This window comes from Devosia sp. A369 (genome assembly GCF_054489345.1).
The window spans coordinates 112654-170324 of sequence record NZ_JBTMWV010000008.1; the positions used below are offsets into that span (position 1 = coordinate 112654).

The 57671-nt window shown below is 64.6% G+C and carries 49 protein-coding genes and 1 pseudogene (2 of these 50 only partly in view); 9 read left to right on the forward strand and 41 right to left on the reverse strand.

Annotated features, from left to right (window positions below; translation table 11 throughout):
* The 11 genes and pseudogenes from ACX3OZ_RS12205 to ACX3OZ_RS12255 all read right to left on the reverse strand — a co-directional run.
* Positions 1–591: the 5' portion of an SCO family protein gene (locus ACX3OZ_RS12205; protein ID WP_459104635.1), read on the reverse strand. Its footprint begins 18 nt before the window's first position; 591 of the gene's 609 nt are visible here — the first part of the coding sequence; the start codon lies at positions 589–591; its stop codon lies beyond the left edge, outside the window.
* A gap of 5 nt (positions 592–596) precedes the next feature.
* Positions 597–1082, reverse strand: a complete 486-nt coding sequence (locus tag ACX3OZ_RS12210; protein ID WP_459104594.1) for a copper chaperone PCu(A)C — start codon at positions 1080–1082, stop codon at positions 597–599.
* A gap of 50 nt (positions 1083–1132) precedes the next feature.
* Entirely contained in the window at positions 1133–1516 is a 384-nt protein-coding gene (locus tag ACX3OZ_RS12215) for a hypothetical protein (RefSeq protein ID WP_459104595.1), read from the reverse strand.
* 232 nt (positions 1517–1748) lie between these two features.
* The gene (locus ACX3OZ_RS12220; RefSeq protein ID WP_459094665.1) at positions 1749–2660 is read right to left on the reverse strand and encodes a LysR family transcriptional regulator; all 912 of its coding nucleotides are present in this window, start codon (positions 2658–2660) and stop codon (positions 1749–1751) included.
* A 32-nt stretch (positions 2661–2692) separates the two neighbouring features.
* Positions 2693–3436 (reverse strand): TSUP family transporter, encoded by a 744-nt coding sequence (locus tag ACX3OZ_RS12225; protein WP_459094664.1) that lies wholly within the window; start codon positions 3434–3436, stop codon positions 2693–2695.
* 289 nt (positions 3437–3725) lie between these two features.
* Positions 3726–5624 (reverse strand): ABC transporter ATP-binding protein, encoded by a 1899-nt coding sequence (locus ACX3OZ_RS12230; protein WP_459104596.1) that lies wholly within the window; start codon positions 5622–5624, stop codon positions 3726–3728.
* Positions 5621–7477, reverse strand: a complete 1857-nt coding sequence (locus ACX3OZ_RS12235) for an ABC transporter ATP-binding protein (protein ID WP_459104597.1) — start codon at positions 7475–7477, stop codon at positions 5621–5623. The genes ACX3OZ_RS12230 and ACX3OZ_RS12235 overlap by 4 nt, the downstream gene beginning before the upstream one ends.
* A gap of 460 nt (positions 7478–7937) precedes the next feature.
* Positions 7938–8621 (reverse strand): annotated as a pseudogene (locus ACX3OZ_RS12240) (heparan-alpha-glucosaminide N-acetyltransferase); the annotation flags it as partial.
* 31 nt (positions 8622–8652) lie between these two features.
* Positions 8653–9732 carry a GNAT family N-acetyltransferase gene (locus ACX3OZ_RS12245; RefSeq protein WP_459104598.1) on the reverse strand — a complete coding sequence of 360 codons (1080 nt, stop codon included), beginning with the start codon at positions 9730–9732 and terminating at the stop codon, positions 8653–8655.
* The gene (locus ACX3OZ_RS12250; protein ID WP_459104599.1) at positions 9729–10481 is read right to left on the reverse strand and encodes a polysaccharide deacetylase family protein; all 753 of its coding nucleotides are present in this window, start codon (positions 10479–10481) and stop codon (positions 9729–9731) included. Before ACX3OZ_RS12250 ends, ACX3OZ_RS12245 begins: the two co-directional genes overlap by 4 nt.
* Complete coding sequence (locus ACX3OZ_RS12255) at positions 10478–11644, reverse strand: glycosyltransferase (RefSeq protein WP_459104600.1); 1167 nt, start codon at positions 11642–11644, stop codon at positions 10478–10480. Before ACX3OZ_RS12255 ends, ACX3OZ_RS12250 begins: the two co-directional genes overlap by 4 nt.
* A 124-nt stretch (positions 11645–11768) precedes the next feature.
* Here ACX3OZ_RS12255 and ACX3OZ_RS12260 point away from each other — a divergent pair, with 124 nt between their 5' ends.
* A complete protein-coding gene (locus tag ACX3OZ_RS12260; RefSeq protein ID WP_459104601.1) occupies positions 11769–13154 on the forward strand; it encodes a polysaccharide biosynthesis protein in 1386 nt (461 codons plus the stop codon).
* On the opposite strand, the gene ACX3OZ_RS12265 is transcribed toward ACX3OZ_RS12260, so the two are convergent.
* The 9 genes from ACX3OZ_RS12265 to ACX3OZ_RS12305 form a co-directional block, all read right to left on the reverse strand.
* Positions 13127–14131, reverse strand: a complete 1005-nt coding sequence (locus ACX3OZ_RS12265) for a glycosyltransferase (protein WP_459104602.1) — start codon at positions 14129–14131, stop codon at positions 13127–13129. The two genes, ACX3OZ_RS12260 and ACX3OZ_RS12265, sit on opposite strands and share 28 nt — an antisense overlap.
* On the reverse strand, positions 14128–15336 hold the full coding sequence (locus tag ACX3OZ_RS12270; RefSeq protein ID WP_459104603.1) for an O-antigen ligase family protein: 1209 nt from the start codon (positions 15334–15336) through the stop codon (positions 14128–14130). The genes ACX3OZ_RS12265 and ACX3OZ_RS12270 overlap by 4 nt, the downstream gene beginning before the upstream one ends.
* The gene (locus ACX3OZ_RS12275) at positions 15333–16334 is read right to left on the reverse strand and encodes a glycoside hydrolase family 5 protein (RefSeq protein WP_459104604.1); all 1002 of its coding nucleotides are present in this window, start codon (positions 16332–16334) and stop codon (positions 15333–15335) included. The genes ACX3OZ_RS12270 and ACX3OZ_RS12275 overlap by 4 nt, the downstream gene beginning before the upstream one ends.
* Complete coding sequence (locus ACX3OZ_RS12280; protein WP_459104605.1) at positions 16331–17716, reverse strand: GumC family protein; 1386 nt, start codon at positions 17714–17716, stop codon at positions 16331–16333. Before ACX3OZ_RS12280 ends, ACX3OZ_RS12275 begins: the two co-directional genes overlap by 4 nt.
* Positions 17717–17967: 251 nt before the next feature.
* On the reverse strand, positions 17968–19797 hold the full coding sequence (gene recQ, locus ACX3OZ_RS12285) for a DNA helicase RecQ (RefSeq protein ID WP_459104606.1): 1830 nt from the start codon (positions 19795–19797) through the stop codon (positions 17968–17970).
* A gap of 68 nt (positions 19798–19865) precedes the next feature.
* Positions 19866–20426 carry a DNA-3-methyladenine glycosylase gene (locus tag ACX3OZ_RS12290; RefSeq protein WP_459094652.1) on the reverse strand — a complete coding sequence of 187 codons (561 nt, stop codon included), beginning with the start codon at positions 20424–20426 and terminating at the stop codon, positions 19866–19868.
* Between the two features lie 41 nt (positions 20427–20467).
* Positions 20468–21529 (reverse strand): D-TA family PLP-dependent enzyme, encoded by a 1062-nt coding sequence (locus ACX3OZ_RS12295; RefSeq protein WP_459104607.1) that lies wholly within the window; start codon positions 21527–21529, stop codon positions 20468–20470.
* Positions 21526–22302, reverse strand: a complete 777-nt coding sequence (locus tag ACX3OZ_RS12300) for an SDR family oxidoreductase (protein ID WP_459094650.1) — start codon at positions 22300–22302, stop codon at positions 21526–21528. The genes ACX3OZ_RS12295 and ACX3OZ_RS12300 overlap by 4 nt, the downstream gene beginning before the upstream one ends.
* Positions 22303–22304: 2 nt before the next feature.
* Positions 22305–22688: a RidA family protein gene (locus ACX3OZ_RS12305; RefSeq protein ID WP_459094649.1), complete on the reverse strand. Its 384-nt coding sequence runs from the start codon at positions 22686–22688 to the stop codon at positions 22305–22307.
* Positions 22689–22884: 196 nt separating this feature from the next.
* Here ACX3OZ_RS12305 and ACX3OZ_RS12310 point away from each other — a divergent pair, with 196 nt between their 5' ends.
* On the forward strand, positions 22885–24345 hold the full coding sequence (locus ACX3OZ_RS12310; protein ID WP_459094648.1) for a M81 family metallopeptidase: 1461 nt from the start codon (positions 22885–22887) through the stop codon (positions 24343–24345).
* Between the two features lie 171 nt (positions 24346–24516).
* Here the strand turns inward: ACX3OZ_RS12310 and ACX3OZ_RS12315 are convergent, their stop codons facing one another.
* The 7 genes from ACX3OZ_RS12315 to ACX3OZ_RS12345 form a co-directional block, all read right to left on the reverse strand.
* On the reverse strand, positions 24517–26529 hold the full coding sequence (locus ACX3OZ_RS12315; RefSeq protein ID WP_459104608.1) for a beta-N-acetylhexosaminidase: 2013 nt from the start codon (positions 26527–26529) through the stop codon (positions 24517–24519).
* A gap of 64 nt (positions 26530–26593) precedes the next feature.
* Positions 26594–27460, reverse strand: a complete 867-nt coding sequence (locus ACX3OZ_RS12320) for a MurR/RpiR family transcriptional regulator (RefSeq protein ID WP_459104609.1) — start codon at positions 27458–27460, stop codon at positions 26594–26596.
* A 56-nt stretch (positions 27461–27516) separates the two neighbouring features.
* Entirely contained in the window at positions 27517–28593 is a 1077-nt protein-coding gene (locus tag ACX3OZ_RS12325) for an ABC transporter ATP-binding protein (RefSeq protein WP_459094645.1), read from the reverse strand.
* Positions 28594–28672: 79 nt separating this feature from the next.
* Positions 28673–29854 carry an extracellular solute-binding protein gene (locus ACX3OZ_RS12330; protein WP_459094809.1) on the reverse strand — a complete coding sequence of 394 codons (1182 nt, stop codon included), beginning with the start codon at positions 29852–29854 and terminating at the stop codon, positions 28673–28675.
* Between the two features lie 151 nt (positions 29855–30005).
* Positions 30006–30848: a carbohydrate ABC transporter permease gene (locus ACX3OZ_RS12335; protein ID WP_459094808.1), complete on the reverse strand. Its 843-nt coding sequence runs from the start codon at positions 30846–30848 to the stop codon at positions 30006–30008.
* 92 nt (positions 30849–30940) lie between these two features.
* Complete coding sequence (locus ACX3OZ_RS12340; protein ID WP_459094644.1) at positions 30941–31828, reverse strand: carbohydrate ABC transporter permease; 888 nt, start codon at positions 31826–31828, stop codon at positions 30941–30943.
* A 12-nt stretch (positions 31829–31840) separates the two neighbouring features.
* A complete protein-coding gene (locus ACX3OZ_RS12345; RefSeq protein ID WP_459104610.1) occupies positions 31841–32995 on the reverse strand; it encodes a Gfo/Idh/MocA family protein in 1155 nt (384 codons plus the stop codon).
* A 353-nt stretch (positions 32996–33348) separates the two neighbouring features.
* Here ACX3OZ_RS12345 and ACX3OZ_RS12350 point away from each other — a divergent pair, with 353 nt between their 5' ends.
* From ACX3OZ_RS12350 to ACX3OZ_RS12360, 3 genes are read left to right on the forward strand one after another with little or no spacing between them, the layout of a single operon-like run.
* Positions 33349–33828: a hypothetical protein gene (locus tag ACX3OZ_RS12350; RefSeq protein WP_459094642.1), complete on the forward strand. Its 480-nt coding sequence runs from the start codon at positions 33349–33351 to the stop codon at positions 33826–33828.
* A 49-nt stretch (positions 33829–33877) separates the two neighbouring features.
* Positions 33878–35068, forward strand: a complete 1191-nt coding sequence (locus tag ACX3OZ_RS12355; protein ID WP_459094641.1) for an MFS transporter — start codon at positions 33878–33880, stop codon at positions 35066–35068.
* Entirely contained in the window at positions 35068–36498 is a 1431-nt protein-coding gene (locus tag ACX3OZ_RS12360) for a M81 family metallopeptidase (protein WP_459094640.1), read from the forward strand. The genes ACX3OZ_RS12355 and ACX3OZ_RS12360 overlap by 1 nt, the downstream gene beginning before the upstream one ends.
* On the opposite strand, the gene ACX3OZ_RS12365 is transcribed toward ACX3OZ_RS12360, so the two are convergent.
* The 3 genes from ACX3OZ_RS12365 to ACX3OZ_RS12375 all read right to left on the reverse strand — a co-directional run bounded on the left by ACX3OZ_RS12365 (position 36495) and on the right by ACX3OZ_RS12375 (position 41289).
* Positions 36495–39128 (reverse strand): AAA family ATPase, encoded by a 2634-nt coding sequence (locus ACX3OZ_RS12365; RefSeq protein ID WP_459104611.1) that lies wholly within the window; start codon positions 39126–39128, stop codon positions 36495–36497. The genes ACX3OZ_RS12360 and ACX3OZ_RS12365 overlap by 4 nt on opposite strands.
* The gene (locus ACX3OZ_RS12370; RefSeq protein ID WP_459094638.1) at positions 39125–40249 is read right to left on the reverse strand and encodes a metallophosphoesterase family protein; all 1125 of its coding nucleotides are present in this window, start codon (positions 40247–40249) and stop codon (positions 39125–39127) included. The genes ACX3OZ_RS12365 and ACX3OZ_RS12370 overlap by 4 nt, the downstream gene beginning before the upstream one ends.
* 101 nt (positions 40250–40350) lie before the next feature.
* Complete coding sequence (locus ACX3OZ_RS12375) at positions 40351–41289, reverse strand: NAD(P)H-dependent flavin oxidoreductase (protein WP_459104612.1); 939 nt, start codon at positions 41287–41289, stop codon at positions 40351–40353.
* A 133-nt stretch (positions 41290–41422) separates the two neighbouring features.
* Between ACX3OZ_RS12375 and ACX3OZ_RS12380 the strand changes: the two genes are divergently transcribed.
* The gene (locus tag ACX3OZ_RS12380; RefSeq protein WP_459104613.1) at positions 41423–42592 is read left to right on the forward strand and encodes an acetyl-CoA C-acyltransferase; all 1170 of its coding nucleotides are present in this window, start codon (positions 41423–41425) and stop codon (positions 42590–42592) included.
* Between the two features lie 154 nt (positions 42593–42746).
* Positions 42747–43889, forward strand: coding sequence for an acyl-CoA dehydrogenase family protein (locus tag ACX3OZ_RS12385; protein WP_459104614.1), 1143 nt, complete (start codon positions 42747–42749; stop codon positions 43887–43889).
* A gap of 105 nt (positions 43890–43994) precedes the next feature.
* Here the strand turns inward: ACX3OZ_RS12385 and ACX3OZ_RS12390 are convergent, their stop codons facing one another.
* The 4 genes from ACX3OZ_RS12390 to ACX3OZ_RS12405 form a co-directional block, all read right to left on the reverse strand.
* Complete coding sequence (locus tag ACX3OZ_RS12390; RefSeq protein WP_459104615.1) at positions 43995–44756, reverse strand: SDR family NAD(P)-dependent oxidoreductase; 762 nt, start codon at positions 44754–44756, stop codon at positions 43995–43997.
* Positions 44757–44999: 243 nt separating this feature from the next.
* Positions 45000–46655, reverse strand: a complete 1656-nt coding sequence (locus ACX3OZ_RS12395) for an electron transfer flavoprotein-ubiquinone oxidoreductase (RefSeq protein ID WP_459104616.1) — start codon at positions 46653–46655, stop codon at positions 45000–45002.
* 210 nt (positions 46656–46865) lie between these two features.
* Positions 46866–47795: an electron transfer flavoprotein subunit alpha/FixB family protein gene (locus tag ACX3OZ_RS12400; RefSeq protein WP_459104617.1), complete on the reverse strand. Its 930-nt coding sequence runs from the start codon at positions 47793–47795 to the stop codon at positions 46866–46868.
* Between the two features lie 9 nt (positions 47796–47804).
* Positions 47805–48554: an electron transfer flavoprotein subunit beta/FixA family protein gene (locus tag ACX3OZ_RS12405; RefSeq protein ID WP_459094631.1), complete on the reverse strand. Its 750-nt coding sequence runs from the start codon at positions 48552–48554 to the stop codon at positions 47805–47807.
* A 217-nt stretch (positions 48555–48771) separates the two neighbouring features.
* On the opposite strand from ACX3OZ_RS12405, the gene ACX3OZ_RS12410 reads away from it, so the two are divergent.
* Positions 48772–49746 carry an MBL fold metallo-hydrolase gene (locus ACX3OZ_RS12410; protein ID WP_459094630.1) on the forward strand — a complete coding sequence of 325 codons (975 nt, stop codon included), beginning with the start codon at positions 48772–48774 and terminating at the stop codon, positions 49744–49746.
* Positions 49747–49748: 2 nt separating this feature from the next.
* On the opposite strand, the gene ACX3OZ_RS12415 is transcribed toward ACX3OZ_RS12410, so the two are convergent.
* From ACX3OZ_RS12415 to ACX3OZ_RS12445, 7 genes are all read right to left on the reverse strand, one after another.
* On the reverse strand, positions 49749–50720 hold the full coding sequence (locus ACX3OZ_RS12415; RefSeq protein WP_459104618.1) for an ABC transporter ATP-binding protein: 972 nt from the start codon (positions 50718–50720) through the stop codon (positions 49749–49751).
* 2 nt (positions 50721–50722) lie between these two features.
* On the reverse strand, positions 50723–51733 hold the full coding sequence (locus ACX3OZ_RS12420; RefSeq protein WP_459104619.1) for an ABC transporter ATP-binding protein: 1011 nt from the start codon (positions 51731–51733) through the stop codon (positions 50723–50725).
* A gap of 3 nt (positions 51734–51736) precedes the next feature.
* On the reverse strand, positions 51737–52654 hold the full coding sequence (locus ACX3OZ_RS12425) for a dihydrodipicolinate synthase family protein (RefSeq protein ID WP_459094627.1): 918 nt from the start codon (positions 52652–52654) through the stop codon (positions 51737–51739).
* Between the two features lie 24 nt (positions 52655–52678).
* The gene (locus ACX3OZ_RS12430) at positions 52679–53575 is read right to left on the reverse strand and encodes an ABC transporter permease (RefSeq protein WP_459094626.1); all 897 of its coding nucleotides are present in this window, start codon (positions 53573–53575) and stop codon (positions 52679–52681) included.
* Position 53576: 1 nt separating this feature from the next.
* On the reverse strand, positions 53577–54536 hold the full coding sequence (locus ACX3OZ_RS12435) for an ABC transporter permease (RefSeq protein ID WP_459094625.1): 960 nt from the start codon (positions 54534–54536) through the stop codon (positions 53577–53579).
* A 79-nt stretch (positions 54537–54615) separates the two neighbouring features.
* On the reverse strand, positions 54616–56202 hold the full coding sequence (locus ACX3OZ_RS12440) for an ABC transporter substrate-binding protein (RefSeq protein ID WP_459094624.1): 1587 nt from the start codon (positions 56200–56202) through the stop codon (positions 54616–54618).
* A gap of 14 nt (positions 56203–56216) precedes the next feature.
* Positions 56217–56939: a FadR/GntR family transcriptional regulator gene (locus ACX3OZ_RS12445; protein WP_459094623.1), complete on the reverse strand. Its 723-nt coding sequence runs from the start codon at positions 56937–56939 to the stop codon at positions 56217–56219.
* A gap of 195 nt (positions 56940–57134) precedes the next feature.
* On the opposite strand from ACX3OZ_RS12445, the gene ACX3OZ_RS12450 reads away from it, so the two are divergent.
* On the forward strand, positions 57135–57671 hold the beginning of the coding sequence (locus ACX3OZ_RS12450) for an N-acetylneuraminate epimerase (RefSeq protein WP_459104620.1). The gene runs 621 nt beyond the window's last position; the window shows 537 of its 1158 coding nt (coding positions 1–537); its start codon is at positions 57135–57137; the stop codon falls past the right edge of the window.

Here is a 57671-nt window from a genome sequence, read left to right on the forward strand (position 1 = left end):
ATTGCGCAGCTTACCCAATGCGGTGGCATTGTCCTCGCCATAGGCGATGGTGCCCTGGAACCCGCCCTGCCGATCCAGCAGATACACCGAGGCGGTGTGATCCATGGTGTAGTCATCGCTGCCCTCGATCGGCACCTTGGCGTGATAGGCGCCCCAGGCCTTGGCTATCTTGTCGATCTCGGCTGGCTCACCGGTGAGCCCGGTGATGCGGTCGCTGACCCAGCTCACATAGTCGTCGAGGATGGCCGGCGTATCGCGTTCCGGGTCGACGGTGACGAAATAGGCGCGCAGATCCTTGCCCTCATCGCCCAGCGCCTCGAACCAGGCGCTCATCTCGGCCAGAGTGGTCGGACAAACGTCAGGGCAATGGGTGAAGCCGAAAAACAGCACCGAGGGATTGCCGACAAACACGGTTTGATCCACCGGATTGCCGCGCTGGTCGACCAGATTGTATTGCCCGACGCCGAAGCTGCCCGTGGTGGCGGTGGCAGTGGCAGTGGCAGCTGGCTGCGGGCGGAGCAAATAAGTGCCGGCGCCTACCACGGCCACGGCGGCAACGGCTACCCAGAGCCCGATACGAAAACGATGCATATTCATTAGTGCTGGTGCTCCATGGCTTCCGGCGCAGCGGCGGCTGCGGCCCCGACCGGCAGCATGACCTCAACCGTACCGGCCTTCTCAAAGGTCAGCGTCACCGGCACGGTTTCGCCTTCGACGAAGGCCTGATTGAGCCCCATGAACATGATGTGGATGCCGCCGGGCGCCAGCACGATGGTTTCGCCAGCCGGGATTTCAACGCCGTCTTCGAGCTGGCGCATCTTCATCACGTCGCCTTCCAGCGCCATTTCATGGATCTGCACATTGGTGGCGGCGGGCGAGGTGGCCGAGACCAGACGGTCAGCCTCGGCGCCGGTATTTTCGATGGTCAGGAAGCCGCCGCCGACCGGCGCATTGGGCAGGGTGGCGCGGGTGAAGGGCAGCGAGATATTGATCGGCCCGAGATGCGTGACGCCATTATGGGCGAAAGCGGGGGTAGCGGTGAGAATGGCGGCCACGACGGCGGCCTTGAGCAAACGGATCATGATGGAATTCCGGAAATTGAATTGGTCTTGCTGGCCCAGCGGCCAAAAATTCAGACCACAACCGGAGGCGCGCGCGGTCCACTCGGCGGCGCTGCGGCCGCCGCAATGATCGCCGGTTCGGTCGGCACGGCAATCGGCGCCAGCGCCATCAGCGTCAGCCCGGCGGGCAGCACGCTAGGCGTGGGCTGCACCAGATCGGTCTTGCCAACGCCGGTGGCGGGGCATTTGCTGACCGGATTATCCTGATCGGCGCCGATCAGTCCGGCTGGCGTACAGGTAACCCAGCTAGCGGTGATGGTGGAATAACCCAGCTCTTCGAAGCCCAACTGGCTGGCCCGCGCATGATGCAGCGGCGCCAGCAGCGTCAGCACATAGATGGCCAGCACGGCCAGGGCCGTCCCGATCTCTCTGCCGATGCTGCGCTGGCTGGACATGATCTCACTCATAGAATGCCACAGGCCGAGACGAAAGAGCTGAGTTGTCGCGGCAGCGCGATGCCGATGCTCACCACCTCGGCTCGCCCATCCACGGTGTCACCCCGGCCTTGAGCCCGAGCCCATCCCGGACGCATGCCACGGCCGCCAGGTGGTTCGGACAACCATCTCAGGCTGGGTCCCGGCTCAAGGCCGGGATGACATCGTGTGTGAGGTTGGCCCAGTGAGCCCCCTACACGCTCGGCACATAGGTCTCGCTGCACAGCGCGATGAAACTCTTCATCGCCGCCGAGAGCGGGCTGGTCTTGCGGCGGGCCACCAGCAGCTGACGCAGCGCCCAGGGCTCGGCCAGCGGGGCGCAGACCAGATCGGTGCCGGCCAGCAGATGGAGGCTCGTCGAGCGCAGAAAGCCAATGCCGAAGCCGGCCTCCACCATGCGCACCAGCGCCGGAAAACTTTCCACCCGCACGCTTTCCAGCAGCGGCTTGCCGGCGGTTTTCGCAGCCTCGGCCAGTAGCCGATCCAGCGAGCCGGCCAGATGAATGCCGACAATGGGATGATCGATGACCGTGGCGAAGCCGATATCCTTGCGCGGCTCGATGCGCGCGGCCAGTGGATGATCGGGCGGGGCCAGTACCCAGACGCGGTCATCCTCGAAGGCTTTGATTTCAAAACGGGTGAAATCGTAGTTGTCGGAGACAATGGCGATATCGGCCCGTCCCTCATCCAGCGCCAGCAGCGATTTGGCGGCGCTCATTTCCTGAATGTCGAGATCGATGCCGACATGCTTGGCAGCGTAATGCGCCAGCAATTCGGGTAGCCGCCCGGTCAGCGCCGAACTGGTGGCGGCCAGGCGCAGACTGCCGCGCTGACCGCTGCCGAAATCGGCCATCACCGCGTCGAGATCGGCGATGGCGCGCAACACTTTGCGGCAGCCATCGGCATAGGCTTCGCCGGCCGTGGTCAACCTTACGCCATGGGCCGAGCGATCGAACAGCACCACGCCCAGCCGGCTTTCCAGATCGGACACCCGCCGGCTCACCGCCGACGAGGCAATGCCTTCGCGCTCGGCGGCGCGGCCAATCGAGCCGGTGTCGGCCAACAGCAATATGAGGCGTGCGGTGACGCTATCGAACGGTGCCATGCCATCTCCCCAGATGAGCGGCACCATAACGATCAGCCGCCGATCAGCAAGGAAATGCCGCGCAGCAGGTAGTAAAAACCGATAGCGGTGACCAGCAGGCGCGTCCAACTCTTGAAATTGGCGTCGGTCAGTCGCTGCAATACCCAATAGCCGGCGCTGGTGCCGGCAATGGCGAAAGGCGCCGCCAGCGCCACCGCGCCCCATTCCCAGCCGCTCAGCACCATGGCGGCGTTCCAGTAAAACACCACCTTGCCGGCATGGTTGATCACCTGCGCCGCCGCCTTGGTGGCGATGATGGTGTGCCGGTCCATCGGGGTGCGGATGAAGAACATGTCGATGGTCGGCCCGGCCACGCCCACCGCCAAATTGATGCCGCCGCCGAGCAGGCCACAAATAAAGGCGTGATGCGGCTTGCTGGCATCGAGCGCCAGCCAGGATTGCGGTATCCACAACAGCGCCGGCAACACGCCGATGATGATGCAAACGCTCGCCAGATCGGGGACGTAGCGCACGCTGAACAGGATGACGCCGGCGGTAAACAGCCCCAGCGTCATAATCGCCAGCACGCGCCAATCGATGAATTTGCGCGAGAAATAGGCCCGCGAGCCATTGGCGATGATCTGGATGGCGCCTTGCACCGCAATGGCGGTGCCCACCGGCAGGATCAGCAGCAGGATGCCGAGCAGCACCAGCCCGCCGGCCATGCCGAAAATGCCTGACAGCGTGGCGGTGAAAAACACCGACGCCAGCAGAATGGCGACTATCGGCAAACTCATTATCTCAGTCCCTCATTGGAAGAACTCATGCCCGCTCCGCAGCGAGCGCGCCATGACAGATGCGGCATGAGGGGGTGCCGGAAGGCATAGCCAAGGCGTTCCGCAAACGCGATGTCATCCCGGCCTTGAGCCGGGACCCATCCTGAGATCGGGGGATGGGCCCCGGCTCAAGGCCGGGGTGACGCCGTGGGTGTTACGAGATGCTGCCCAAAGCTCGATCTGTACCTCCCCCTTGATGGGGGAGGCTAGGAGGGGGTGGAGCCACACAATCAAAATTCAGGACGAACGCTCACGTACTCGCCGCCCGCGCATTGGCCTGCGCCACCAGATCGTCCGGGATATCGTCAAAGCTGGCATAGTTCATATTATACAGCTTGGCGTAGAGCCCTTCCCTGGCCATCAGCTCGTCGTGATTGCCGGTTTCGATCATCTCGCCATTCTGCAGCACGATGATGCGGTCGGCGCCGCGAATGGTGGCCAGCCGATGGGCGATCACCATGCCGGTGCGGCCTTCGAGCAGGGTCAGCAGCGCCTTCTGGATCTGCCGCTCGGTGTAGGAATCGATATTGGCGGTGGCCTCGTCGAGCACCAGGATTTTGGCGTCAGCCACCAGCGCCCGGGCGAAGCTGAGCAATTGGCGCTGCCCCAGCGACAGATTGGAGCCGCGCTGTTCCAGCACGCTGTCATAGCCGCCCGGCAGGCGGGTGATGAACTCATGCGCGCCGACGGCCTTCGACGCCGCGATCACATCGTCCAGCGTCGCCGAGGCCTTGTTGTAGCGGATATTGTCGAACACGCTGCCGGTGAACAGGAACGGCTCCTGCAACACCATGGCGACCTGCTCGCCCAGCGATTCCTGGGTGATGTCGCGCACGTCATGGCCACCCACCAGCACCGCGCCGCCCTGCACCTCGTAGAAGCGGTGCACCAGCGACATGGCCGAAGTCTTGCCCGAGCCGGTCGGCCCGACCAGCGCCACGGTCTCGCCCGGCTTGACGGTAAAGCTGACATTTTTCAGCACCGGGCGGTCGGCGCTATAGCCGAACACCACGTCGCGGAACTCCACCGAGCCGTCCATGTCGCGCGTCAGCACCACGGCGTCGGGCTTGTCGGTGATCGAGGCGGGAATATCGAGCACTTCGGTGATGCGGCGGCCCGAGGTCATGGCGCGCTGCATGATGGAATATTGCATGGTCAGCGAGCGGATCGGGTCGAAGAAACGCTGGATGTAGAAGATGAACGCCACGATGACGCCGATCTCCAGACTGCCATTGAGCACCAGCGAGCCGCCGACCACGATGACGATGGCCATGGCGATGCCGGTGAGGCTGTCGACGATCGGCACCATCACCTGGGCAAAGCGCGAACCGGTGAGCTGGGTCTGCAGATTGTTGTAGGCCTTGTCGTCATACAGGTCGAAATTGACCTTCTGGCGATCCAGATTCTGCACGGTGCGGACGCCGTTAATGCCTTCGGCCATGGCGCCGGCGGTGATCGAATTGGTCTCATGCGCCGCCCAGAAAGCGCGCTTGGCCGGCGGCAGCCAGAAAATGCGCACGATGAACAGCACCGGCATGGTGGAGAGCGTCAGCAGCCCGAGGCGGAAGTCGAGCGTCAGCAGCACGGCGACAATGCCGAATAGCAGCACCAGATCGCCGACCGAGATCACCGAGGTTTCGAGGAATTCCTGCATCGAGCTGACGTCGCCCTGCAGCCGGCTCATCAGCCGGCCGACCTCGGTCTTGTCCATGAAGCTCAGCGACACGCGCTGCAATTGGGCAAACATGGCGCGGCGCATGTCGAACAGCACATGCTCGGCCACCTGCCCGACCTGGCTTTCCTGCACCCAGGAGGCGGCGAAATTGATCACCACCACCAGCGCGAACGAGCCGGCAGCCCATAACAGATTGGTGGTGTTGCCACCCTCGGTCATGCCGCTGTCGATGGCGCGGCCGATGATCAGCGGAATCGCCAATTGGGTCAGGGTAAAGATCAGCACTGCCGCGACCGACAGATAGATCTTGGCCTGATAGGGCGCGACGAACGCCCAGATGCGGCGCACCGTGCGCGGATCATAGGCCTTGCCGAAAATCTCTTCTTCGATGCGGTGGCTGCCGACGCTGGCGCGGGGCGGGCGCTGGCCCGGGAAAGCGGCGACGTCGCGGTCGTCTTCGTCAATGGCGCTCATTGGGCAGCGCTCCCCAGCTCAAGGTCGTCGGTGGGACGGGTCTGCAAATCATAGAGCGCGCGGTAGCGGCCGCCCTGTGCCAGCAGCTCCTCGTGGCTGCCCTGCTCGATGATCTTGCCGTCTTCGAGAAACAGGATGGTGTCGGCATGCAGCAGCGAGCTGAGGCGATGGCTGATCACCAGCGTCACCCGGTTGCTGGCATAGCGGCGGATGGCGCTGCGGATGCGGTGTTCGGTGCCGGCATCGATGGCGGCGGTGCTATCGTCAAACACCATCACCGCGGGTTTGAGCACCAGGCTGCGGGCAATCGACAGGCGCTGCCGCTGGCCGCCCGAGAGCGACACGCCACGCTCGCCCACCACCGTGTCGTAACCGGCGGGCAGGCCCATGATGTAGCTGTGCAACTGGGCGCTTTCAGCAGCCTTTTCGATCTTGGTCTCCTTGGACCAGGGATCGCCATAGGCAATGTTGTTCTCGATGGTGGTGGTGAAGAGGAAGCTGTCCTGCTGCACCACGGCGACGGCCCGGCGTAAAGATTGCAGCGACACCTGGCTGACATCCTGCCCATCAATGGTGATCTTGCCGCCGCTGACATCGTAAAAACGCGGGATCAGATGGGCGAGGGTCGACTTGCCGCTGCCCGGCGCACCGACAATGCCGATGGTCTGGCCGGCCTTGGCCTCGAACGACACGCCGTTCAGCGTGGCATGGGTGGCGCCCTCATAAGTGAAATGCACATCCTCGAAGCGCAGCGTGCCCTCGGTGACCTTGAGGTCCGGCACGCCGGGCGCATCGACAATGGCCAGCGGCTGATCGAGGAAGGCGTAGAAGCGCTCGCCGCAGGTGGAGGCGCGGGCGAAGGAGTTGACCATCAGGCCGAGCTGACGCACCGGCATCTGCAGAATGGTCATGAAGGTGAGAAAGCTGGCCAGCGTGCCGACGCTCATCTCGCCGGCAATCACCTTGTTGCCGCCGACCCACAGCACCAGCCCCATGGCGGCGAAGAAGGAAAAGGTCATGGCCGAGGTGTTGCGCACCCGGATGCGGACGCGATCATGCGCCAGCTCCAACGCCTCCTTGGAGGCCTGGTCGAACTTGGCCAGCTCGAAATCCTGCGCCGAAAACGCCCGCACGACGCGAATGCCGCCGAGATTTTCTTCCATCACCCGGGTCAGCGCCGAGAGCTTCTGCTGCAGGATGACCCAGGTGGCGCGCAGGGTCAGCTGGGCCGAGGACGAGCGCCAGGCGACGAAGGGCACAAAGCTCAGCGCCAGCAGCCCCAGCACCACATCGGTGGTCAGCAGCATAAAGGCGCCGACCCCGATCAGCACCGAGAGCAGGATCATGCGCACGAAGCCGGTGGAGAAAAACATCCGCACGCCGTCGAGATCGAGCAGGCCCATGGTGATCAGATCGCCGGTATGGACCTTGTCGTGATAGGAATAGGACAGGCGCTGCACCTTGTCGTAAAAGGCCAGCCGCAGCTCGTAGCCGACATGGTGGCCCACCGATTCCGAGTAATAATTCTGCACCAGCGTGAAGCAGCCGCGCGCCACCGAGACGCCGAGCAGCAGCATGGCGCTCATGAACAGCGCCGCCTCGGCCCCCTCGCCACCACTGCCCAGAATGCCCTGCGCCTGATCGACCGCGTGCCCCAATAGCCGCGGCACCATCAATTGCAACACCGAGGCAATTATGGTGGCGCCGATGGCGGCGCTCGCCTGCCAGGGATGGCGCAGCGAATACAGCGTGATCCGGGTCAGCGGGCTCTGGCCTTTGCCGGCATGCGCAGCGGCCACATGTTCCCGTGCATCGCCGCGTGAATGGACGCGGCCAGCCTTCTCGGTGGTCAAGGGAATATCCAGACGTCAATATAAGTGTGGGTCGAAATTGGGGGCAAACTACCGTATTCCGCAGTATCGGACCGGATTAGCTCGCCCGCTCAGTCAACCCTCATTCGCCCTACCATTCAAGACAGAATCGTCACAAAAAACGCAAATCGCAACGTTCCAACCCTCATTGCGGCACAGCGGGCGCCGGGTAGATGACAGCGGAGCATTGCCGGTTCTGGGCATCAAGCAGCGCCTGCTCGGCAGCGCTGACCATGCCGGTCTCGATGGCATTCCACAGCCCGTTCTTTTCGACCCCTTCCAGGCCGCATTGGCAATAGATGGTGCAGAGCGGCGCCGTGGTGCCGCCCGCCTCGCAGGTACTCTGGCAGGAGCGCAGGAAATCACTGCTGCGCATCGCCACCTGCGGTTGCAGCACCGCTGCGGCCGGATAGACCAGCCCGAGCAGGATCGGCTGGTGCAACAGATAGATCAGCAGGCTCCAGCGCCCGAGGAAAGCCAGCAGCTTGGGCAAGCGTCCGCCCGGCGCGATGGCGGCGAGCCGCTCGTACCAGCTTGAGGCCAGCAGCAGCCGGGTGGCGATGATGCCGACCAGCACCGCGCCGAACCAGGGGAATACCGGCACCAGATCATTGGTCGGCGGCGGAACCTGCCAGAAGCCGAGCCAGGACCACACTTTCTCATTGAACAGCGCGTCGGAGAAAAAGAAGGTCGGCGCAATGAAGACAATCGCTGCAATGATCACCAGCCACAGCGGCGTGCGCACGAAGCCCAGCCCGAGCAGGCTGAACAGCGCGATGGCATGCAGCACGCCGAAATAGACAAAACTATCCGGGAAGGTGAACCAGGTCGCCGCACTGATGATCAGCGCCCCGGCCAGCACAAACACCCAGCGCCGCCAGAAGCCGCGCCAGCGAATGCCCCGACCATGGCCGAGCACCAACCCAACCCCGACCAGAAACAGGAACGCCGCCAGAATGCTGCGGGCAAACAGCACCCATTCCGGGTCATGCCCCACATCGGCCGGGATGAAGCGGAAATAGCTGAGGTCCCAGCATAAATGATAGACGACCATGGCCAGAATGGCGACGCCACGGGCGATGTCGACAATGGCGAGGCGGGGGCGCGGCGAAGCAGTTTCACTCATGGCCGCACAATGGCTGGCGTCGCCGCCGGGTTCAATCGTGAAAATCGTCGAGCAGCCGGCTCCAGTCCTCGCCCATCAGCCCGCCGAGATAGGCGTCGCCCCGCAGCGCTGCATCGGTGATTTCGGCATGCCTAGTGGAAATGCAGTAAGCGCCGCGCGGCACGAAAACCATGCCCTTCTGCGCCCCCAGCGCCGCCATCAGAAACGGCTGCGCCAGCCCCGTTGCGCCCAGACACCCCAGCGTATCGAGATGGGCCAGCAAATCACCGACCACCGCCGCCTCCTGCCCTGGCCGGCTCAGAATATTGAGCACCCGCGCCATGCCGCCCGGTCGGGCATAAAACACGCTGCACCCGGCCAGCTCGCTTCTGCCATCGCGCAGTTCGCGCAGGTGCAGCTTGCCATGCCCCGGATTTTGCGCCGCCATCTCGAGCAGCCAGCCCAGCTCCTCCGCCCCCCACACCGGATGCAGCGCGAAGCGCTCGACCAGCCCCGGCGCCAGTTGAATGAAGTCATCCCGCGCCATCGGCGTCCCAACGGCCGGACCAACTGCCCGCAGCCCCGGCACCAGGCGCCGCAACAGCGTATCGATGCCCCGCGCCACGCCACCCAGCATTGGCCGCAACCAGCCCGGCACACGGCGCTGCATCCGCTGCGCCAGCCATCCCGCCGGGCGAAATACCCGCCGCCAATCCAGGCTCTGCACCGGCAGCACATGGCCACCAATCGCCCGCCAATGGTCGGCGCTGACCGGATTGGCGCTATCGGAAAAACAGAAATCCTGATGCCGCGCCCGCAATGTCAGCACCATATTGGCCCCGCCGCGCGTCGGCTGGCGTGGATCGGTCATGTAATTGCTCATCAGCCGACCGGTCAGCACCCGCTCCCCGATACGCACCTGCATGGGAATGACCAGCAGCGCCGCGTCGATAATGCCGTCGCCATCGCGATGCACCATGCTGGCCACAGCCGGGTCATGGCTGGGCGCGGTGAAGAAGCTACGCTCGAGATAGCTCAGGAACGCCGCCGATGGCGCCCCACCACCGCGAAAGGCGCGGTAAAACAGAGCGGCGACAGCCGGCACGTCGTCGCGCTGCATCGCCGCCATCATCGCAAAGCTCCGCTTGCGACCAAAACCTCGGCCACCGGATGGATCGCCAGCCCCCGCGCCTGCACCCGGTCGAGCACCAGCCCAAAATGGGCCGGCGAGCAGCCAATGCTGCTGGGCGCGTGTTGCACATCGTGGGCGTAAAAAATCAGCCAGCCGCCACCCTCTACGAGATCTTCCAGCAGCCGGTCCAGCCGCGCCGGGCTGAGCGTCGCGTCATACAACTCCTCGGCCCGCAGATGCGCCAGGTCGATCCAGCCGCGATTGATCCCCGGCTGGATGCCGCGCAGCCCGGCATAAAGCGGCGCCAGCAGGCGCTTGGTATTGAGCGACACGACGCCGAACGGGTAGGCGAAGGAGGTAGGCGCCCGCCCGCTCAGCGCCGCGATTGCCGAAGTGTTGGCAGTCACATCGGCAATGAGGTGATCCGGCGCGCAGCGCTGGACATTGAGATGGGCGCTGGTATGGCCGCCGATATCGTGCCCGCGCGCCGCCAATGCAGCCACCTGATCGCGGCTGGCAATCTGCTGGCCGTTCTCGCTGCCCCCAGCCAGCGCATCGGCGAAATAGAAAGTGCCGCGCGCCCCGAGCGCTTCGAGCTGCGGCGCGGCGTATTCAACGGCAGAAACCGGAAAATCATCAAAGCTGAACGACACCATCGGCTGGCTCAGTCTGAGCCGGAATGGCCGGAACGGGATGGTCCGGGCCAGTCGGCGCGACAGGCCGGCAATGGGGTGGGACAGCTCTATCACCAGACCTCTTCGCGGACGGGTAGCGGCAGCGGCGTCAGACCCAGGCTGGCCAGAACCGCGTTCATGCGCGACACGGCGACCTCGGTGGTGAAGCTGGCGGCGCGCGCCCGCAGCGCCGCGCGGTCCACCGGCGCATCGAGGGCACGGCGCATGGCATGGACCAGTGCATGCAGATTGTTGGGCGGCACCAGCAGGCCGAAGCGCCCATTGGCGAGGATTTCGCGCGGGCCATGGGGCGCATCGGTGGCGACCACCGGCGTGCCGCAGGCCAGGGCCTCGACAATGGCATTGCCAAAGCCCTCATGCCGCGAGGAGGAGACCAGCAGCCCGACCCGCGCCACCCAGTCACTCGGTTCGGCAACGAAGCCTAGCAGCATGACGCAATCATCGAGCCCCAATTGCCGCACCAGACGCTGCAGCGCCGGGCGCTCCGGCCCCTCCCCGAGAATGGTCAGTCGCACCATGCGCTCGTCGCGCAATACGGCGAAAGCGGCAATCAGCGCAGCAAAATCCTTCTCTCGCGACAGCCGGCCCACCGCGATGATATGCCCGGCCTCGCGCCGCTCCGGCACGATCAGTTCGGCCAACCGCGCCGCCGACAGCACCGCATTGGTGCCCAGATTGATCGCCCGTTGCGGCGCCACGCCGAAGTGCTCCACCAATTCCTGCCGCACCCCGGCGGTGAAGCTCAGCACCAGATCGGCGCGGGGATAGAGCCAGGGTGCCAGATGATAGCCGAGACGGTTTTGCCAATAGGGATCGGCGCGCCTGGCCGCCAGCGGCGCCGCCACTTCGCGCAGGATAATTCGCGGCCGCAGCGCCGGTGGGCATAGCTGCACCGCCACCACCGCAAGACAATTGCCCGCCGCCTCTGAGGCAATGATGGCCGCCGGCTGCCGCGCCCGAAGCATCCGCGTCAGCGCCGGAACGGCGCGTGCCATGCGCAGCCGCTTGCCCCCGCCCAGATCGAGCAGTGGCATGGAAGGCGCCAGAAAATCGCGCAGCGGCCCCTCTGCATCGAGGGTGGCCACCAGCATCGGCCAGCCCGCCGCCAGCAGCCCATTGGCCAGCTCGATGGCATCGCGCTGCGCCCCGCCGCCCGACATGGCGCGCACCAGCATCACGATAGATCGGCTTTGGCTATTCTCGTAAATAATCATCATCGACCAGATGGTAATAATTGAATTACTTAAATCTGATCTGATAATCCAAAGCCACGTTACTTGATTTAACGGGTTAATATTACTGGATTTTCCCTATGCACCTATACTTATCAATCCAAAAATCTTGAACGACCACCACGCCTCGCTGTATATGGTCTCCCGTCTGGGGGCTGCCGGGCTCAACCTGCTGTCGGTCGCCATCTTCACCCGGCTGGCCACGCCGGCGGTGTATGGCGTCTATCTCGTCGGCTTCGCCACCAGCTTCATCGTCTTCGCCACCCTCTGCCAATGGCTGCTGCACGCCCATTTCGGCGTCTATGCCCCGGCCCGCGCCGCGCGGCTGGCCGGAGCGCTGATCGTGGCGCTCGGCGCGGTCACGGCGCTCGGCAGCGTCCTGCTGCTGCTCGCCCTCGCCACGGGTCTGGTAGCGCCGGAGACGGCGTTGGGGATCGCCGTGCTATCGCTGGGCTTCATCATCCATATCGGCGCTGTCGAACTGGGCCGGGCCCGCCTGCTGGTCGCCGAGGTGACAGCCTCCGGCCTGCTGCGCGGCGTGCTGATCTTGGCGCTGGGCAGCCTGGCGCTGCTGCTGGCCCAATCGGCCAGTCTGTTGCTGACCGCCATTGGCCTGGGCCAAGCTCTCGCCGCCGCGCCGGTGCTACGCGCCTTGTGGCGCGACGGCATCGCCCGGCCCGAACCCGGCGATGTCATGGCGCTCCTCCGCTATGGCTGGCCGCTGATCGTGGCATTGGCAGCGGCGGCCCTCGCCCTCAATCTGGATCGGCTGGTGCTCGAGCGCTTGGCCGGCGCCGCTGCGGTCGGGTCCTATGGAGCGGTCAGCGACGTGACCCGACAGAGCTTTGTCGTGCTGGGCGAAGCCATCGCCGCCGCCTATGTGTCGCAGGCCAAGGCGCTGGGGGCGGATACTGCGCAACGCCGGGCCATACTCCGCCGCGCCTTCCTCACGCTATGGACCATAGTGCTGCTCGGCATGACCGGCTGGCTGGTGCTGGGTCCCGGCCTGCTCGGCGTATTGCTCGATGCCGACTATGCCGCCGCCGCCCCGGCGATCCTGCCTTTCATCGTGCTGGGCACCGGCGCGCTGACGCTGCGCGCTTATTATTTCGGCCAGGTGATCTATTTCGCCGGCTCGGTGCGGCGCGAGGTGATTGCCAATATCGCCATGCTGGCGCTCACCGCTATTGGCGTCGCTATTCTGGTGCCCGCCTTCGGCCCGACAGGCGCCGCCGCCGCCTTCGCACTGGCACAGCTCGGTGGTCTGCTCGGTTTCCTCATCGCCGATCGCCACACCCGGTTGATGCCGGTGGAACTTGCCCGCGCCGGGCTCGCCCTTTTGGTCTGCGCCGGCACAAGCATGCTGGGGCTGATGTTCCTGCACCTCGCCGGCTGGTGGGCGGCGCTGCTGCCGGTGCTGGCAGCCGCGCTATGGCTGGGCTGGCGCTGGGACCTGTTTGGCGCCCGTCAGTTACTGGCAATCAAGCGGCAATAATCATCAATCATCCGCTCCACCGCATAGACCTGGCGCAGGGCAAGGGCCGCCGCATGGCGCTGCGCCGAACTCGGATAATCCGCCAGCAGGACCCGCACCGCTTCTGCCAAAGCGCTAGCATCGTCAACCGGGTGAAACGCCACCGTCCCGGCCGGCGCGAGCACCTCGCGCAGCACCGGCAGGTCGGCTGCAATGACGGGCAGCCCCGCCATGCCGGCTTCGACCGCCACCAGCCCAAAACTCTCCCACCGCGAAGGAAACACAAAGGCGTCGGCCTCCGCCATCAGGCCAGCCAGAGCCGACCGGTCCAGATGACCCACCAGATGCAGCCGCGCCGCCACGCCCAGCCGTCCCGCCTGCTGCAGCAGCTCCGGGCGCAGCGGCCCATCGCCGGCAATGACCAGATGGGCGGTCGGCAACTCGGCCAAGGCAGCCACCGCGAGCTGATGGTTCTTCTGCTCGGCCAGCCGGCCGGCAGTCACCAGCAGCGGCGCCAATGACGGAATGGCCAGCCGCCCAGCCCAGCCACCGGTCACCGCTTTGGGCAGCGGCGCCACCCCATGGGGAATGAGCCGCAAGCGGCTTTGATAGCGCTGCGGATAGGTGTCCACAGCCGCAACGGTCGCCGCAGAATTGGCGATGATGGCAGTATGCAGCCCTACCAGCCCGAACCACCGATCCAGCACGCGCCAAGGGCCACGCATGGCCGAAGGGATGGCGGTGAGATGGCTCGCCCGCACTCGAACGCCAACCACTCCGCCCAGCAGCGCGCCAACCAGCCCCGCCGCCACCTGATAGGACAGGATGCCATCATAGCGCCCCGTCAGAATGCGGCGCGCCACCAGCCCCGGCCCCTGGCGCAGCACCAGCGTCTCGACCTCATGCCCGCGCGCGACCAGCCCCTCGGCCACCATCGCGGCCGGCACCGGCACGCCGCCCGGCGTATTGTTGGTGAGCAATTGCAGCACCCGGCTCATCGCGCCAACTCCGCCCGCGCCCATAGCCGCAGGCAGACGATGGCCAGCAGCCCGGTGAACCAGATGGAGTCGCCCCGGTTGAACAGCACCGCCTCAAGACTGGACATCAGCAGGGTGAACAGCCAGCCGGCGACCAGATAGTCGAGAAACGCCCGTTCGGCGGCGTCGGTCGCCCGCGCCCTGATGGCGGCTATGTGCCGAAGCGGCGCGATGCCGGCCCAGCCGAGCACCAGAACCAGGCCGGGAATGCCCGCCGAAATGGCGATATCGAGAAAGCCATTATGCGCATGCGACACCTGCGCCGCCGTATCGCCGCTGCCGGCGATGGCATAGGTCGCGCCAGTGTCCCAGAACACGTTGTAGCCATAGCCAATCACTGGCCGCCGGCCGACCGCCTCGAGAGCGAGCTGCCAGATATCGGTGCGGCCGGTAAAGCTCGGATCGGGCAAATGCGCCACCAGCAGCGCGCCGCCCGGACGCAGCCGGGTAATCGACAGCGCCCCGCCCAGCGCGGGCAACAACAGCAAGGCCGCCGACTTGCCGCCGGACAGCCCCAACAGCGCCAGCGCCCCGAGAACAATACCCCCGCCCCAGACCCGCCAGCCCAGCCGCCACAACAAAATACCGACCAGCGTGAAATGGATCGCCATCGGCGCCAGATCATTCTTGTGCCGGAACAAGCCGCGCCAGTCGCCGGCGAGGCCCTGCTCCACATTATCGCGCAGCGAATGGATGGCCAGATCGGGGGCAAAGAGGGCGCCGCCGAAACACAGCACAATGGCGAGGCTGGTGGCCACGCCCAGCGTCACGACAAAGTCTTCCATCCGCACGAACAGCAGCGGCAGGCAGACGGCGATGGCGATGACCACCCCGGCCAGCACCAGCCGGTTGAGCGCCAGCCCGGCACTGGGCGACAGCAGCGCCGTCACGGCGAACCACAGAAAGATCGACACCAGCCCCGGACTGACCGCCTGCCACAGCCGACCCGCCTGCCCGCCGCGCCACACCAGCAGCAAGGCCAGGGCGAGGATCAGCAGCGTCAGATTGCGGCGCAGACCATTGGATCGGGTCGGATCATCCAGCACGCCATAATCGGCAAGGCTGGCAAAGGGCTGCGCCTGCGTCCACAGCACCAGCATGGCGCAAAGCACAAAGCCACCGACCAGCAGCACCCTCAGCTCAAAACGGCTCAGCGCCGCAGTCATGTCTCGCCCCGCAAATAGTCGCGCACAAAGCGGCCATAGACCGAGAGCGTATCGTCTTGCAGCAGCAGGGCCGGCAGCGCGCCGGGGCTATAGCACCAGGCGGTGTGGCCGAGACCCAATCCGTCCAGAACGTCGCGGGTGAACGGGATGGCGAAGTCATCCAACCCGCCCTGCAAGCCATCCGCGCATGCCGGGCAAAAGCCCCATTCGGTGACGATGATCGGCTTGTGTTTGGCCAGCGTGCCGAGGCTGGCGAACCAGCGGTCGGGCGCATGGCGGTCTTCATTGGGATAGACATGCCAGGCATAGGCGGTGCGCGCATCATCCAGCGGATCGGCGGCCGCGCCCGTCAAATCATGCGCCCAGCGCCCACCCGCCGCGAGCACGATGTTGTCGCTGATGCGGCGGATGTCGGTCGTGATCGCCGCCCAGGCGGGCCGAAACTCAGACCAGAAAGCACCATCCGACAGCCAATGCCGCTCGTCACCCACCGGCTCGTTCCACAGCTCGAACATCACAGCCGGATCACTGCCGTGTCGCTCGGCCATGCCGCGCCAGAAGGCGATGGCGTCGTCGATGGAGGACAGATAGGCGTCGGCCGGTAGGCCCCATTGCGGCGGCGGCACCGGCGCATACAGGTCGGGAAAACCGATGGCGTGCCAGTCAACAATAACGAAGAGATTTTGCGCCCGCGCCGCCGCGATGTCGGCATCGAGCAACTGCCCCAGCAGCATTCGATCATAGCGCCAATGACCGGGATGCACGCTGATGCGCACGCAATTAGCCGCCCAGTCCTCGGCCACCACGCGATAATCATCAAGGCTGCGCCCGGCGCGGATATAGACCGGGTCGCCCATGGCAATGCCGGCGAGACGCAGCGGCGCGTTGTTCCAGTGCAGGCGATTGCCGACGATCTCGATGCGGCCCGGCTCGGCGGCGCGCAGCAGCGGCGTTGCCGCCAACCCGGCCAGCCCAGCCAGAGCGCCGCGCCGGTTCATTTGGTGGCCTTGCGGCGCTGGCGCAGCAGGCCATAAAAACCGCCCAGCACCAACCCGGCAAGGGCGCCCAGCGGTAGCAACAGGCTGAGTTTTGGTGGAAAGCTGCGCTCCATCGGAGCAACGGCGCGCGACACAATCTGGGCATTCAGCGTATCGATCTGCGCCTGCTCGGCGGTTTCACGCGAGCGCAGCAGCGCGTCCTCATAAATCGCCCGGCTGGCCTCGGCCACGCGCTCGAGCTGGCGCAGACGGATGCGGCGGGAGTCGGTATCCTGTAGCGCCGTGGTCGCAGCTTCCATCTGTTGGCTCAGGGCCCCCGCCTGCTGCTCGGCCCGCTGCAGGCCCAATTCGGCGGCATCCAGCAGCCGCCCGATTTCAGCCGTGATGGCAGTGCGGGCCAGCGCCACACCCTGCTCCGCCACCTGCAACCGGGGATGGCGCGCGCCCAGCGTGGCGCGCAGCGTCGCCGCATCGGCGACAGCACTTTGCAGCTCGCTGCGCAGCCGGGTGATGTCGACCGAGCCAATCGCCTCGGGCGCGGCAATGATGCGGTCGGGGTCCAGTGCCAATTGCCGCAATTGCGCCAGCTGGATGGTCGCGGCCTCGACCGCATTATTGGCGGCAAGCAGCGCCTGGCTGGTCTGGCCGACCCGGCCTTCAAGCAGCGACTGGCCGCCGGTTTCGACAATATTGTTGGCGCTGCGATAGCGCTCAACGGCGGTTTCGGCGACGTCCAACTCGGCCAGCAATTGCGTCAGCCGCCCCTCTAGCGTCGCCGAAGCCCGGCCGGCCTGTTCGGCGCGCTGGGCTTCGCGCAAGGCCAGATAATTGCCGACCACGGCATTGGCGATAGCGGCCGCCTTGCTGGCGCTTTCGGATTCGGCGTGAATATCGACCACATAGGTCCGGTCCAGCCGCACCACATGCACGGCCTTGCCCAGCGCGGTGACCGCCCGGCTAAGCTCATCGCGCGGCGCGTCCGAAACGTTGAAGCTCCCATCCAGCAGCGCCTTGAGCGGGTTGATCGGCCCCGCAAATTCGGGATCCTGATCCAGCCCAAGCTGGGTCGCAGCAGCGCGCAGCACCGAGTCCGAAGCCATGACCCGTGCCTGGCTTTCGATCAACACCACGCCGGCATCGCCCGAGGCGGTCGAGGGTGTCAAATCGCGTTCGAGCAATTGCAGGTTTTGCGGATCGATGAAAATCTGCGCGCTGGCGCGGTAGCTCGGGGTCACCACTTGCGCAGTGAGCACGGCCAATGCGACCCCACCCAGCGCGCCCGTCAACAGCCACCAGCGCGTCTGCCAGAGTTCACCCGGCCAATCGCCCAAAGCAAGCGCAGGCGGCGGCATGAATTGCGAGCTATTGGTGGCGTGGAACATCAGTGGATCATGCTTAATGTTTTGTTACCGACGAACAAAACTTAGCAGCATCCCGGTCTAGCGAGAGATCAAAGCCGTTTCCTGGTGAATTCCGTAAGGGTATTTACTAGGCCGGCGCGTGTGCCCCCCCACCCTTGATCCCTCCCCACAAGGGGAGGGAGACGATGCACACAGCCATCGCAGCCTGCGCCTCCCTCCCCTTGGTGGGGTGGGGCCAAGCACACCGAGGCAGCAGTCGAGGCTGCTTGGTCCTAATCCTGCTGCGCCAAGACCGCCAAAAACGCCTCGCCATAACGGTCGAGCTTGGCCTGGCCGACGCCGGGCAGGTTGAGCATGTCATGCGGATGGCGGGGCCGAGCCAGCGCCATGGCGCGCAAAGTGGCATCGTGGAAAATGACGTAAGGCGGCACGCCCTGCTGCTTGGCGATGCGCAGGCGTTCCTCGCGCAGCGCATTGAACACCGACATCGCCGGTTCCGGCAGTTGCACGCTGCTGGCCAATTGGCGGCGCACATCGACGGATTTTTTCGGCCGATCCTTGCGCAGGGTCACCACGCGCTCGCGGCGGAACACGGCGCGGGCGCCCTCACCCAGCGTCAGCGCGCCATGATTGGCGTGGTCGACCACGATCAGCCCGCCCGCCGTCAACTGCCGCAATACCGATTGCCAGGTCTTGCTATCGAGATCAGCCCCCTGCCCGAACACCGGCTGGTTCTGGTGGCCAAACCGCTCGACCTTTTCGGTGGCCTTGCCCAGCAGCACATCGATGACATGCGCCGCGCCGAAGCGCATGCCAGTGCGATAGATGGCGGCCAGCGCCTTGATCGCCGCCTCGGTGCCATCCCAGGATTCGACGGGCGACCGGCAGGTGTCGCAATTGCCGCAAGCGCCGGGATGGGCCTCGCCGAAATGGTTGAGGATGGCCTTGCGACGACACTCGGCGGTTTCACAGACCCCGAGCAGCGCATTGAGCTTGCCGTGCTCGACGCGCTTGATCTCGTCGGGCGCATTGCCCTCGTCGATCATGCGGCGACGCTGCACCACATCGGCCATGCCATAGCTCATCCAGGCATCGGCGGGCTGACCGTCGCGGCCGGCGCGGCCGGTCTCCTGATAATAGGCCTCGATGGAAGCGGGCAGGTCCATATGCGCCACATAGCGCACGTCCGGCTTGTCGATGCCCATGCCGAAGGCCACGGTGGCCACCATGCAGACATTTTCCTCCTTGAGGAACGCATCCTGATTGGCGTTGCGGCGCTCGGCCGGCAGACCGGCATGGTAGGGCAAAGCCGGGATGCCCTTGCCGCTCAGCCAGTCGGCGACGTCCTCGACCTTGGCGCGGGAGAGGCAATAGACAATGCCCGAGCTGCCCTTATGCGCCGCGAGGAAACTCAGTAGCTGGTCGCGAGCCTTGTCGCGCTCGACGATGGAATAGGAAATATTGGGCCGGTCAAAGCTGGTGGCAAACACCTGCGCCGTTTCCAGCCCCAGCCGCTCGATGATGTCTTCGCGCGTCGTCGGATCGGCGGTGGCGGTGAGCGCAATGCGCGGCACGCCGGGGAACAGCTCGGTGAGCTTGCTCAGCTCGCGATATTCGGGGCGGAAATCATGCCCCCACTGGCTCACGCAATGCGCCTCGTCGATGGCGAAGAGCGCAATGTCGATATCGCTCAGCATATTGGCAAAGCCCGGCGTCGCCACCCGTTCGGGCGCCACATAGAGCAGGTCGAGTTCGCCGCGCCGCAATTGCCCACGCACTTCGGCGGACTCTTCGGCGGTCAGCGACGAATTGAGCGCCGCTGCCGCCACGCCGGCCTGGCGCAGCGCTTCGACCTGATCGCGCATCAAGGCGATCAGCGGCGAGATGACAATGCCGACGCCGGGGCGGCAAATCGCCGGGATCTGGTAGCACATGGATTTGCCGGCGCCGGTGGGGAACAGCACCACGGCGTCGCCGCCGCCGACCAGATGATCCACCACATCGGCCTGCTGGCCACGAAAGCTTTTATGCCCGAAAACATCGCGCAGCACGGCCAGGGGGTCACGCGGCAATGCCTGCGGTCCGGCCTCGAACAAATCCATTCCTGATTCAAGCGTGCTCACACCGCCCTTGGACCACAGGGGCGGGGTGAGCCGCAAGCCGGCAGCGATCAAGCTTTGGCGCTATCCACCAGCGGTTTGCTCAGAAACGGCGAGCCGCGCCGCACGAAACGCCAGGGCGTCTCGACGCCCTTGGTGATGCCAATGCGCGGCCCCACTGCGACATCATGCTCAACATCGCGCGGCAACAACACAAAGGGCGGCGCATCGAGCGACAGCCCATTCTGCGCAATCGAGATGCCAAGCGCCTGACACAATTTGCCCGGCCCGGAACAAAGCTGGCGCGCCGAAACCCCACCGCGCCGCTCATGCATCTGGTCCAGTCCTTGCACCGGCTCCAGCGCTCGGACCAACACCGCACTGCCGCGCTGGCAGACGAAATTGAGGCACCAATGGATGCCGTAGATTTTGTAAACATAGGCATGGCCGGGCGGACCAAACATCGCCGCATTGCGCGGCGTCGGGCCGTTGAAACTATGTGAAGCCGGATCGGCGGGGTCATAGGCTTCCACTTCGACCATCGGACCACCAACGCCATCGACCAGCAAAGTGACGCCGATCAGGTCGCGCGCCACCGCGGTGACCGGACGGTCAAAGAAATCCGCAAGCATGCTGGAAGCGAGTGCTGAATCACCAGACATCGAATTTGACGCTAATCCACCCGTCCCCGCGCATCGACCTTCACCGTCTCCACCACCTGATCGCCTGAGATCAACGTCACATTATCGAACAGATTGCTGACCACACAGGCGTGGTTGGGGATGATGCGGATTTTGTCGCCGATCTTGGGCTTGCTGGTGCAAGCCGACAGATCGATGGTGCCGTGCTCCTCGCTCAACCCGACGATCACCGCCTCCGGATAGGCCTCAATCAGCCCGAAACCGGCCATTCCCAGCGTATCGCTGGTCAGCGCCTTGGAGCCGGCATCGATGATGGCGCGGTCCTCGGTGGGGCGGCTGACCACCGTGGCCAGCACGGTCAGCGCGCAATCCTCATAGCCACCGACGCCGCGGGCGACCTGCGAGCGGTCCATATAGATATAGGTGCCGGGGCGATGCTCGGTGGCGGCTGTGACCTCATGGGCGCGCCAGATATCGGGCGTGCCGCCATTGGAAATCGTCGTTGCCGGCAGTCCGGCCGCAGTCAGCAAATCTGCAGCTGCTGCTAGCCATACTGCATTGTTTTCCACCTGTCCGGCCGCCGGATAGGTCATCAGCCCGCCAAAACGCAGCCCCGGCGAATTGGCGATTTTCTCGGCCAGTGCCAGCGCCGCCGCCGGGCTCTGCACCCCGCAGCGCCCCATGCCGGTATCGCATTCCACCAGCACTGTCAGTGGCTTAGCCGAACCGGCAAAGGTCTGCGACAGTCCCTCCACCGTCTCGGCACTATCGGCGGTGACGGAGATATTGACCCGCTCATGCAGCGCCTTCAGCCGCGCGAGCTTGGCAGGACCTAAGATATTGTAAGGCAAGAAGATTTCGCTGATCCCGGCATCGGCAAACACCTCCGCCTCACCCAATTTCTGCACTGTTGTCCCCACCGCACCCAGCTCCATTGCCCGCTTGGCGAAGCGGGCCAGCTTGTGGGTTTTGATATGCGGCCGCAGCCGCAAACCATGCTGATCGGCATAGGACTGAACCCGCTGCAGATTGGCTTCCACGCGGTCGATATCGATCAGCACGGCAGGCGTATCGAGTTGAAATATATCGCTCATTTGCCTCTCAACACCTCATCGACAAACCGCAAATTGCCCGCCGTCAGCCCGGCATCGACCGGCAAAACCGTGCCAGTAATTCCCGACGCCGCATCCGAACAAAAGAACAAAGCCGCATTGGCCACTTCAGTCGGCAGCACCATACGCCCGAGCGGATAATGCGGCAGCACATTATCCAGCAGGCTCGGATCGGCCGCCAATCGGTGGTCCCAGGCCGGGGTCCGCACCGAGCCGGGGCAGATCACATTGGCCCGCACCCCCTGCCCACCGCGCTCGACGGCGATGGCTTTGGCATAGGCCACCAGCCCGGCCTTGGCGGCTGAGTAGGCCGGATTACCGTAATGCGCCAAGGCGTTAACCGAGGAGATGAACACCAGACTGCCCCTGCCCCGCGCCGCCATGGCGCTGACAATCGGGTCGGTCATGGCATAGGCGCCGTTGAGATTGATGGCGATTTCCGAGGCCCAAACCACGTCATCGACCTGGCCAAAATGCTCGGCGCGGGTGAAGCCAGCATTGGACACCACCGCGTCGGGCACACCGAACTCGCCAAGGTAGCGCTCGACAGCAGCGCGGGTGGCTTTGGGATCGGCCTGATCGAACAGCACGGAGCCAGCTAAATCGAGCCCCTGCAATAGGTTAGCATCGCGGTCGGCGCCGAACACCTTGGCGCCAGCCTCGCGAAAAACCTTGACCAACGACTGGCCAATACCGCCGCCAGCACCACTGATCAGCACCGTCTTGCCGTCCATGCCGAACGCGGAACTGCTCATGCTCACGGCCCCTTATAGGCGATGCAGTCGATCTCGACCTTGCAGTCGACCATCATATGGCTCTGCACGCAGGCGCGGGCCGGCGGATGCTCGCCGAAATAGCTTTTGTAAACGCCGTTAAAGCTCCAGAAATCGCGGGGATCATCGAGCCAGACGCCGCAGCGCACCACGTGTTCCAGTCCGTAGCCGGCCTCGGTCAGAATGGCGATGATGTTCTGGATGGTCAGGTGGGTTTCCTCGACAATGCCGCCGCGCACGATCTCGCCGTCCTTCATCGCCACCTGGCCCGAAACATGCAGCCAGCCGCCGGCCTCAACGGCACGGGCGAAAGGCAGGTTCTGGCCACCCGCACCCGACTTCTCGGCACCATAACGCTTGATCGACATCGCGACACTCTCCTCGGATTTTGAAAGTCAGTTTCGTAATTTGACCCAATATCGCGCAAAACGCCGGATATTGGGGCTAAATCCGCGGCAAAAATGTAAATTAATTACGTGATTGACCGGTTCTGCCTATGCTAGCCTGAGCCATGGGCGCCTGCCCAGCCTGCTGTTCCCGTCCCCTGTTCATGCGAGATTTCTCGTGCGTGTCTTCACCGCCGCCCTGGCCACCGAAACCAACACATTTTCGCCCATCGCCGTCGACAAGCGAGCTTTTGAGGCGTCGCTTTACGCCAAGCCGGGCGAGCATCCGGCGACCCCGACCCTGTGTACGGCGCCGATCACCGTCGGCCGCGAAGTCTGCGCCCGCGAGGGCTGGACGCTGATCGAGGGCAGCGCCAGTTGGGCGGATCCTGCAGGGCTGCTCGCCCGCGCCACTTACGAAGAGCTCCGCGACGAAATCCTCGGGCAATTGCGTGAAGCGATGCCGGTGGATGGCGTGGTGCTGGGGCTGCATGGCGCCATGGTGGCGCAGGGCTATGACGACCCCGAGGGCGATCTGCTCAGCCGCATCCGCGACATTGTCGGGCCGGATATCCTCGTTTGCGCCGAGCTTGATCCGCATAGTCATCTGACCGCCAAGCGGGTCGCCGCCGCCAATTTCTTCGTGGTGTTCAAGGAGTTTCCGCATACCGATTTCGTCGACCGGGCGCGCGATCTCTGGGCCATCGCCGTGCGGGCACTGAAGGGCGAAATCGCCCCGGTGATGAGCGTGTTCGACTGCCGGATGATCGACGTTTTCCCCACCTCCAAGCAGCCGATGCGCGGCTTTGTCGACCAGTTGATGGCGCTGGAACAGTCCGAGCCCGGCCTGCTGTCGCTGTCGGTGATCCATGGCTTCATGGCCGGCGATGTGCCGGAAATGGGCACCAAAATGATTGCGGTGACCGATGGCGATGCGGCCAAGGGCGCTGCCTTGGCGGAGCGGTTGGGGCGGGAATTATTCGCCATGCGCGGCACCTTCATGGTCAAGCAGGTGGACGAAAAGCAGGCGGTCGATGCGGCCGTAGCGGCACCCACCGGGCCGGTGGTGATTGCCGATGTGTGGGACAATCCCGGCGGTGGCACGGCGGGCGACGCCACGGTCATTCTGGCCGAGCTGATCGTCCGGGGCATCACAGATGTTGCGGTGGGGACGATCTGGGACCCGATCGCGGTGCAGATTTGTTTTGCCGCCGGCGAAGGCGCGGAAATCCCGCTGCGTTTCGGGGCCAAGTCAGCGCCGGAAACCGGCGATCCGATCGACAAGCTGGTCACGGTCAAGCGGCTGGTGGCCAATGCCGAAATGCGCTTCGGCGAGAGCTTTGCCCCGTTCGGCGATGCGGCCTGGATTTCGTTTGACGGCATCGACGTGATCCTCAATTCCACGCGGGCGCAGAGCTTTGATCCGAGCCTGTTTTCGGCGCTGGGGATCGATCCCAAGTCGCGGAAAATCCTGCTGATCAAATCGACCAATCATTTCTACGATTCATTCTCCAAGATCGCCTCGGAGATTATCTATTGCGCGGCGGGCAAGCCCTATCCCAACACCCCGGCGACGACGAATTATCGCAAGGCGCGGCGGGATATATGGCCGATGGTGGAGAACCCTTGGGCTGAGTGAAAGCGGGCTTTTACTTTCACCACCATACGCTCAGTCGACACCCTCCCCCCTTGCGGGGAGGGATCAAGGGTGGGGGTGGTCGGCCCCGATCATTGGGGCTCTCATCCCCCCTCCTAGCCTCCCCCGTCGAGGGGGGAGGTATCGTCCTGTGGGTGGGAGGGGTTGTGCCCCTTAATCCGCCGACCAGTTGCCGTACATGATCGGCATGGTGCCCACGAGCGCCTTGAAGCGGCTCCAGCTTTTGCGTTCGGGCAGGGTCCAGCCGGCTTCGGCCACCGCTGAAAGGCGGGGGAAGACCAGACGGTCGAAGATGGCGCGGTCGGTCATCGACTCGCTCCAGATGCAGGCCTGGATGCCGAGCAGGTGAGCGAGCCCCTGTTCGGAGAAACCGGCGCGGGCTTCGAACTCATAGGTTTCCTGCGGGCCGGACCAACCGGCCCAACCGGCGCCCGGCTCGGCCCAGGCGACGCCATTGGCCATATCGAGATAGTAGCGTTGGCCGGGGGAGACGACGATATCGTAGCCGCGTTCGGCCAGCGCGGCGTTGATCTTCACATTGCGCCAGCCGATGACGAAGCTCTTATCCTTGTCCACCGCATCGCCATGGGCGGCCTCTTCCCAGCCGCCGGTGATGGCGCCCTTGGACGCGATATAATCGTGGACGCGGCGGATGAAGGCGGCCTGGATCAGTGCCGTGGGCGAGCCCTCGATTTCGTCGGCGCCGCCGTGATTGCCGAGCTGGTTGAACTGGGCCTCATGCTTCTTGCGCATGTCGGGGCCGCTCAGCTGTTCGATCATGTCGAGCGCCAGCGGCGAGCCGGACCAGGCGGCCAGCGGCACTTCGTCGGCGCCGAGATGGAAGATACCGGCGGGGAACAGCTCAAGCATTTCGTCGATCACCGTCTCGACGAATTTATACACCGGCTCATGGGCCGGGTTGAGGCTGTTATTGGGGAAGCCCTGCACCGACTGGTATTCGCCGGTTTCGTTGGGATCGCGCAATTCGGGCAGCGCCTGCAAGGCGGCGTAGAAATGGCCGGGCATGTCGATTTCGGGGATCACGGCAATGGCGAGGCTATCGGCCAGCGCGACGATTTCGCGGATCACCAGCTTGGAATAATAGCCGCCGGTGGGGTGTGGCCCCGAGCCGAGCAGCGGCGGCAGCGCCTTGCCGTGACCGCGCCAGGCGCCGATTTCGGTGAGCGCCGGATAGGCGTCGATTTCGACGCGCCAAGCTTCGTCTTCGGACAGGTGCCAGTGGAATTTATTGAGCTTGTTCCACGCCATCAGCTTGAGCAATTGGCCGACTTCGGCGCCGGTATAGAACTGGCGCGCCACGTCGAGATGGCAGCCGCGATAGGCAAAGCCGGGCGCGTCGATGATGATGCCGCCGGTGGGGAAGACGAAGGTCTGCGGATATTGCCTGGCGCCGCGCAGGATCTGGCCGAGCGTCACCAGACCATAGAACATGCCCTGCCGGGTGGTGGCAGCGATGGTGGCGCTGTTATCGGCAAAGCTCAGCTCATAGGCCTCGGCGGCTAGGCCGGCTTGCTGGCGGATGATCACCGGCATGCCGGCTTCGGAGGCGGGGCGAACGAGGGCTTCGACCGGGAACAAATCGGCGACCAGCGCGGTGAAGGCGGCAGCGGCCTGACCGGCGTCGCTGCCTTCGGGATGCAGCTCAAGCCCCGGCGGGGCGGTGCGGGCGCCGGTGGTGGCGACCGATTGGGGCCAGGGAATGATCGAGACCGACACCGGCGCCTTGGCCGGCACGGGGAATTTGGCCGCGCCCTTGAGCAAGGGTGAATTGTGGCCCTTGGCCTGGGTCGGGGCGGTGGCGAGGGTGATGATGGTGCCGTCGCTGAGGGCGACATAGCCCGAATTCGCGCCGTCGCTCCAGTGGCGCAGGCCATAGGACAGGCCACGGGCGATGGACGTCCAGGTCTGGCCGGGCTGCAGCACGAAACCATCGGGCGGTGCGATCAGCGTGTGGTTGGACAGGCGCTTCAGCAGCTTGCCATTTTCCAGCGTGGCATGCGGATCAATGCGGGCCGGGCCGGAAAAACCCAGGGTGAAATCGCTGACCGGAGAAGTGCCGGTATTGGTCAGCTCGATGCCGTAACCCAGCGGGCTGCCGTCCGTGGCAGGGGTCCAGGTGGTGACGAGGGAGAAGGAAACAGTCATCGCAAATCTCGTTCGGGGTCTGATGCTGGGGATGCGCTGCGTGCGAACTGGAGTTCGGTCACAGCTAGTCTCCCAACGGTTGGCCGTCTTCGCCGTCGCGGTTGACGACGAGCTGGTGTTTGATGCGGCGCATGCTGGCGACGGCGGTGGAGCCGAGGCGGGTGGCGACGGTTTGGGAGAGAATGTCGACGGCGGCCAGCAGCGCATAGCGGCCGGGGGTGGGGCGCAGGATGTCGGTGTTGTCGCGGCGGTCGATGGGCAACAGAATATCGGCGCGCTCGGCCACGGCGGAGCCGGAGCGGGTGATGAGGATGCGGGTGAGGCCATATTCGCCGGCGACGTCGAGCGCATGCGACAGCGGCAGATTATTGCCCGACAGGGAAAAGGCGATGACGGCGGTGCCCGGCGGCGAGGATGCGGCGCGCATCATCTGGACCTGATGATCGGTGGAGGAGGACACCTTTAGCCCGACGCGGAACAGCCGCATTTCGGTTTCGGTGGCGACCATGGAGGAGGAGCCGCCCGAGCCAAAAGCCAGCACGAAACTGGCCTTGACGATGCTCTCGGCGGCGCGCTCGACGGCGTCGAAATCGAGATGGTCGAAGGTTTCGTAGATGGTGGACTGAATGCCGTTGACCACGCCCTGGGCGATTTCGCGGACGCTGGACGGGCCGGCGGCGGGGGCGAAATAGCGCTGGCCGACAAAGCGCGACTGGGCCAGCCGCACCTTGAAATCGGCGTAGGAATCGCAGCCCAGCCGGCGACAGAAGCGGGTGACGGTGGGCGGGGAGACTTCGGCCTGCGCGGCGAGATCGACAATGCTCATCTTGAGCACGCTATCGACATCGGCCAGCACGATTTCGGTCAGGGCGCGTTCGGAACGGGTGAACTCGTTCTTTTCGGTCTGCAGCAGCCCGACGATATCCAGCATGGTATTTTCCTCAAGCGGTCAGTGACGGCGCTGAATCAGCTCGGCGCCGCCGGCCCCTAGTAGACCGCCAGACCCGCCTGATCAAAGAGGTGGACCTTGTCGAGATCGAAGCCCATGCGGACGGTCTTGCCGTCTTCCAGATCGGGATTGCCCTCGAACAGGCCGATGAAATTCTCGCCGGCCGGGAGCGTCGAATAGGCGACCGAGTGGATGCCGAGCTGCTCGACGATCTTGGGGGTGATGTCCATACTGAAAGCACCTGCGCCGAGCCGCAAATGCTCGGGGCGCACGCCCAGCGTCACCGCTTGGCCGGCAATGGCCTTGCTGCTGCGCGGAATGGCGATGGTGCCGAGCGAGCCCAGATCGATGGTGGCGGTGGTGCCGTCCGCGGCGCGCACCTTGCCGTGGATGAAGTTCATCTTGGGGCTGCCGATAAAGCCGGCGACGAACAAGTTATCGGGCTTGTGATAGAGCTGGAGCGGCGAGCCAACCTGGGAAATCGTACCGGCATCGAGCACCACGATCTTGTCGGCCATGGTCATGGCTTCGACCTGATCATGGGTCACGTAAATCATGGTGGAGCCGAGGCGCTTATGCAGCTCCATCAGCTCGATGCGCATCTCGGAGCGGAGCGCGGCGTCGAGGTTGGAAAGCGGCTCGTCGAACAGGAAAATCTTGGGCTGGCGCACGATGGCGCGGCCGATGGCGACGCGCTGGCGCTGGCCGCCGGAGAGCTGGCCCGGGCGATGCTGCAGGCGCGGTTCGAGCTGCAGCACCTTGGCGGCGGCCTGCACGCGTTCATCGACCTGCGCCTGGGGCAGGCGTTCGACGCGCAGCGGGAAGGCGATGTTTTCATAGACCGTCATATGCGGATAAAGCGCGTAGCTCTGGAACACCATGGCGATGCCGCGCTGTACCGGCGGCAGGTCGTTGACGACGCGATCGCTGATGGTGATCTCGCCGGCGGTCACCTCTTCAAGCCCGGCAATCATGCGCAACAAAGTGGACTTGCCGCAGCCCGAGGGGCCGACAAAGACGACGAACTCGCCCTCAGAAACCTCGAGGTCGATGCCTTTGATGATGCGGGCTTCGTTGAAGGATTTTTCGAGGTGCTTGAGGCTCAACTGCGACATGATCGCGTCTCCGGCTAAAGGACTTGGTATCGGAGGGTGCCGCCGCCCCAGATAGGGGCGACGGCCAGGTCGGAGGACCTTACTTGTACTGCTCGAGTTCGCCGGCAGCCTTGGTGAGGGCAGCGGCCGGCTCGGCCTGGTCGGTCACCACGGACTGGACCATTTCGATCATGACGTTCTGGAACCCGATATAGTCGGTGAACAGCGGCTCGGGACCACCGAACTCGATGCCGTCAAGGAACGGCTTCCAGTAGGGCTTTTCGGCAACCAGTTCATCGGTCTGGGGCTGCAGCGGACGCAAGGGCGTCAGGCCCTGGGCCATTTCAGCTTCCCACTGGCGTTCCGGCGCGGTGAGGAATTTGGCGAACTCAACCGCCTTGTCTTCAACGCCCGAGCCCTTGAACACGGCCAGCGAGTCGGTGATCAGCAGCGTGCCGGGACCCTTGGCGCTGGGGCCGAGCGGCAGCGGCGCCACGCCCCAGTTGATTTCGGTATCTTCCAGCAGGCGAACGGCACCAACCGCAGCATGGATCATGCCGAGCTTGTTGTCGAAGAAGATGGCGCGAACTTCGTTCTGCTCGTAAGCGGTCGGGCCTTCTTCGGCATAGGCGGTGATGTCGTGCAGGGCGGTCAGCGCTTCCAGATTCTGCGGGCTGTCGAGCACGATATTGTTTTCGCCGTCGATCACCAGGCCGTCATTGGTGTAAACCCAATGCAGGAACTGGTGCACGGTATTGTCGAAGGTCTTGGCGACCACGCCGAAGCCGTCAGCGTCGGTCTTTTCCGAGATGATCTTGGCGAATTCGACTTCCTCAGCCCAGGTCTTGGGCGGCACTTCGGGATCGAGACCAGCGGCTTCAAACAGGCCCTTGTTCCAGAACAGCGCCTTGGTCGAGAACGCGACCGGGACGCCCCACTGGGTGCCGTCGATGGTGACGGTTTCGGGCACGTAGTTGTAGTAGCTCGCCTTTTCTTCGTCGGTCATCGGGATCTCAACGATCAGGTCGTTGAGGGCGAACTGCTTGAGGGTGCGCGAGCCAACATAGGCCAGGGCAACGGGCGTGCCGGCGGCGGCGAGCGTGGTCACCTTGTCCTGGCACTGGCCCCAGCCAACAAGCTCAGGGGCAATCTTGTAACCCGGATTGGCGGCTTCCCATTCGGCGAAATATTCGGCGTAGCCAGCGGTCAGTTCGTCGCCGCAGTTGATGAAGGTAATTTCCTTCACATCCTGGGCGAACGTCGCGGGGGCAGCTGCGGCCATGGCCAGCAGCGACACGGTGAGAAGTCCGGTCAGTTTGTTCACTTGTTAGTCTCCCTTGTTGCACGCCCTGAAGGACGCTTTCCCTTGACCGGACTCTGGCGATTCCGGCCTAGAACTCCCGATGTCGGCCGGCCCTCCTGCCGGCGCGACATTATTGCTTGATCGCGCCGGCAGTCAGCCCGGCCACGAGGTAACGCTGCAGGAACACGATGACGATCATGACCGGCAGAATGCCGACGAAACTGGCGGCCATCAGCTCGTTCCAGATCACTTCCTGCTTGCCGAAGAAGGCGAATAGCCCGATCGGCAGCGGCATGAATTCGGATTTCGAGTTGAAGGTCAGCGCAAAGATGAACTGCTGGGCGTAGGCACCGATGAAGGTCATGATGGCGACCACGACGATGCCCGGCATGGCCAGCGGCAGGATGACCCGGCGAAGGGTGTAGAGCCGGCTGGCGCCATCGACCCAGGCCGCCTCGTCCAGCTCCTTGGGAATGCGCATCATATAGGTGCGCAGCAGCCAGATGGACGAGGGAATGAGGAAGGCGGCGCCCGGCACGATCATCGCCCAATAGGTATTGAGCAGGCCCATCGAGCGCATCAGGCGGAAGAGCGGGATCAGCAGCACCGCGCCCGAGAACATGTTCACCGCCAGGAAGCCGCCCAGCATCATCCCTGCCCCGGTGAACTGGAAGCGGGCGAAGGCATAAGAGGCGGGCACCACCACGGCGATGACGATCACCGTCACCACGGTGGAGATGAAGAACGAGTTGAAAATATAGAGTCCCAGCAGCGGCACTGACTGCCAAATCTGGAAATAGGCGTCGAAAGATGCCTTTTTCGGGATGAAGCTGTAGGGCGTGGAGAACAGCTGCGCCAAGGGCTTGAGCGAGACGAGGAACCCCTCGATGAAGGGCGCCAGGATGAAGAACAGGAACAGCGCCATGCCGGCATAGAGCGCGGCGACCTCGTACCAGTTGTAGCGGTCGATCATCGCCTTGACGGCGCGGACCTTGCGCGGCTTGGCGACAATGCCGGTGTCGATGATGGCGGGCTGGGCGATTTCGGTGGAGCGGGCAAGATCACTCATTTGGCTTCTCCCATCGACAGCTTACGGACTGCCCGGAAATAGGCGATGCAGAACAGCGACACGAAGATGCAGATGACCACGGCGCGGGCGGCGCCCTCGCCATATTTGCGGCTGCCAATGGCGGTCTTGTAGGTGTCGATGATCATGGTGGTGGTGGAGCCGGACGGACCGCCCTGGGTCAGGATCCAGATGATGTCGAACGAGTTGAAGGTGGCGATCAGGCTGAGCAGGCTCATGGTGATGATCGCCGGCACCATCAGCGGCAGGGTGATGCGGCGGAAGCGATAGAAGCGGCCGGCGCCATCGGTCCAGGCGGCTTCATGCAGATCGCGCGGGATCGACTGCATCGAGGCGAGGAAATAGATGGTGACCATCGGCACCCCGATCCACACGTCGGTGATGATCGTCGCCCAGAAGGCGGTGTCGCCATAGGCCAGCCAGGCGATGGGACGGCTGGCGAAGCCGAAATTCTGCAGCATGCCGGAAATCATGCCGAACTGGCCGTTATACATCCAGCCCCACATGAAGATGCCGATGGCCATCGGCACCACCCAGGGCGGCATGGTCAGGATGCGGAACAGCGCCTGGCCGGGAATGGCGGCATTGAGCAGCACGGCGCCGCACATGCCGATGATCATCTTGATCGACACCGAAAAGAAGGTCCACACGAAGGTGCGGATGATGACGCTGGTGAAGTTTCCGGCCCCGAAGATGCGCTCGTAATTGGCCCAGCCGACAAAATCATAGGTCGGACGAAGCGAGGCATTGGTGAAGGACAGGATGATGGTGTCGAGCAGCGGATAGGCGACGATAATCAGGATGTAGATCAGGGCCGGAGCCAGCAGGGCCAGGGCGAAGAGGGCAGCGCTTCGGGTGCTGGTCATCGGGTGATCTCCTCAGTTCGCTCGCCCGAGGGCGGCATCGAATTGCTGCCAGATCGGGGTCATGTCGATGACGGAACGGCTGCGCATCGCCTGATCCATGGTGAGCGCCAATAGCCCCGCCTCCAATGCGTCGGTGATCGAGACCGGCAGCGGTGCGCCATCGAGCACATGGGTGAGGATATCCTCGGCCATCTGTTCGTCGGCGCCGTAATGCTGGCTCAGCCCGCCGACCTTGTAGCTGGTGTCGACCAGCCGGTCGGAGGTTCGCGAGTCGGTGACGCGCAGGAAATTGCGGATGAAATCGCCTTCGGCCATGCCCTTGGCGCCCATCACGGCAAAGCGCCGGAAGTCGTCGGGGACATTGAGATTGGTGTGGAAGGTGAGTGCAGCGCCATTGGCGTACTGCACCATGGCGGTCTGGAAATCGATGATGTCACCATCGCTGTCGAACACCTTGTCGCTGCCCATCCAGCCACTCGGCTTGCGGTGATAGACTTCCATGTCGTTGATGCCGGTCGCGGCCGGGGCGTTCTTGGGCACGAAACTGCGGCGGCCGCCGAAGCTCGATACATATTGCGGCCGACATCCCATGACGCCGTTATAGAGATCGAGGTCGTGGCAGCATTTTTCCAGCATGAAGCTGCCGGAATAGCGCTCATAGCGGCGCCAGTCGCGCATGAAGAACGCGCCGTGATAGGGCGGAATATGCTCGGACGCCTCGATGGAAGTGATGTCGCCGAGCAGACCATCGGCCTGGGCTTGTCGCAGATCGACATAAAGGGGGGCATAGCGCAGCACCAACCCGACCATCAGATTGTCGGAGCCATATTGGGCGATCAGCCGCGCCAGTTCCATAGTGTCCTCGACCGAGGTCACCACCGGCTTTTCGGTGAAAATCTTCATGCCGCGCTCGAGACCGGTGCGGATGTGACCGAGATGGAGATGGTTGGGCGAACCCACCATCAGCAGATCGAGCTGTTCATTATCGAGCAGCGCTTCGAGCGAGTCATATCGCTTGCCGACGGCAATACCGTTCTCGGTGGCATAGGGCAGCCCGGCGGGCGCCGGGTCCACATATCCAGCAACGGAAAAGTCCGGCCGGGCAGCGGAGAAGACCCGCGCCAGATAGCCCAAACGATATCCGAGGCCGATAATGCCAACACGCATACTGTGCTTCTCCCTGCGCCAAAACTGCCAATCTCTGTCGGATCGGTTGTGTAGTTTTGTAAACGATTTTCAAGATTAGGGTCGTTTCAAAACCAATGTCAACATGGAATCGTCACGATTTCAATACCAATTTAAACCACCCCTGACGATTGCCGGAAAGCCTGGGGTTTCGCTTAATTTCCGGGGCATTGTTCGGCGATTCCGGCGGCTCGGGGTGTGGACAAGCAGATCTGAAACGGGCAGCATACCGCAATTGGTATTCATCTGGGCTCTTGCGACTGCTTTCACGCCAAGGGGTCCAATGAAAATTTGCAACACTGATGGTCGGCCTGCCCGTCCCCACGAGAAGTTTCATGAGCAGCAGCAATCCCTTCCCCAATGATGCCGACCGCAGCGCCATCTGGACCATGCTGGTCGAGCGCGATATCGCCGCCTTTGTCGCCGCCGACTGGAGCATGGTGGATGGTGATTTCATCAAGGAGGGCTTCCTTGGCATCAATGGCGGCAAGTCGGGCAATCCGGATGCCTGGCGCATCAGCTTCCCAACGCTGGAAGCCTATCGCGACGACTGGATCGCCCAGGCCCAGGCCAGCCAGAAGCTGGTCTATGCCGAAGACGTACTAACCGGCATTCACCGCGCCACCAGCCTCACCGAAATCGAGATCAATGGCGACATCGCCATCGCCCACAAAAAGTTCGACGGCTCCATCGCGCTGGCCGATGGCGGCAAGGACACGCTGAACTGGCAGACGCTGTATTTCTGCCGCAAGGTCGCCGGCGTGTGGAAGCTGACCGGCTTCGCCGGCTATCTGCCCTATCCGATGGGCGCCTGAGTTTTCATTCCAACCACAGTTGGAACGGCCCTCTCAGCAAGAGACAAAAATGTCCTTCCTCAATCCGCAACGCCTGACCATGCTGGTCTTCTTTTTGCAACCGATTGCCTTTGGGTCGTGGTTGCCGCGCATTCCCGATGTGCAGCAGGCGTTGGGGCTGGGGCCGGCGGGGCTGGCCTTTGCGCTGCTCGGCCTGCCCTGCGGCACGCTGCTGACGCTGCCCTTTGCCGGGCCGCTGGTGGGCAAAATCGGGCCGCGCCTGGCGATCCTGGGCGGCTTCGTGCTCTATTCCATCGCCGTCAGCCTGCCGGCTTTTGCGATGAGCCCGGCCATGCTATTCGTGGCGCTGATGCTGGCGGGGTCGACAATTTCCTTTGTCGAGCTGGGGCTCAATGTGCAGGCCGATGCGGTGGAAAAAGCCACCGGTTCGGTGATCATGACCACCTCGCACGGCTTCTGGTCGGTCGGCATCATGGTGGGCAGCCTGATCGGCTCGGGGTTGGCGGCGCTGGGGCTGGAGACGAAATGGGCGATCCTGCTGGTGGCGCTGCTGGTGTTGCCAGTGGCGCTGCTCACCAGCAATGCCCTGCCCGTGCATGCCCCTGAACCGCCGCGCAGTGAACACCAGCGCTCGGTGTGGGCGCTGCCGAGCTGGGCGCTCCTGGGCATCTGCTTTTTCGTCTTCGGCATCACCATGACCGAGGGGGCGATGGCCGACTGGTCGGCGATTTTCCTGCGCGATGTGATGGGCGCCGAAGCCGGCGTGGTTGGGCTGGGCTATTCGGTCTTTGCCATGTTGGTGGCGGCCGGACGGTTTGGCGGCGACCGGCTAAAGCGCCGTTTTGGCGCAGTGAACACCGCCCGCATTTGCGGCACGCTGGCCGTAACCGGCGCGGCGCTATTGTTTGTGGCGCCCAATACGGTGCTGGCGCTGGTGGGCTTTGCCATTATCGGGCTCGGGGTATCGGTGGGCTTCCCGCTGGCCGTGACTGCCGCGGCGAGCCTCACCGACCGCACCGCCTCGGCCAATGTCGCCATCCTCAGCTTTGTCGCTCTGCTCGGCTTTCTGGTCGGGCCGCCGATGATCGGCTTTGTCGCCGAGCATTTCGACATGCGCGCCGGCATTGCCTGCCTTGTGCCAGTGCTGTTGGTGAGCCTGCTGCTGACCGGGCGGCTGGCGACGCACAAAACCGCGCCGACGACCAGTAATGCTGAAGCCGAAGTTCCAGGAGTGCTGTGATGCGCATCGCCGTTGCCGGGCTGCATATGGAATGCAGCACCTATAATCCCGTGCTGGCCCGCGAGGCGGATTTTCGCGTGCTGCGCGGCTCCGCCATGCTCAAGGATGGCTATTTTGATTTCCTGACGCATTTTCCAGCCGAGTTCATCACCATCCTGCATGCGAGGGCGATTGCCGGCGGGCCGGTCGAGCGGGCGCTCTATGAGCGCTGGAAGGCCGAAATCCTCGCGGGGCTGCAGGCAGCGCTGCCGCTGGACGGGGTCTATCTGGCGATGCATGGGGCGATGTTTGTCGAGGATCTGTTCGACGCCGAGGGTGATTTCATTTCGGCAGTCCGCGCCGTCATAGGCCCGGATGTGGTTATCGCGGCCAGCTATGACCTGCATGGCAATATCAGCCAAAAAATCATCGACAGTCTCGATATTTTTTCCACCTATCGCACGGCGCCACATATCGACGTTCCGGACACCATGCGGCGGGCGGTGACCATGCTGGTGCGGGCATTGCGCACCGGTCAACGACCCGTGCTGGCCTGGGCCCCGGTGCCGGTGTTGCTGCCGGGCGAGCGCACCTGCACGCAGGATGAGCCGGCGCGCAGCTTTTATGCGCAACTGCAGGAGGTGGAAGACCCCACTGGCATTTGGGATGCGTCATTTCAGGTGGGCTATGTCTGGGCCGACGAGCCGCGTGCCACCGCCTGCGCGGTGATCACCGGCACTGACCGAGCCGCGATGACAGCGGCAGCGCAGCATCTGGCGCAGGGCTATTGGGACATCCGCAAAGACTTCGTCTTTGGCACCAAGGTGGGCAGCATTGCCGAATGCGTCGGCTGGGCGGTGAGCGCCACCACCGCGCCGGTGGTGCTGGCCGAGTCGGGGGATAATCCCACCGGCGGCGGCGTGGGTGACCGGGCCGAAGTGCTGGCGGAATTGATTGCGCGGAACGCGCAGGGCGTGGTGTTTGCCGGCATTGCCGACGCAGCGGCGACTGAGGCGGCCTATGAAGCCGGGGTCGGTGCGACGCTGGATTTGAGCATTGGCGGGAGCCTTGATCCGGCGAGCACGCCGGTCAAAGCCGCAGCCAAAGTGGTGTTTCTGCTCGAAACTACTGACGCAGCCCGGCGCGAGGCTGTGGTGCGGATCGGCGGCATCGATCTGGTGCTGACGGCGCGGCGGCGACCCTTCCACAATCTGGGGGATTTCACCCGGCTGGGGCTCGATCCGCGGACAGCGAAAATCGTGGTGGTGAAATCGGGCTATCTCTCGCCCGATCTGGGGCCCCTGGCCAATCCGAGCCTGATGGCACTGTCGCCCGGCGTGGTCGACCAGTTTGTCGAGCGGCTGGAGCGCAAACATAAGACCGGCCAGCAATATCCGTTCGACAAGGATTTTGCCTTTAGCCCGCAAATTCTGTGGTCGGCGCGGGCCTAGTTCAGGCCGGGCGGCACCCAGGGCTGCATTTGCAGCACATTGCCACCGAGGCGGGAAAAGGCGCGCTGGCGGCAGGAGAATACCAGGATCTGCTGGTCGCGCGCCTGCTGGTGCAGCGCGTCGAACATGCGCTCGATGCGGTCATCGTCGGAATAGACCAGCGCGTCATCGAGGATGACCGGGGCTGGCCGGCCATCGCGCGCCAGCAGCCGGGCAAAGGCCAGCCTGGTCAGCACCGACAACTGCTCGCGCATGCCACCGCTAAGGCGGTCGACCTCTTCATCCTGTCCATTGCGCCGCACGGTCTGCGGCAGCAGCGTATCCTCGTCGAAGGTGATGGAAATATCGTCGAACAGCAGGCCGAGCAGCGGACGCAATTGGGTGACGACCGGCTTGAGATAAAGGTCGCGGGCGGCCGAGCGGGCGGCGATCAGGCTGCCGCGCAGCCGGTCGAGCACGTCGATTTCGGTTTTGAACCGCGCTACGGCAGCGTTGGCACTGGTGAGGGCTTCGGTGGTTTCCTGCCAGTTTTCCTCGATGGCGCTCTCGGCGCGGGCATTGATATGGCCGTTAAGATCGGCCAGCGTCACCTGCAACTGGCTAGCCGCCTGCGCCGCTGCATCCACCACCGACCGCAGGCGGCGTAGCGTGGCATCGGCAGCGGCCAGATCATGCGCCAGTGGCCGCAGCGTCGCCGCCTGCGCTTCGGCGGCGGCGAAGGCGGTTTGCTGCTTGGCCTGCTCATCGCGCAGGGCCTGTTGCCGTGCGGGGCGCCCGGCGCTTGGACCGAGCAGCCCGTCGAGCGTGGCTTGATCGGCCATGGCCCCGGCGAGCGCGGTTTCGGCGGCAACCACCTCATTGGCGGCCTGCGCCAGCATGGGCTGCAACTGGCGGGCGCCATTGCGGGCGGAATCCATCTGCAATTGAGCGGCGGCGTGCGCCTGCCGGAGCTGGGCCAGATCGCCCTTGAGTTCGAGATCACCGGTGCTGGCTTCGGCCAGTTGAGCAATATCGGCCTGCAACCGGGCAATGCCCTGCGGCGCCAGATCGGCGAGGCGCTGGCGGGCCAGTTCCAGATCGGCGGATTTTTGCTGGGCGTCGGCCTGGCGCTGCTGGGCGGTGGCGAGGCCATCGACGCCCAGGCTGGTCAGCAGCTGGCTGTGCCGGGCCGTCGCCTGCGCAATACCCTGATCGGCCTCGGCCGGACGATTGGAGCGCAGGGTGAGCGTGCCAACGCCGGCAATGTCGAGGCGCAACGTATTGGCAAAGCCCAGCTCCTGCCCGTCCGCCAGCGCCGTTCCGGCCTGGGTGAGCAGGACGGCCCCGGCTTGGTAGTCCACCCGGACGGTCGGCAAGGTGGCCTGCTGCGCGGCGCGCAGGCGCACCAGTTCGAGTTCTATTTCCTGCAATTGGGCGATGGCTTTAGCCGGAATGGCGAGCACCGCCAAAGCTGCCTCGCCCTGCTCAACGCCCTCGCGCGCGGCTTCGGCCTTGGCAAGCTGGGCGCGCAATAGGGTGAGTTTTTCGGCGGCATCGCGGGCGCGCAGGGCCAGATCAAGCCGGGTCAGCAGCTCGCGGTGTTCGCGCTCCTCGGCTTCGGCCGCGCCGATGGCCAAGCCAGCGGTGTCGCTATCGGCGGTGAGACTCGCGCGCCGGGTCAGGGCGTCATCGCGCTGCTGCTGCAATTTGACCAGACGCTGGGCCAGTTGCGCGGCGCGGTCGAGAGCGGCCTGATAGTCGGCTAGCGTGGCAGTGGCGCTGTCGGCGCGGTGGCGGGCCAAAGCGGCTTCGGCCTCGGCGGCCTTGAGCGCTTCATTATGCGACTTTGCCGCCTCGAAGGCGACTTCGGCGGCGGTGATGGCCTCGCGCCGCGCCAGCCGTTCCTCGGGCTGTTCCAGCTCGGCCAGCCGGGCCAGCGCCTGCCGGCGCTTGTCCAGTGCCTCGCGCAGGGAGTCGACCTCCGCACGCAGGCGGATCTCTTCAACCAGCAACCGGTCGCGCTCCTCGATGGCAGCCGCATAACGACCGCCGGCTTTGGGGCGCAGAGTGGCGGTGACCAGCTTGAACAATTCGCCTTCGCAAGCAGCCAGAATGTCGGCCATGCGACGACCGCCGGTCAGCGCTTCGACCTCGCCCTGCACCGAACTGAGCAGCGTTTCGCGGACGCGCTTGTCGCTCTCCTGCTCATTATTGGTCTGGCGCTCCATGCCGGTAATGCCCTGGCGCACCCAGAGCAGTCCGGCCGGGCCGGCGCTGCCGCCGCGCGTCAATTCGCTGATGAACGCCTCGGCCTCATCGGCCTGGGCCAGCAACCGACCGCTGAGCAGATCGCGCACCTCGGCACGCTTGCCGCCATGGAACTGCTTGGTCAGCCGGAACTGCCCTTCGGCAGTGGTGATATCGGCCTCGACCAGCGGATTGCCGCCGCTATAGGGGCGCAGCAGCTGCACCGTCTTGCCGGTGCCGGTATGGGGCTGGAAGAACAGCGCATGCAGCGCTTCGAAGGCGGTGGATTTGCCGAATTCATTGGCGGCGGTGAGCACGTTGACGCCATCGCCAATGCCCTCGATGGCGACGCCATGGCCGCCGAAGCGTTTGACATTATGCAGCCGCAGCGCGGTGAGCTTCATGGCGCCACCGCCTCGCAATAGGAGAATAACCGCACCAAAGCCGCCTGGGCGATCTCGCGCTCACCCTGCGAACGGGCGTCGTCCTGGCTCTCGGCCAGCAGCGCATCGGCGGCTTCGCGCAAGGCGCCGGCGCGATCGATCTGGTCGAGATCGCTGCTATCGCAATCGGTGGCGAGGCCGGTGGCGTCGAATTCGAGATGGGCGAAATCGGGCGTGACCTGCGCCAGGGCTGCGGCCAGCGCCGTGCGACCGGCGAGCCTGGTGCGGCCGCTGGCGATGACGCGCAGCAGGGTTTGTCGTCGGGCTGAGGTGGGCGGCAACAGGGCGGTCAACGCCTCGACACCGTCTTCGCTCGAGAGCAGGTCGAGCGACAGATCGCGCCAGGCAAAGCTGGCGGTTTCGACCGGCGTCACCTCGGGCGGCGCGCCGGGGCCGGCCAGCGTGACCAAGAGGGCCGAGCCGGGGCGCTCATGCTTGAAGCGGTCGGGCTCGGGCGAGCCGCTATAATAGGTGCGCGGATTGACGGCGATCTGGCCATGCCAGTCGCCCAGCGCCAGATAGTCCAGCCCCGCCAAAGTCGCGCGATTGGGGGCAATGACATCGGAGGCGGCCGCATCCTCGGAGAATTGCTGGATCGCGCCATGGGCGAGGCCGAGGCGCAGGCTGCCCTCGGGGGTGGGGGCGTCGACCATCCACTCGGTCAGGTCGCGGCCGGGACGCCGCGCCGTGCAGGGCGCGGGCAGCAGCATGACGCCGGGCGCCAAAGTCAACGGGGTGGCGGCAGTGGCCAGCACCACATTGGGCGGGGCGGCGGCGCGGGCCGCATCCCATAATTGATCGGCCAGCAGGCTATCGTGATTGCCCGGCAGCATTACCCAGCTCAGCGTCGGGTGATGGCCCATTTCGGTCAGCGCCTGGCGCAGGATAGCTGGGGTCGGGGTTTCGGTATCGAAGGTGTCGCCGGCCAACAGAATGGACGTCGCATTATGGGCCTGGGCCTGCGCCGCCAGCCGGGCAATGGCGCCGTGCCGGGCCTCGCGCAGCCGGCCGCGCAAATCGTCGGGCAAATTGCCGAAACGCTTGCCCAGATGCAGATCGGAACTGTGCAGGAATCGAAACATCGCATCCACCCAAACCCGAGACTGACGGCAAATGCAACCGGGGTGGTGCCAAGGAGGCATATGAGCGGGTGATAGTGGAGAAAAGGGCCGGATACCCGCGGCTACAGCGCGACATACGGGTCGGTGGCGAGGGCCTGGATGGCTTCGATATATTGGGTTTTGAGGCGGGCGCAGAGTTCGGCGGCGCTTAGTATGTCGTGGATGGCGGCGACGCCATGGCCGGCCGACCAGACGGTTTTCCAGGCCTGGGCGTTGTTCATATCGAGTTCGCCGCGATGGGTGAGATTGTCCGGGTCCATGCCCGTGGCCGCGATGCTGGGGCGCAGGAAATTGGCGTTCACGCCGGAAATGGCCGGCGTGTAGACGATATCGGCGGTGTTGGCGTCGACGAGCATCTGCCGGTAAGGCTCGCTGGCCGCCGCCTCATGCGTGGCGATGAAGCGGGTGCCGATATAGGCCAGATCGCCGCTCATGGCGCGGACGGCGGCGATGTCGCGGCCGTGGCTGATGGCGCCGGAAACCACGATCGTGCCAGCAAAAATCGAGCGAATTTCGGCGACGAAGGCAAAGGGCGACAAGGTGCCGGCATGGCCCCCGGCCCCGGCGCAAACCGCGATAATCCCGTCGACTCCGGCCGCTGCGGCCTTCTCGGCGTGGCGTCGGGAGATGACGTCGTGGAACACCAAACCGCCATAAGAGTGGACGGCTTCGACGATGTCGCGGACGGCGCCGAGGGAGGTGATGACCAGCGGGGGGCGGTGGCGCAGGATGGCGTCGAGATCGGCTTCGAGCCTTGTGTTGGTCTTGTGCACCACGAGGTTGACGCCCCAGGGCGCGGGGCGTTCGAATGCGGCAAGCCGTTGATTTATCTCAACCATCCAGGCTTCGAAGCCGGCGGTGCTGCGCTGGTTGAGGGCGGGGAAGGTGCCGATCAGGCCGGAGCGGCAGACTTCGACCACCAGATCGGGGTTGGAAATCAACAGCATCGGGGCGGCGATGGCGGGCAGTTTCAAGTTGCTCAACGCAGAAGAAATCGGCACGAAACGCCTCCATTTTCTTGCAGCTTTCACCAGCATGCTGGCAGCATGCTGACAGATTTCTGCCGTTTGTCTGCATGCGATGCTATAGTTTTGGGCAACGCTCCACGCGGGCGGCGAACCTGGGAGGGGGAGCATGTCCGATCAAGCCAATTCCATCGTCATTGCCGGCGCGGCGCGCACGCCGATCGGGGCGTTTCAGGGAGCGCTAAGCAAGAGCGCTGCCACCGAACTGGGGGCCATCGCCATTCGGGCGGCGATCGCGCGCGCCGGGGTGGCCGGCGAGGCGATCAGCGAAGTGATCATGGGATGTGCGTTGTCGGCCGGACTGGGGCAGGCCCCGGCGCGGCAGGCGGCACTGGGCGCGGGGCTCTCCGACGCCCTGCCCGCGACCACCATCAACAAGGTGTGCGGCTCGGGCATGAAGGCGGTGATGCTGGCGCATGATCTGATCCGCGCCGGCAGCGCCACGACGGTGGTGGCCGGTGGCATGGAAGCCATGTCGCGCGCGCCCTATCTGCTCGACAAGGCCCGCTCCGGCTATCGGCTGGGGCATGGGCAGATGTTCGACCACATGTTTCTCGATGGGCTGGAAGACGCCTATGACAAGGGCCGCTCGATGGGCAGCTTTGCCGAGGACACGGCGGAGCATTATCAATTTTCGCGGGCGCAGCAGGACGCGTTTGCGCTGACCTCATTGGAGCGGGCGCAGCGCGCTACTGCCAGCGGGGCTTTTGCCGACGAGATCGTCGCTATCGGCGACTTCGTGGCGGACGAATTGCCGGGCAAGGCAAGACCGGAGAAAATCCCGCTGCTCAAACCGGCGTTTCGGGAGAATGGCACGGTGACGGCGGCCAATTCGTCGTCGATCTCGGATGGCGCAGCAGCGCTGGTGGTAACGAGTCTGGGCGAAGCCGAACGGCTGGGGCTGGTGCCACTGGCGCGGATCGTCGGCCATGCCAGCCATGCCGGAGCGCCCAACTGGTTCACCACCGCGCCCATCGGGGCGATGGAAAAGCTGTTTGCCGCGACCGGCTGGTCGGCGGGCATGGTCGACCTGTTTGAAATCAACGAGGCCTTTGCCGTGGTGGCGATGGCGGCGATGCGCGACCTCGACCTGCCCGCCGACAAGGTGAATGTGCATGGCGGGGCCTGTGCGCTGGGGCACCCGATCGGCTGTTCGGGCGCGCGGATATTGATCACCCTGCTGCATGCGCTCAAGGCGAGTGGGGGCAAGCGCGGGGTGGCGGCGATCTGCATTGGCGGTGGCGAGGCCACGGCGATGGGCGTCGAGTTGCTGGGCTAGGGAGAGGTGGGCCGGGGGCCCAATGGGCTCCCTCCCCTCTCGGTGCGTATGGACGCCACGACACCCCACCCTAACCCTCCCCTCAAGGGGGAGGGAACGGATCGGGGCTCGCCATGCTCCGGCAAGAGCTGACTTAACCCAAGGGAACAACGGCATGATTTTGAGCGATGACCAGAGCATGGTGCGCGAGATGGCGCGGCGCTTCGCTGCCGAGCGCATTGCCCCGTTTGCCGCCGAATGGGACCGGAGCAAGCAGTTTCCACATGAGCAGGTCGCCGAGATGGGGGCGCTGGGGCTGATGGGCATGCTGGTGCCCGAAGAATTTGACGGCTCGGACACCGGCTATATCGCCTATGCGCTGGCGATCGAGGAAATCGCGGCAGGCGACGGGGCGCTGTCGACGGTGCTCAGCGTGCATAGCTCGGTCGGCTGTGCGCCGATATTGGCGTTTGGCAGCGCGGCACAGAAGGCGACCTATCTGCCCAAGATGGCGCGCGGGGAATGGCTGGGAGCGTTTTGCCTGACCGAGGCGCAGGCCGGATCGGATGCGGCGGCGATCAGCACCAGAGCGCGCAAGACCGATGGCGGTTATGTGCTCAACGGGGCCAAGCAGTTCATCACTTCGGGCCAGAATGCCGATGTGGCCATTGCGATTGCGGTGACCGACCCTACCGCCGGCAAGCGCGGGCTCAGCGCCTTCATCGTGCCGACGGCGACGCCCGGCTATCAGGTGGCGCGGATTGAGGAGAAGATGGGGCAGCGCGCGTCCGACACGGCGCAGATCGTGTTCGCGGACATGGCGCTGCCGGCCGAGGCGCTGCTCGGCGACGAGGGACAGGGCTATCGGATTGCGCTGGCCAATCTCGAGGGCGGACGGATCGGCATTGCGGCGCAGGCGGTGGGCATGGCGCGGGCGGCCTATGCGGCCTCGGTCAAATATGCGCAGGAGCGAGTGGCGTTTGGCGAGGTGCTGCTCAAGCATCAGGCGGTGGCGTTCAAGCTGGCCGATATGGCGACGCAGATTGCGGTGGCGCGGCAGATGATGCTGCATGCGGCGAGCCTGCGCGAAGCCGGCCGGCCGGCAATTGCCGAAGCCTCGATGGCCAAGCTGTTTGCCTCGGAAATGGCCGAGAAGGTGTGCTCGGACGCCATCCAGATTCACGGCGGCTATGGCTATCTCAATGAGTTTGCCGTCGAGCGCATCTATCGCGACGTGAAAGTCTGCCAGATTTATGAAGGCACCAGCGAAATGCAGCGGCTGGTGATTGCACGGCATCTGGAGGCGCTGGCGGAATAGGGCCTCTCCGGCTCCTGCCGATGGGCCTTCACCCCTCACCCCAACCCTCTCCCCTGAGGGGCGAGGGGGCGAAAGAGCCGACGATTTCGAGTGGCGTGAAACGCTCTATTTGGGCTGCATGCGCAGGGCGCCATCGAGGCGTAGCACCGTGCCGTTGAGCATGACATTGCCGATGATGTGCAGCGCCAGACTGGCATATTCGGCAGCGGTGCCGAGCCGGCGCGGAAACGGCACGGCGGCGGCGAGGCCGGCCCGGACCTCGTCAGTCATGGCGGCCAGCATCGGGGTTTCAAAAATGCCGGGGGCGATGGCCATGACGCGGATGCCCCTATCGGCCAATTCGCGCGCCGCCGGCAAAGTGAGCGAGACGATGCCGCCCTTGGATGCGGCATAGGCGGCCTGCCCGATCTGGCCTTCATAGGCGGCAACCGAAGCGGTGTTGATGATCACGCCGCGCTCGCCATCAGCCAGCGGCTCCAGCTCGGCGGCGAGGCCGGCAAACACCCGCATGACATTGAACGAGCCGATCAGGTTGACGGCGATGACCTGGCTGAAATCGTCGAGCGGCATGATGCCCGAGCGGCCGAGGATCCGCTTGCCGGGGGCGATGCCGGCGCAATTGACCAGAATGCGCGGGCCACCGAGTTCGGCGGCGATCTCGGCCATGGCGGTTTCGACGCTGGCGGCATCGGTGACGTCAACCTTGCGGGCGACGCCGCCGATCTGGCGGGCGATGGCTTCCGCGCCGGCCTGATTGAAATCGAGAATGCCGACGCGGGCGCCCTGCGCCGCCAGGGCGATGGCGGTGGCCGCGCCCAGACCGGAGGTGCCGCCGCTGATGATGGCCACTGTGTCCTGGGTTTGCATGGTGGCGCTCCGGGTTAGCGAACTGGTTGGGTGACGCTAGAGGGCATGGGTGGGTGTGTCGAGAGGGGCATCACGAGGCCGGTGCGTGAGACACCCCCACCCTTGATCCCTCCCCACAAGGGGGAGGGAGACGATGAACACCAGCCTCGCAACCTGCGCCTCCCTCCCCTCGATGGGGAGGGATTGAGGGTGGGGTGGGGCCACGCACACCGGCTTAGTCAGGCGTACGGCGCTCCGGGTTAGCTACAGGCCGATATAGTTGGGACCGGCGCCGCCTTCGGGGGGGACCCAGGTGATGTTCTGGGCCGGGTCCTTGATGTCGCAGGTTTTGCAGTGGACGCAGTTGGCGGCGTTGATGCGGAACTGGGGCTGGCCGTCGATCTCAACGATTTCATAGACACCGGCCGGACAGTAGCGCTGGGCCGGCTCGTCGTAGAGCGGCAGATTATAGGCCACCGGCACGGCGGGATCGGTCAGCTTGAGGTGGACCGGCTGGTCTTCGTCATGGCCGATATTGGCGAGATAGACCGAGGACAGGCGATCGAAGGTGACGGTGCCATCGGGCTTGGGATAGGCGATGGGAGAAAAATCCTTGGCCGGGCGCAGATAGGCGTAATCGGGCTTGGGGTGGCGCAGGGTGCCGAAGGGCGAAAAGCGCAATAGAGTCTGGCACCAGAGATCGATGCCGGTCAGCAGCATGCCCAGCAGAGTGCCGAATTTGGTGAGCAGCGGCTTGGCATTGCGCACCAGATGCAGGTCGCGCTCGATGGCGCCGGCGGTGACCTTGCGCTTGGCGTCGGCGATCAGATCATTGCTGCGCCCAGCCTGCAGCGCGGCAAACACTTCCTCGGCCATGGCAATGGCCGAGAGGATGGCGGTGTGGCTGCCCTTGATGCGGGGCACATTCATGAAGCCGGCGGCGCAGCCGACCAGCGCCCCGCCGGGAAAGGCGAGTTCGGGGATCGACTGCCAGCCGCCCGAGGTGACGGCGCGGGCGCCATAGGCGATGCGCTTGCCGCCGGCCAGCAGCGGCTTGATTTGGGGATGGGTCTTCCAGCGCTGCATTTCCTCGAAGGGGGAGAGGCGCGGATTTTCGTAGTTGAGATGGGTGATGAAGCCCAAAAACAGCTGGTTGTCGGCGGCGTGATAAATGAAGCCGCCGCCGCCGGTACGGTCATCGAGCGGCCAGCCCAGAGTGTGTTCGGTGTGGCCCTCGCGGTGCAAAGCCGGGTCGATTTCCCAGACTTCCTTGATGCCGAGGCCATAATGCTGCGGGTCGCTATCGGCGCTGAGCTTGAACTGCGCGATGAGTTGCTTGGCCAGCGAGCCATGCGCGCCTTCGGCGATCAGTGTGTAGCGGGCGTGCAGTTCCATGCCGGTTGTGTAGCTGGATTTGGGCTGGCCATCCCTGCCGACGCCCTGATCGCCGGTGGCGACGCCCTTGACCGAGCCATCCTCATTATAGAGCAGTTCGGTGGCGGCAAAGCCGGGGAAGATGTCGATGCCCATGGCTTCGGCCTGCTCGCCGAGCCAGGCGGTGACGGCGCCGAGGCTGGCAATGTAGCAGCCGTGATTGGACAGGACCGGCGGCAGCAGGAATTGCGGAATGCCGAAGCTGGCGGCCTTGCCCAAGAGGGTAAAGCGGTCGCTGGTGACGGGGGTGGTAAGCGGCGCGCCGCGCGCCTGCCAATCGGGGAACAGGGTGGCCAGACCGATGGGATCGATGACGGCGCCGGACAGCACATGAGCGCCGATGGCGGCCGATTTTTCCAGCACGACAATGGACAATTCGGTCTGGCTGGCCATGGCCAATTGCTTGAGCCGGATGGCGGCGGAGAGGCCGGCGACACCGCCGCCGACGACCACCACATCAACATCCATGCTTTCGCGCTCGGTCATCGGGGTATGTTTCCTGTTTTATGCGCGTCACGGCGGACGATGGTGAAGCTCAGCGGGGTAGTTGTACCCAGATTCCCCTACGCCCGTCATTGCCGGGCTTGTCCCGGCAATCCAGCTTTGCCTCCGCACCTGCTGGACCACCCGGACAAGCCGGGTGGTGACGGTGGGGAGAGTTTCGGGATGGCATCGGGAGCCGGGATGACGTTAGCTCTAGAGCTTTTCGGTCAGTTCGGGAATGGCGGTGAAAATGTCGGCGACGAGGCCGTAATCGGCGAGCTGGAAGATCGGGGCGTCGGCGTCCTTGTTGATGGCGACGATTACCTTGCTGTCCTTCATGCCGGCCAGATGCTGGATGGCGCCGGAAATGCCCAGCGCGAGGTAAAGCTCGGGGGCGACCACCTTGCCGGTCTGGCCGACCTGGCAGTCATTGGCGACATAACCGGCATCGACGGCGGCGCGCGAGGCGCCGATGGCCGCGTTGAGCTTGTCGGCCAGCGGCAGGATCAGCCGGTCGAACTCGGCCTTGGAGCCGAGTGCGCGGCCGCCGGAGACGACGACGCGGGCTGCGCCCAGCTCGGGGCGGTCGTTTTTGACCTGCTCATGGCTGACAAAGCGCGAGCCGCCGGCGCTGGCGACGGTGGGGACAGCTTCGATGCTCGCCGTGCCGCCGGAGGGGGCTGGGTCGAAGGCGCTGGTGCGGACGGTGATGACGGTTTTGCTGTCGAGCACCTGGATCGTCTCGATGGCGTTGCCGGCATAGATCGGGCGCTTGAAAATGTCGGGAGCGACAACTTCGATGATTTCGGAAACCTGCATCACGTCGAGCAGAGCGGCGACGCGGGGCATGGTGTTTTTGGCGGTGGAGCCGGCTGACCCCATGATCACGTCGTAGGACTGGCCGAGGGTGGTGATCAGGGTGGCGAGGGGTTCGGCAAGCTGGTGCTCGTAGCTGGCGTGATCGGCGACCAGCACTTTGGCGACGCCGGCGATGTTGGCGGCTTGCTGGGCAATGGCGGCGCAGTTGAGGCCGGCGACCAGCAAATGGATGTCGCCGCCGATCTGGCTGGCGGCGGTGACGATGCGGGCGGTGGCCTCGCCGAGATGGCCATTGGCGTGGTCGGCAACAACAAGAATGCTCATCATCGGCTCCTACAGCACTTTGGCTTCGGTTTTGAGCCGGGTGATCAGCTCGTCGACGCTGGCGACCATGATTCCGGCCTGCCGCGTCGGCGGGGCGGCGACGTTGAGCACCTTGTGGCGCGGGGTGATGTCGACGCCGAGTTCGGCCAGCTCGATTTCCTCGAACGGCTTCTTCTTGGCCTTCATGATATTGGGCAGCGAGGCGTAGCGCGGCTCGTTGAGGCGCAGATCGGTGGTGACGATGGCCGGCAGGTCGATGCTGATGGTTTCGAGCCCGCCATCGACTTCGCGGGTGACGGTGGCGGTCTGGCCCTCGATGGTCAGCGCTGAGGCGAAGGTGGCTTGTGGGCGATCCAGCAGCGCCGCCAGCATCTGGCCGGTCTGGTTGCTGTCGTCATCGATGGACTGCTTGCCCAGAATGATCAGGTCGGGCTGTTCGCGCTCGGCGATGGCCTTGAGAATTTTGGCGACGGCGAGCGGCTCGATGCGGGCATCGGTCTTGACCAGAATGGCGCGGTCGGCGCCCATGGCCAGCGCGCTGCGCAGGGTGTCCTGGGCCTGGGCCGGGCCGATGGAGACGGCGACCACCTCAGTGGCGGTGCCGGCTTCGCGCAGACGGACGGCCGCTTCGACGGCAATCTCGTCAAACGGGTTCATGCTCATCTTGACGTTGCCAAGATCGGCGCCGGAACCGTCGCTTTTCACCCTGACCTTGACGTTGAAATCGAGGACCCGCTTGACGGCGACCATCAGTTTCACAGCGAACTCTCCCTGTTCGTCCGTTACGGTACCGGCGACGCGGCTCGCTTACAACGCGCAAGGTCGGCAAATTTCTGTATCTAACAGTCGATACAATTTCAAGGCCGGTGGCGGTAGCGGGGGATTTCGGCTAGTCCGAGCGGAGAGCGGCAGGGATGGGCTTGCCGCATGCCGTGTCACCCCAGGGGTGGCGCGACGCTTCCAAAGGCCTGTGCTGTTGACTCCTTTGCCTCTCGATCTCGTCATGCCCAATGTCCGGCGGCTGGTCTGCCCGATGAGCCAGTTTTTCTCGGTCAATGCCTGGATCATCGGCGCGCCGGGGCAGCAGGCGATTGTCGATAGCGGCATGCCCGATGCGGCGACGGCGGCGCTGTGGGCGCAGGCCGAGGCGGCGGGCGAGGTGGCTGGGGTCGAGGCGGTGGTCGGCACCCATATGCATCGCGACCATACCGGGCAGAGCGCGGCGCTGATGCAACGGCATGCCGCGCCGCTCTATATGACGGCGCAGGAGCATGCCCATCTCGTCGCCCAAAGCGCGGCGACCACCGCGCAGCGCCGGGAACGGCTGTGGGGATTTCTGCACCGGCTGGGGCCGGAGGCGGCGGCGGTGCAGGCAATCGAGCCCATCGACTACACCATGCTGGACCCGTTTCCCCAAGACTTCGTGGCGCTGACTGATGGGATGGAGCTGCGGCTGGGCGGCATGGACTGGCAGGTGTTGCTGGGGGGCGGGCATTCGAGCGAAGCGGCGGTGCTGATCGCAAAGGATCAGAGTTTGATGCTGGCCGGTGACCAGATATTGCCGGGCTCGGGGCCGCATATTACGGCCGGGCCGGCGGAGCAGGATGCCGATCTGCTGAGCGAATATTTCGCCTTTCTCGACCGGTTGAGCGCCCTGCCCGACAGCATGCTGGTGTTGCCGGGCCATGGCGTGCCGTTTTCCGGCATTGCCCGGCACGCCGTGGCGCTGCGGCAGGGCCATGACAAGCGGTTGGCGCGGCTGCTGGCCGGGTTCAGCGGCAGCTTGAGCTGCTTCGAGATGGCGCCGCTGGTGTTTTCGGCGCGCACCGTGGGGCGGTTTGGCGATTTGCTGCCCGGCATGACGCTGGCGCTGGCCAATCACCTCTGGCGGGAAGGGCAGTTGCGCCGTCATCTCGATGATGACGGCGTGTTCCGGTTCGAGCGGCGCTGAAGCTAGGCCAGTTCGGCGTTGCGAATGCAGGCCGACTTGTGACCGACGCCGACCTCTTCGAGCGGCGGCACCACTGCGGCGCAGGCCTCGATAGCCATGGGACAGCGGGTGCGGAAGACGCAGCCGGAGGGCGGATTGGCGGGGCTCGGAATATCGCCGGTCAGTACCTGACGCGCGCTGGAGCGACCGGGCACCGGCTCGGGAATGGCTGATAGCAAGGCGCGGGTATAGGGATGGCGCGGGTTGGCATAAAGCGTCTCGGAGGGCGCGATTTCCATGATGCGCCCGAGATAGAGCACGATCACCGTGTCACAGATATATTCGACCACCGCCAGATCATGCGAGATGAACAGCATGGTCAGGCCAAGCCGCAATTGCAGGTCGCGCAGCAGGTTGATGATCTGGGCCTGAATGGAGACGTCGAGCGCCGACACCGGCTCATCGGCGACGATCAGTTCGGGCTCGAGCGCAAGAGCGCGGGCAATGCCGATGCGCTGGCGCTGGCCACCGGAAAATTCATGGGCATAGCGGTCAAAGGCGTCGATCGGCAGTTCCACCGCCGCCAGCACCTCCTTGGCGCGTTCGACCCGGGCTTCGCGCGGCTTGATGCCCTGGATTTCGAGGCCTTCCATCAGGATCTGGCCGATGGTCATGCGCGGCGAGAGCGAGGCGAAGGGGTCCTGGAAAATATACTGCATGCGCGCCCGCTGCCGGCGCAATTCGCGCGATGACAGGCTGGTCATTTCGACGCCATCGAAGCGGACGCTGCCCGAAGTAGGCTCGATCAGGCGGAGCACCGAGCGGCCAATAGTGGTCTTGCCGCTGCCGGATTCGCCGACGAGGCCGACGACCTTGCCACGCGGCACATCGAAGGACACATCCTCGAGCGCCCGCACCACGGGCCCTCGCGAAAAGGTGGCCGGCTTGAAATGCTTGGTCAGCCCGGTGACGGACAGAAACGGTTGCTCGCTCATGCTCAAAGCTCCTGCCAGCGGATGCAGCGGCTCAACTGGCCGTTGCCGGTATCGGCCAAGGGCGGCACCGCCACGGCGCAGGCGTCAATCGCATAGGGACAGCGGGGCGCGAAGGAGCACCCCGGCGGAAGATTGGCGAGGCTGGGCACCGCGCCGGCAATGGTGGGCAGCGGCGTACCGGCGCGCTTGAGCGCGGTCGCCTCGCCCAGCCGGGGCACCGAGCGCAACAGCCCCTTGGTATAGGGATGGCGCGGATGGGCGAAAACCTCGGCGACAGTGCCGGTTTCGACGATGCGGCCGGCATACATCACCGCGACGCGGTCGGCGATTTCGGCGACGACGCCCAGATTATGGGTGACGAACAGCATGGCCATGCCGCGCTCGGCCTGCAGCTTGGCCAGCAGTTCGAGAATTTGCGCCTGAATGGTCACGTCGAGCGCCGTGGTCGGCTCGTCGGCAATCAGCAGGGCCGGATCGCAGGCCAGCGCCATGGCGATGGTGGCGCGCTGGCGCATGCCGCCCGACAATTCATGCGGGAATTGGGTGGCACGGCGGGCCGGGTCGGGAATGCCGACATCCGCCAGCAGCCGCACCGCCTCCTCGGCTGCCTGCTTGTGCGAGTGGCCGAGATGGATGCGGATCGGCTCGGCGATCTGTTCGCCGATGGTATAGACCGGGTTGAGGCTGGTCATGGGTTCCTGGAACACCATGGCGATGTCATTGCCGCGGATACGGCGCAGGCTTTCCGCATCGAGCTGGGCGAGATCCCTGACCTCGCCCGACTTGCCGCGAAACGCGATCTGGCCGTTGGCCACCCGTCCCACCTTTTTGGGCAACAGGCCCATGATGGAGAGACTGGTGACCGATTTGCCCGAACCCGATTCACCCACCAAGGCGACGGTCTCGCCCGGCGCGATGGTCAGGGTGAGATCCTGCACGGCGGCGATTTCACGGCCGCCGATGCGGAACACCGTGCGCAGATCGCTGATGTCGAGGATGGGTTCGGGCATCATGGCTTAGCCCATCAGGCCCGCAGCGCGGACCAGCTCGACGATCTTGGACGTTTCAGCGGCATCGAGACGACGCTGCGGACGGGCCATGATGTTGGTTTCGATAATGCCAAGCTGCTGCATGGCGGTCTTGAACGAGCCGACGCCAGCCGAGCCGGCGCTGACGCGCGGCAGCGCGACCCAGACCATTTCAAACAGGCGGCAGAGGCGTTCCTGCTCCTTGCGGGCAGCGTCCCAATTGCCGGCCTTGGCGTGGTTCCACAGGCGCACATAGCCATGCGGATCGACATTGGCGAGGCCGGGAACGACGCCGTGGGCACCCATCTGCAGGGCGTTGTCGACGACGATTTCCGAGCCGGTCATCAGGAAGAAATCCGGCAGGTCGGCGAGGTCGAGCAGGCAGAAGCGGAAATTGCCGTCATCGCCGCTGGAGTCCTTGAGGCCGGCAATGACGCCTTCGCGGGCCAGGGTCACAGTGGTCTTGCGTTCGAGCTTGATGTTGACGCACACCGGGATGTCATAGGCGATCACCGGGACATCGATGGCGTCGCGGACATAGCGGAAGTGGTCGGCCACTTCGGGCTGGCTGGTGCGGGCATAGAAGGGGGCGGTCACCACCACGGCGTCGACGCCCAGCTCCTGGGCGGCCTTGGCGTGGCCGATGGTGCGGTCAGTGGTCGGATCGATGGTGCCGGCGAGCACCGGCACGCGGCCATTGGCGATCTTGATGGTGTGCTCGATGATCTTGCGACGGGTCGCATCGTCATGGAACACCACTTCGCCGCTGGAGCCGAGCACGAACAGGCCGTGCACGCCGCCATCGACCAGATTTTCGACGACGCGGGTCAGCGAGACGTAGTCGACTTCATAATTTTCGGTCAGCGGAGTGACGACGGGAGGAACGACGCCGTGAAAGGTAGTCATAGTTGTACCCTGTGAGGTTCTAGATCAGTTGAGGTCGGATCGTGGGTCAAAGGCATCGCGCAGCCCGTCACCCAGGAAGTTGATTGCCAGCACGGTCAGCACCAGCGCGCCGCCGGGGAACATCCACTGCCAGACATATTGTTCGAGCACGATGGTGGAGCGGGCGGCGTTGAGCATGTTGCCCCAGCTCGCCTCGGGCGGGGCAATGCCCAGGCCGAGGAAGGAGAGGCCGGCTTCGAGCAGGATGGCATTGGCGATCTGGAGGGTCGCATAGACCACCAGAATGTCGATGCTGTTGGGCAGGCCGTGACGGAACAGCAGATGCGGCATCGAGGCGCCCATGCCGCGCGCGGCGACGACGAAGTCACGCTCGCGCAGCTCCATCAGACGAGCCCGCACCATGCGCGACAGCACCGGCCAGGACAGCAGCGAGATGACGAGGATAGTCGGCAGCACGCCGGTGCCGGCGATGGAGGCCAGGACCAGGAGGAAAATCACCGGCGGCAGCGTCATCGCCAGATCGACGAGGCGCATCACGCCATTATCGACCAGCCGGCCGCCAAAGCTGGCAATGGCGCCAACGAGGAAGCCGATGACGATGGAGATGGCGACCGAAACAATGGCCACGGTCAGCGAAATGCGACCGCCCTGCAGCAGGCGGGCCAACACATCACGGCCCACGCCGTCGGTGCCGAACCAGTGGACCGGACCGGGGCCCTGATTGAGGGCGCGCAGATCAATATCGTTGGGGGCATAGGGCCACCACAGCGGATAGCTGACCACCGCGACGAGGATCGGCAGCAGAATGAGCAGGCCGGCCAGCGCGGCGCCGTTGGAGCGGAAGCGGTCCCAGGCGCGGGCCCAGGGGCCTTTGCTGGTCGAACGCGGCGCTGTCGGGGCGGTTGATGTTGAAACGCTCATGTCAGCCCACCTGGATGCGCGGATCGACCGCGGCGTAAGTGATGTCGGTCAACAGGTTCACCACGATGACGCAGGCGCCGATGACCAGGGTTGCACCCATGATGACGGGGTAGTCGCGGGTCTCCACCGCATTGACCAGCAGCAGGCCCATGCCCGGCCAGTTGAACACGCTCTCGATAAAGATGGCGCCGCCGATGGCGATGCCGATGGTCGAGCCGATCAGGGTAACGACGGGCAGCAGCGCATTGCGCACCGCATGCTTGACGATGACGAAGAACTCGCGGACGCCCTTGGCGCGGGCGGTGCGGACATAGTCCTGATTGAGCACCTCGAGCAGCGAGGCGCGCATATAGCGCATGATCAGCGCCGCATGGCCGATAGACAGCAGGCAGGCCGGCAGGATGAGGTGGGACACCAGATCGCCGATGGAGAAATTCGCCCCCGGCGTCAGCATGCCGCCCGAGGGCGCCCAGCGCAGTTGCACCGAGAAGAAATAGAGGCCGAGCAGCGCCGTGAGAAAAGCGGGGCTGGAAATGCCGACAAAGGCCACGACGGAAAAGCCGATATCGGTGGGCGAATTGCGGCGGACGGCGCTGATGATGCCAGCGCCGACGCCGACAGTAATTGCGATCAGCAGACCGGCGGCCATCAGCAGCAAGGTCGGACCGATGCGTTCCAGCACCAAAGGCAGCACCTGCACGCCGATGCGCTGGGTGGAAAAGCCAAGATCGCCGGTGACAGCCTCGCGCAGCCAGCCGAAATATTGCACCGGCAGGGGTGCATCGAGGCCGAGACGGTCACGCAGCGCCTGGATGGCGTCGGGCGAGAGCGGCGACTGCGGATTGATATAGGCGTCGATGGGATCGCCTGGCGCCAGGCGCAGCAGGATGAATACCAGCACGCTCAGCGCAACAAGCATTACGAGGCCGATGGCCAAGCGCCTGGCTATGAAAATGGTCATATCGTCACCGCTGGGTTGAGGCAGGTGGCGCAGCCAGAGCTGCGCCACCTGTGGGGCAAGGTCGGGAGGGAGCCTTGCCTTATTCGGACTTGGTCCACTTTTCCGGATGCGACGCGAAGGGGCCACCCGCCGGAGCCGGGGTCCAGACGAAGTCCACCAGATCGTTGGAGGCGACGCCATAACGGTTCGCCACCCACATGGTCGCCCAGGGCAGTTCGGCGTTCATCACGCGGCAGACATCCTGCCAGCGGGCATCGGACTGGGCCGGATCGGTTTCGCCGAGGGCCGTGTCGAAGGCGGCGCTCAGCGTCGGGCTCTCGACGCGCATGATGTTGGCGCCGTTCGGCGGCAGTTGCGACTGGTTGAGACCGACATTGATGCCGGCGGGGTTCGGACCGTTCTGCAGGCCGGCATAGACCAGCGCGAACTCGTTCCAGTCCGGGTTGTTTTCCTTGTAGACGATGCCGTTATAGGTCGGCGTATCGACGACGCGCGGCACCACGTTGATGCCGACCTGGGCCAGCATCGCCTGGGACGCGGCCATGACGTTGGCGGCCAGCGGCGTGTTGTAATAGGTCAGCCAGGTGATCGGCTTGTCGCCATTGGTCTCGGCCCAGCCAGCCTCGGCCAGCAGCGCCTTGGCCTTTTCCGGGTCATAGGCATAGGGGTCGATATCGGCCGGCACCAGATGGTCGGCGACGTAGCCGCAATTGGCGGCCTCGGCGGCACCACCATAGAGGCTGTCGATGATGGCCTCGCGGTCGATGGCATGCATGAAGGCCTGACGCACGCGCACGTCATCCCACAGCGGCACCTTGTGGTTGAAGCCGACATAGTTGACGACGAAGGAGGCGCCTTCGATCACCGTGTAATCGGCACTGCCGGCGAAGGTCTTGGCGTCATCGGGCTCGACATAGGTGAAGTCGATCTCGCCAGCGCGCAGGGCCGACACGGCGGCAGCCGAATTGTCGAAATAGCGGTTGATGAGACGGTCGGTCAGCGGGCGACCGAGGCGGTAATCCTCGTCGGCGGCCAGCTCGACATACTGGTCGGTGACATATTTGGTGAATTTGAACGGGCCGGTGCCGATGGGCGTGGTGGCCCACCAGGTGCTGGTGGCGATGGCTTCGGGGGCAATGCCGGAGAGGGCATGCTCGGGCAGGATCATCACCTGGGCGAGCACCGAAAGCAGGCCGGTGTCTGGTGCGCTGAGCTTGAGCACGACGGTGCGGTCATCGGGCGTCTCGACCGCGTCGATCTTGCCGAGGCGGGCGGCGAAGACGCTGCCAGCAGCGGCATTCTTGGCCAGTTCGAGGGTGAACTTGACGTCGGCCGAGGTGAAGGCCTCGCCGTCATGCCAGGTTTCCTCGGCCAGCTTGAAGGTCACTTCCGTCTGATCTTCGCTGAGCGACCACTCGCTGGCGAGGGCGCCTTCGAGCTGGGTCAGCTCGGCATTATAGATGACCAGGGGTTCGTAATAGACACTGAGCCAGGTCAGGCCACTCGTCGCGGCGAGCGGATTGAAATTGCCCTGGAAACCGCCCGGACCGACGTCGAAACCGCCGGTGATGGTGCTGGGGTCCTGCGCCATGGCCGGCAGGGTCAGCGCGGTGGCGCCAAGTAGTGCCGCGATAGCAAAAGAACGCGTAAAGGCTTTCAGTGTCATGGGTATCCTCCCCGTTACGTCTTCAAAGTCTGCTTGTTGTTCTCGATGACCTGCATGATGCCCTGGTAATGTTCGTCCAGGCGCGTGCGGGCCTTCTCGACATCGCGGGCGACAATCGCCTCGACGATTTCGTGGTGATCGCGCCAGGTCGATAGCGGATCAGAATTGGTCAGATTGGCGAAATCGGACGCCTTGTAGAAAGCGCGCCAGAACACTTCGATCAGCCCGGTGAGCATGCGGTTGTTCTGGCAGCGGAACAGCAATTCGTGGAACTGCTGATCCTCCTCGGCGAAGTTCTCGTTGCGCTCGGCGCGCTGGCGCATGCGCTGCGTCACCGCCTGCAGTTCGGCGATATCTTCGGGCGGGATCATGTCGATGGTCTTGCCGATCAGTCCGGTTTCGAGCACGCGGCGAATTTCGCGCAGTTCCTCGATATCGCGCAGGCTACCACCCAGCCCGTAGGCCAGATTGTCGAGCAGCGGCTGGAAGGAGAATTCCTTGACGAAGACGCCGATACCCCGGCGGGTCTCCAGGATGCCGATGGATTCGAGCGCCTTGATCGCCTCGCGGACCGAGTTGCGACCGACGCCGAGCTGCTGGGCGAGGAAGGTTTCGGGCGGCAGCGCATCGCCGGCCTGCAGGTCATTGGCCTCGACATAGTCGCGCAGACTCTCCTGCACGGTGACGTGCAGCAAAGGAGGCCTGTTCAGCGGCTTTATCGATTTTTTGACACTCATTCCGGGTCTCCTGCTGTGAGGTATTCGGTCGAGCCTTAACACCCTTCAGCCGTCCTGGCGACTTGTCCTATAGCAACTTGTAGGATATCCCGCAAGCTCCTTGTTGGCTTTACCGCTATGTGATATTGACTTATGGGATATCCCATCATTTTATCCACAGGCCGCGGCGGAGGTTTTGCGGCGAGGAGGACGAGAATGACGGCATTACGCACCCTGACATGCGCCCTGGTTCTGACCACGGCATTCGGAGGAACACAGGCAATGGCGCAGCAGTGGCCCGACCTTCCGGTCGGCATCAAAAGCGGGGTTTCGGCCCAGATCGGCGACACCATCCTGGTGGGATTGGGCAGCGCCGGTCAGGCGCTTTACGGACTCGACCTCAACAATATCGCCGCCGGCTGGACCGAGCGGGCCGACTTCATCGGCAGCCCGACCAGCGGCGCAGCGTCGGTGGCGACCGGCGGCAAGCTTTATATCTTCGGTGGCAATGGCAAGGCGACGCCCGACGCCATCTCGCCGATCATCTACGACACTGCCTATGTCTATGACCCCGCAGCCGACAGCTGGAGCAAACTGGACACGGTGACCCCGGCCGGGCTGTCCGGCGCCCGCGCCATGGCCACCAGCGATGGCCGCATCGTCGTGGCCGGCGGTTATAACAAGACGCTGTTCGACGCCTATCTGCATGATGTCGCCACCACCGACAGCAAGGCCGAGCCCGAGAAATATGCC

Excerpts from the sequence above, each read along its gene's own strand:
- ACX3OZ_RS12210 (WP_459104594.1), bottom strand. The coding sequence starts at position 1,082 with ATGATCCGTTTGCTCAAGGCCGCCGTCGTGGCCGCCATTCTCACCGCT.
- ACX3OZ_RS12215 (WP_459104595.1), bottom strand. The coding sequence starts at position 1,516 with ATGTCCAGCCAGCGCAGCATCGGCAGAGAGATCGGGACGGCCCTGGCC.
- ACX3OZ_RS12220 (WP_459094665.1), bottom strand. The coding sequence starts at position 2,660 with ATGGCACCGTTCGATAGCGTCACCGCACGCCTCATATTGCTGTTGGCC.
- ACX3OZ_RS12225 (WP_459094664.1), bottom strand. The coding sequence starts at position 3,436 with ATGAGTTTGCCGATAGTCGCCATTCTGCTGGCGTCGGTGTTTTTCACC.
- ACX3OZ_RS12230 (WP_459104596.1), bottom strand. The coding sequence starts at position 5,624 with ATGAGCGCCATTGACGAAGACGACCGCGACGTCGCCGCTTTCCCGGGC.
- ACX3OZ_RS12245 (WP_459104598.1), bottom strand. The coding sequence starts at position 9,732 with ATGATGGCGGCGATGCAGCGCGACGACGTGCCGGCTGTCGCCGCTCTG.
- ACX3OZ_RS12255 (WP_459104600.1), bottom strand. The coding sequence starts at position 11,644 with ATGATGATTATTTACGAGAATAGCCAAAGCCGATCTATCGTGATGCTG.
- ACX3OZ_RS12265 (WP_459104602.1), bottom strand. The coding sequence starts at position 14,131 with ATGAGCCGGGTGCTGCAATTGCTCACCAACAATACGCCGGGCGGCGTG.
- ACX3OZ_RS12270 (WP_459104603.1), bottom strand. The coding sequence starts at position 15,336 with ATGACTGCGGCGCTGAGCCGTTTTGAGCTGAGGGTGCTGCTGGTCGGT.
- ACX3OZ_RS12275 (WP_459104604.1), bottom strand. The coding sequence starts at position 16,334 with ATGAACCGGCGCGGCGCTCTGGCTGGGCTGGCCGGGTTGGCGGCAACG.
- ACX3OZ_RS12280 (WP_459104605.1), bottom strand. The coding sequence starts at position 17,716 with ATGTTCCACGCCACCAATAGCTCGCAATTCATGCCGCCGCCTGCGCTT.
- recQ (WP_459104606.1), bottom strand. The coding sequence starts at position 19,797 with ATGGATTTGTTCGAGGCCGGACCGCAGGCATTGCCGCGTGACCCCCTG.
- ACX3OZ_RS12290 (WP_459094652.1), bottom strand. The coding sequence starts at position 20,426 with ATGCTTGCGGATTTCTTTGACCGTCCGGTCACCGCGGTGGCGCGCGAC.
- ACX3OZ_RS12295 (WP_459104607.1), bottom strand. The coding sequence starts at position 21,529 with ATGAGCGATATATTTCAACTCGATACGCCTGCCGTGCTGATCGATATC.
- ACX3OZ_RS12300 (WP_459094650.1), bottom strand. The coding sequence starts at position 22,302 with ATGAGCAGTTCCGCGTTCGGCATGGACGGCAAGACGGTGCTGATCAGT.
- ACX3OZ_RS12305 (WP_459094649.1), bottom strand. The coding sequence starts at position 22,688 with ATGTCGATCAAGCGTTATGGTGCCGAGAAGTCGGGTGCGGGTGGCCAG.
- ACX3OZ_RS12315 (WP_459104608.1), bottom strand. The coding sequence starts at position 26,529 with ATGACTGTTTCCTTCTCCCTCGTCACCACCTGGACCCCTGCCACGGAC.
- ACX3OZ_RS12320 (WP_459104609.1), bottom strand. The coding sequence starts at position 27,460 with ATGCTGGATATCGTCGGGCTGCTGCAGACCGAAAAGAACGAGTTCACC.
- ACX3OZ_RS12325 (WP_459094645.1), bottom strand. The coding sequence starts at position 28,593 with ATGTCGCAGTTGAGCCTCAAGCACCTCGAAAAATCCTTCAACGAAGCC.
- ACX3OZ_RS12330 (WP_459094809.1), bottom strand. The coding sequence starts at position 29,854 with ATGGCCGCAGCTGCCCCCGCGACGTTCGCCCAGGATGTGAAGGAAATT.
- ACX3OZ_RS12335 (WP_459094808.1), bottom strand. The coding sequence starts at position 30,848 with ATGATCGACCGCTACAACTGGTACGAGGTCGCCGCGCTCTATGCCGGC.
- ACX3OZ_RS12340 (WP_459094644.1), bottom strand. The coding sequence starts at position 31,828 with ATGACCAGCACCCGAAGCGCTGCCCTCTTCGCCCTGGCCCTGCTGGCT.
- ACX3OZ_RS12345 (WP_459104610.1), bottom strand. The coding sequence starts at position 32,995 with ATGCGTGTTGGCATTATCGGCCTCGGATATCGTTTGGGCTATCTGGCG.
- ACX3OZ_RS12350 (WP_459094642.1), top strand. The coding sequence starts at position 33,349 with ATGAGCAGCAGCAATCCCTTCCCCAATGATGCCGACCGCAGCGCCATC.
- ACX3OZ_RS12355 (WP_459094641.1), top strand. The coding sequence starts at position 33,878 with ATGTCCTTCCTCAATCCGCAACGCCTGACCATGCTGGTCTTCTTTTTG.
- ACX3OZ_RS12360 (WP_459094640.1), top strand. The coding sequence starts at position 35,068 with ATGCGCATCGCCGTTGCCGGGCTGCATATGGAATGCAGCACCTATAAT.
- ACX3OZ_RS12365 (WP_459104611.1), bottom strand. The coding sequence starts at position 39,128 with ATGAAGCTCACCGCGCTGCGGCTGCATAATGTCAAACGCTTCGGCGGC.
- ACX3OZ_RS12370 (WP_459094638.1), bottom strand. The coding sequence starts at position 40,249 with ATGTTTCGATTCCTGCACAGTTCCGATCTGCATCTGGGCAAGCGTTTC.
- ACX3OZ_RS12380 (WP_459104613.1), top strand. The coding sequence starts at position 41,423 with ATGTCCGATCAAGCCAATTCCATCGTCATTGCCGGCGCGGCGCGCACG.
- ACX3OZ_RS12385 (WP_459104614.1), top strand. The coding sequence starts at position 42,747 with ATGATTTTGAGCGATGACCAGAGCATGGTGCGCGAGATGGCGCGGCGC.
- ACX3OZ_RS12390 (WP_459104615.1), bottom strand. The coding sequence starts at position 44,756 with ATGCAAACCCAGGACACAGTGGCCATCATCAGCGGCGGCACCTCCGGT.
- ACX3OZ_RS12395 (WP_459104616.1), bottom strand. The coding sequence starts at position 46,655 with ATGACCGAGCGCGAAAGCATGGATGTTGATGTGGTGGTCGTCGGCGGC.
- ACX3OZ_RS12400 (WP_459104617.1), bottom strand. The coding sequence starts at position 47,795 with ATGAGCATTCTTGTTGTTGCCGACCACGCCAATGGCCATCTCGGCGAG.
- ACX3OZ_RS12415 (WP_459104618.1), bottom strand. The coding sequence starts at position 50,720 with ATGAGCGAGCAACCGTTTCTGTCCGTCACCGGGCTGACCAAGCATTTC.
- ACX3OZ_RS12420 (WP_459104619.1), bottom strand. The coding sequence starts at position 51,733 with ATGATGCCCGAACCCATCCTCGACATCAGCGATCTGCGCACGGTGTTC.
- ACX3OZ_RS12425 (WP_459094627.1), bottom strand. The coding sequence starts at position 52,654 with ATGACTACCTTTCACGGCGTCGTTCCTCCCGTCGTCACTCCGCTGACC.
- ACX3OZ_RS12430 (WP_459094626.1), bottom strand. The coding sequence starts at position 53,575 with ATGAGCGTTTCAACATCAACCGCCCCGACAGCGCCGCGTTCGACCAGC.
- ACX3OZ_RS12435 (WP_459094625.1), bottom strand. The coding sequence starts at position 54,536 with ATGACCATTTTCATAGCCAGGCGCTTGGCCATCGGCCTCGTAATGCTT.
- ACX3OZ_RS12440 (WP_459094624.1), bottom strand. The coding sequence starts at position 56,202 with ATGACACTGAAAGCCTTTACGCGTTCTTTTGCTATCGCGGCACTACTT.
- ACX3OZ_RS12445 (WP_459094623.1), bottom strand. The coding sequence starts at position 56,939 with ATGAGTGTCAAAAAATCGATAAAGCCGCTGAACAGGCCTCCTTTGCTG.